Origin of the sequence: Pseudoalteromonas sp. McH1-7 (assembly GCF_013366255.1) — a bacterium.
Lineage (GTDB): Bacteria > Pseudomonadota > Gammaproteobacteria > Enterobacterales > Alteromonadaceae > Pseudoalteromonas > Pseudoalteromonas peptidolytica.
Genome location: NZ_JABWPQ010000020.1, coordinates 57,672 through 115,342, shown reverse-complemented (window position 1 = coordinate 115,342; position 57,671 = coordinate 57,672). Strand labels below are relative to the sequence as shown.

Sequence of the window (57,671 nt, the reverse complement as noted above, 5' to 3'; positions counted from 1 at the left end):
CTGTTCTAGTGACTCTTAATAGTGTAAAGCATTGAGTATGTCGTTTTTATATGCACCTAACAGCCTAAAAGTTGCTATTACTACCGCTCACAGGGAGATTCAGATACACTTAACCTAGCGTTAAACTGCATGGCAGACAACATGTTACACATCATTCAATCAAACCGAATGGAAATCTTGCAGGCGCAACTCTGCACGTTGATAAAATCCGCTCCGCTTACCAATCCTTTTGCCAAAGAAACTGTATTGGTACAGTCTCCGGGTATGTCCGAGTGGTTAAAACTTGGTATGAGTCAGCACTTGGGGATCAGCGCACAAGTAGATTTTCCTTTACCCTCCAGTTTTATTTGGAAGTTATATCAACGTTTTATCGACGATGTGCCAAGTGAGTCCGCGTTTAATAAAGGTAACATGGCTTGGAAGCTTTTTACGATATTACCTACTTGCATTGACAACCCAAATTACGTTGCGTTAAAACGCTATTTGGGGGAAGACCCTTCAGGAATCAAACTATTTGCGTTATGCGAAAAAATTGCTGACGTATTTGACCAATATTTGATGTACAGACCTGAGTGGATAGAGCTTTGGGAACAAGGTCACGATAGTCTCCTAGACGTTGATGTGGCTGCTATTGCACCTTGGCAGCCAGATCTTTGGCGGCGCTTGGTAAATCACGTGACTAAGCTTGAGCAAAGCCCATATCATCGCGCTAACATGCATGAGCAATTGTTACAGGCATTGGATCACACTGAAGCAGAGCAACTCCCAGAGCGGATCTGTATTTTTGGACTGTCGGCCATTGCGACAAGCCAGCTAGAGATCTTCCAAGCGCTTGGTAAGAAAACCAATGTATTTTTGTTTTTTTTCAATCCCAGTGAACATTATTGGGGGGATTTGGTTGATGAAAAAACACAGGCCAAAGTTGCAGCAAAATATGCCAAAATGCCTGAGCTTGAAGCGAAAGATGGTGAGTATTATTACATTGGTAATCCGCTATTGTCGTCGTGGGGGAAACTGGGGCGAGATTACTTTGAACAGCTACTACAGTTAGACGCGAGTTGGATTGATGGCTTTGATTGTGAATTCAACGATCATCTGTTGGGTCTGGTACAGCGAGAAATTTACCAATTGGCATTTAAGGGTGAATCATTAACTGCCGATCCAAACTGGTTTGTCTCTGAAGAAGGCAAATTACCAATTCCAGCGCATGACCGCACTTTAGTATTTCAAGATTGCCATACTCCACTGCGTGAAGTGGAACGGTTACATGATTATTTACTGAATCTTTTTGAGCAACACCCAACACTTACCCCCAAAGATGTAATCGTAATGATGCCTGATGTTGGTGCCTACTCACCCTTCATTAAAGCTGTTTTTGATAGTACGGATGAAGCAATTCGCATTCCATACGCGATCTCGGATTTAGCGATTGAACAAGAGCGACCTATACTTACATCCTTTGTTACTTTAACCGACCTACCTCATAATCGCTTTTGTGTGTCTGACATTTTAGATTTGTTGGGGGTGGCACCGATTGCGGAGCAGTTTGACCTAGAAGCACATGAATTTGACTTGATCCGCTATTGGCTTGAGCAGGTGAACGTAAAGTGGGGCTTGAACGAGCAGCATAAGTATGAGTATGGGCTGCCTAAAATATCGTTAAACACATGGCAACATGGTCTAAACAGATTGCTTTTAGGTGTTGCGACTAACGACGAGCTTACCTCGTTTGCGTCAATTTACCCAGCTGATGAAGTTGAAGGCATGTCGGTGGCTGTGCTAAACAAGCTGATCGGTTTTATTGATGCTTTGATATGGTTGAAGCAAGCCCTAAGTAAGGAGCAAACGTTAGCGCATTTTGCCACCATTTTGCGTCAAGCAATGGCACTATTTTATTTTGCTGAGTCAGAGCAGAGTTGGGATTTGCTCAAGCTTGAACAGATCATCGAAAATATTGAAAAGCATTATGAGAATGGTGATATTCAAGAGCCTGTGTCGGCAAAGATATTGGCTTACTTGGTCAAACAAGGTGTAAAAGAGAAGGGAGTAGGACAACGCTTTTTAGCTGGCGCTATTAATTTTTGTACACTGATGCCGATGCGGGCAATTCCATTTAAAGTGGTTTGCATGCTTGGCTTAAATGATGCGGACTATCCCCGCACGGTGCAGCCCATAGGCTTTGATTTAGTTGCTCATTCAACACGAAGAAAAGGTGACCGCTCGCGAAAGTTAGATGACAGATATCTATTTTTGGAGGCGCTACTAAGTGCTAGAGAAAATCTCTATATCAGTTATATCGGTCGGTCATGCTTCAATAATGAAGTGCAAGTGCCCTCAGTATTGGTCAGTGAATTGGCTGAGTATCTGGCGCGTAGCTTTTATTTTGAGGATACGCCTGAGCAGCCTGTCGTATCTAGATTAACGCAACAGCTGCCATTGCAACCATTCAATCCCGAACATTTTAAAGCTGGTTCGCTGCAAAGTTATAATAAAACCTGGTTATGGCAACATACAGCGATTGAAAATAAGGCTGAGGACGCGCCGCTTGAGGTACCGCTGGATACCGAAATTGAGTTTAGTGATTTGCTACGCGGAGTCTGCGAACCACAAAAGTTATTTTATCAGCAATCTCTTGGTGTAAAACTAAAGCCCATAGAGGCACTTGCTCCAGACGAGGAACCATTTGCATTAAATGCCTTGGAGCGCTATCAATATCTGGATGAAGTTCTTGAAGCACAACTGCGACAAAAACCTCTCAATATTGAGCAAATTTTGCAGCGGGGGTCATTACCACAAGCGAACATAGGTAAACTTCAGTTAGATGGGCTTTTGATGCGTATTGAGCCTATGACGAGAGTACTGACTCCTTTACTCTGTGAAGCTAAAGAGCCCATTGAGCTCAAGTTGCACCTCGATAGTCATATTGTAGTGGGATGGCTCGATAGTTTATATGAAAATCGCCAAGTGTATTACCGCAGCGCCAGTATTAAGGCTAAAGATTTGATTAAGGGCTTTCTAAACCACTGTGCTGCTTGTGCGATAGGGCAGGAAGTGACGACTTATATTGTGGGTCTAGATCAGAGCATTAAATTTGCTGTGCAGGGACAGCAGCAATCACTTGAATATCTACAACAGTGGCTAGCGTTTTATAAACAAGCGCTCAGCGAACCAATTCCTTTTTTTGCAAATACCAGCATGGAGTTTGCCAAAACACAAGACCTCAAAAAAGCAGCGAGTAAATTTAAGCCGCAATATATTGGTCGTGGCGAGGGGGAGGATCCCTATGTACAGCTTTGCTTTAATGATCTCTCTACTCATGAGTTGCGCTTTTGTGAACTAAGCCTCGCTCTACTTGAGCCGATATTAAAGACTGCAACGGAGGTGGCTCATGGAAATACTTAATCCCGTCACTATGCAGCTGAGTGGGTTAAACCTTATTGAAGCCAGTGCCGGCACAGGAAAGACTTATACTATCACGGGCCTTTATCTGCGCTACTTACTTGGTTTGCGCACACCGGGTGAGCAAACCACTCCATTAAGTGTTGAACAAATTCTTGTGGTTACTTTCACTGAAGCCGCGACGCAAGAGATCAAAGACAGAGTGCGCAAACGTATCATCCAGGCCAGAGATGTATTGCTTGGTGAAATAGTTAACGATGATTTGATAGCCGCAATTTTAGCTCAAGTTACAGATAAAAAGCGGGCTTTTGATCTACTCGATGCGGCGGCTAAATCGATGGATGAAGCAGCGATTTTCACCATTCACGGCTTTTGTCAAAGAATGTTAAAGCAACATGCTTTTGAGTCTAAAGTGGCATTTAACCTAGAGTTTATTCTTGATGAAAGTGAACTTATTGAAGCTGCAATGGCAGATCATTGGCGGCGTTTTGTTTACCCTCTAGACGAAGAAAAGACCCAAGCGGTGGTCGAACAATTTGCTACGCCTTATGCACTTGCCAAGCAAGTCAAGCCACTACTTAGCAAAGAAAACGCTGATATTAAACCTGCGATGTCGTTAGATGCGGTGTTTGCCGCGCGCGAAAAGTACCAAACGCTAGCGCTTTGGTTAAAGGCTGAGATAGTCAAAGCGGATTATCTTAACGTACTTAAAAATGCAGGTTTGGCAGGTAATCGTGCGCCTGGCCGAAAGGCAAATTTACAAGCCCTTGAAGACTATGTAAATAGTGAACAGTGGTGGTTTGAGTTTGGTTCTAGCAATCACTCCTTTGGTTTGTGGGGCAGCGAAAGCTTAGCTGATCCTAAACAGTATAAAAAGAATACTACACCTTTGCAGCATGAACTCATTCGCCATTTTGATACCTTAGCTGAATTACATCATTTAGTGAGTAGTGGTCTCAATATTGCCTTGGTGCGCCAAGCAGTAACTGAGGTTAGTGCATTGCTACGTGCACACAAAGAAGAATATGGACTAATTTCTCCTGACGATTTATTGAAACAGTTACATCAAGCATTGCTAGGTGATAGCGGTGAAGCTCTGGGTGAGAAGATAGCGCTGCAATATCCTGTTGCTATGATCGATGAGTTCCAAGACACCGATCCTGTGCAGTACGGTATTTTTAGTGAAATTTACAAGCGTGAGCAGACCGCTCTGACAATGATTGGCGATCCAAAGCAAGCAATTTATGGTTTTCGAGGGGCAGATATTTTCACCTACATTGGCGCTAAAAAAGGGATTGCAAGTCACAACCAATTTACGCTAGCCACCAATTATCGCTCTGACAGTGATGTTGTGGCTGCGGTAAACACTATTTTCACGCGTCACCCAAACAGCTTTATCTATAACCAAGACATCCCCTTTATTGAAGTCAGTGCTAAAGGCAAAGCGCAGGATGCACGCTTTACCATTAACGGTGAAAAACACACCGCCTTGTGTTTTAGTGCACTGCCCAATGGCGATGAAGCTCTCAATAAAAGCGCAGCACAAGCGGGGTTGAGCCAAGCGTTTGCTGCGAAAGTTGCAGCCTTGATAGAAAAAGGACAAGCAGGGCTTGCTAAAATTGGTGAAGAGCCAGTGGTACCTGCCGATATTTGTATTTTGGTACGTGACCGTATTGAAGCCAGTTTAATGAAACGTGCTTTAAACCAGCGTGGTGTTGCCAGTGTTTATCTTGCCAGAGATAGTGTGTTTAGCCAGCCGTTAGCTACTGCCTTGTATCAGTTATTAGAAGTGCTGCATGGTAGCTATGATGAGGCTGCCCTTAGAGGTGTGCTTGCTGGGCCTTTGTTTAACCTTGAGCATCGTGCATTATTTGAATTGCAATTTAACGAACAAGAGTGGCAGCATTATTTGCAGCTATTTAGTGAGTTAACTCAGTTGTGGTATCGCTCTGGTGCGATGGCGATGTTAGAGCACCTGCTTTGCGTATGTGAGCTTCCTGTTGTTTGGCGGCAAAAGGGGATTGAAGTTGAGCGTTGGCTCACAGACTTTCGCCACTTGGCAGAGCTGTTACAGCATAAGCAGCTGGAGTTGGATGGCAGCGGTCGAGTGTTACGCTGGTTCTTATCACAATTGAATAATGCGCAAAGTGATAGCAGTCAAATTCGACTAGAGAGCGATGCTAACTTAGTCAAGATAGTGACGATGCACGCTTCAAAAGGGCTGGAATATCCTCTTGTTTTTATGCCGTTTGCGCTGGGCTATCGAGAATCAGATACCTGTGTGTACCATCAAGAAGGAAAGCTCGTTGTTGACCTTGATGCGGGTGAGGAAGCGAAAGAAAGTGCTGAACAAGAGCGCTTAGCTGAGGATATTCGTTTACTCTACGTCGCGCTCACCCGAGCAGTGCATTACTGTGAATTGGGTCTATACGACATACAGCAAGGCAGAAGTAAAAAATCGGCGCTTCATAAAACTGCGCTGGGCTTTGTGTTATTTGGCGCGCAGACGTTTGATACGGAAAATGAATGGCAAAGAGAATTATCACAGCTTTGTGATACACACACAGCAATGGCCTTCACTTTGGTAGAGCACGCGCAATACCCCAATCAAATTATTACCACCTCGGCAAATGAAGCGCCACCGCGACTGACTGCCAAAGTATTTACCGGTAGCATAGAAAGGCACTGGCGTACTACCAGCTTTAGTCAGCTTAGTTATCATACCCACCATGGTGATAAACCCGCTGGCGCAGTAGATGAAAACCATTTACTCGATTTACCCGAGCAGCGCCAAGAAAGGGAAAAGAATGCCTATACTTTTCCAAAAGGGGCTAAACCTGGAAGCTGCTTGCACGAAATTTTTGAGCTGATTGATTTTACAGCACCGCATGTGCCACAAGGGGACGACAAACTCACGCTCACAGAGGCGGTAGCCAAATCGTTGGACAAATATGGTATTGCCGATGACTGGCAAACTCCTGCAGAGCAGTGGATAGCTAGTAGCTTAGCTACGCCACTACTTCCTCATACTGAACTACAACTTGCTCAGCTTAAACCAGAACATTGTATCGTTGAAATGGAATTCTATTTGCCTTTAAAGCCTCTCAGTGCCATGAAACTTAACAAGATCTTGAGTGATATTACCGGGCAAAAGTCATTTTTAAACTTTGATGATGTAAAAGGCATGCTAAAAGGCTTTATTGATTTGATATTTCAATGGCAAGGGCAATTCTTTATTCTCGATTATAAATCGAACTATTTAGGTGATAGTTCAGACGATTATCAACATGATAACTTAAGTGCGGCGATGTCCTCTCATCAATACCATCTACAATATATGATTTATACCGTTGCGCTGCACCGATTATTAAAGCAACGCCTACCTGACTACCAAGTGCAGCAGCATCTAGGTGGGAACTATTATCTGTTTTTGCGCGCGCTTCCAGATAACCAAGGTATTTTCTTTAATCAATTGAGTGTAGAGCAAGTGTTACAATTGGATGCGTTGTTTGAGGAGTCGGTATGAGTCAATTAAGTATGGACTTTGATGCCTTTGACCATGATAGTTTTATCTCTCTATTAGTAGAGCATAAACGTATAGGAAAAGCCGATTTAGCGCTGGCTAAGTTATTGAATGAACAGCGCCTAGATGATTATTTATATGTCTTTTTGTTGTTGTTAATTGCGCACTCACGCCAGCATAGTTGTTTAGCGCTCGAAGAGATTAATTGGCAAGACCCGTTTGAGCTGAACTACCTTGTTGAAGATGTCAGCCAAGCATTGTCACCTTTTATAAATACGACCATGACAATACAGGCGCTCTTGCAACACCCGGCTATTGGTGAGGATAAACCGCTCAGGCTTTACGGAAGTAAGCTTTATTTGGCTCGTTTAGCTAATTACGAAGCGAAACTCGCCGGTTATTTTGAGACACTAGCAAGAGCTCAGGTTACATTAGATGAAGAAAAACTCAGCAGCTTGTTAGACTTCTACTTTCTACCGCAACAGGGAACAGAAGAGCTTGACTGGCAAAAAGTGGCTTGTACGCTGGCAGTTGTAAAGCGCTTTTGTGTGATCACAGGTGGTCCCGGAACTGGCAAAACGACCACCGTCACTAAGCTATTAGCGATTTTGCAGTCACTGTATGGACGTGCACCCCTCACGATTAAACTCGTCGCACCAACGGGTAAAGCTGCAGCTAGGCTAAGCGAGTCTATTATTGGTGCAAAAGCCAGACTTACCTTACCTTCTGATTTAGCCGAACTACTTCCAGAGCAAGCGCAAACTGTTCACCGTCTGCTCGGTGTGATCCCGAATAGTTTGCACTACCGTCACAATCAAGATAATCCATTACACTTGGATGTACTTATTGTTGATGAAGCCTCTATGGTTGACTTGTCTTTAATGGCAAAGCTGGTGGATGCGTTACCAAAACATGCTCGGTTGATCCTACTTGGCGATAAAGACCAGTTGGCATCGGTGGATACAGGCAATGTACTTAGTGATTTATGTGAGAATTTAACGCTGGGGCAAGTGCCAAACTATAGCCATGAACTAAGCACTAAATTGACCAGCTTAAGTAGGCAAGCGTTACCAAAAGGCAGTCATGAACCTGCCCAATTTATGCTTGAGGACAATCTCGCATTTTTACAAAAAAGCCACCGTTTCGATAGTAATAGTGGTATTGGCCAACTGGCATATGCGGTAAATAGCAACAATAAACGAAAATTAGACGCAGTGATTAAGCAAGGCTTTGCTGATCTGCGACTACATGAACTCAATAGCGATGCTTATAATGCGCTTATTGTTCGTGCAGCAGCACATTATAAACGTTATCTTGAGGCAATTAATAGTGCACAAAGCGAAGCGTATATACACAGTGAATTTGCCAGTTATCAACTGCTCGCCGCTGTACGCGAAGGGCCATATGGCGTTAACGAACTAAATCGCCGAATTGAACTTAAGCTCGCTCAAATGGGACTTATCCAGCCTACAGGTCGTTTTTATGTTGGTATGCCGATTATGATCACGCAAAATGATTATCAGCTGAAACTTTTTAATGGAGATATCGGCATTATTCTGCGAGATGAGCAAGGAGACTTACAGGCCTCTTTTATAGATGAACAAGGTAACGTGAGGCGCTTTTACCCTGCGAGATTACCGAGCTTTGACCGAGTTTATGTAATGACAATACACAAGTCTCAAGGATCGGAGTTCGCCCATACCGCGATGATCTTGCCTCCAATCCAACGCGCTCAGCAGGGCATTAATCGGCAGCTCATTTACACCGGTATTACTCGAGCTAAAAAACACTTTGAATTAGTTGCACAATATAAGGTTTTACTCAGTGGCATGAACCGCAGTGTGAGTCGCAGTAGTGGCCTTCGGGAGCGACTCTCGTTTACGGAATGAGCCATTACATCAGGCTAGTTAGCGATTTTCATACGCATCATACTTTTTGGCAAATCGTTCAAATGCCGCTCTTAGCTCTGGGTTTTCATTGATCTGCGTTAGGATGTCGGCTTTTTGTGCCTTTCTTTTGGTGTTAGTGACTGAACGAACATCTGAAGCATCAGGCATGGAGAGATACTTTAAAGAATAAGCGGGGTTTTTTAAGTCTTGGATATTAAGCTGTATGTGCTGCTTGGTGAGGCTGTGAAAACTTTCCTTTGTGAATCGAGTTTCGCATTTGAATGATTTTATTTTGCTGCCATGTCGCGGCTTTTTATCACATTTAGTCTTGAATGAATCATCCGAAGCAAACTTGTTGTACAAATCATAAAAGTCTTTTTTGGCACTTTCCATTTCGAGCTTCAAGACATATTGAGGCTTTTCGCCAATGACTTCTATACGTTCAATCACTTGCTGATTGTTGTCATCTACAGATGCGACACTAAACAACGGAAAAGTCGCAACCAGAGCACCTATCAACTGACGTAAGTATACTGATGTCATTATTATTATCCTTATTATAGATACAATTTTAGTTAACGGTATCACAAGCAACCACATTGAACAATAAATAGCCGCATCTGAATCTATCTATTTTATTATTAATTTTTTGTTATTGACTTGTTTTATTTTTGAGGTGTTCTAAGGTTAGAGAGAGCTTAAGAGCTAGCTCGCCCAGTGAGTAGACTTGCCATCAGTTAACACATTAACTGATGGCGTTTTTTTAAAACTTAATTTTCTCTATAAGAGTATTGGGGTCAATTTCCAGCTCATCCATTAAAGACCATCGGGTCTGTTTCTGAATACTGCCTTTACCTAAAATCCAATAATCGTAGGTCTTATCGATATGGCCATTGGTGTGCTGAATAGTAAGCCAAGAATTAACATAACTGAGTAAGTCTTGATTGCGTTTTGCCACTGCAAAGCCTACGGGATATTTCAAGTTAGCACCCTTTGGTACTACAACCCCAAACTGGGGGTAAAACATACTCCAAGCAAAGCCAGCTTCGGCGCTAATCACCAAAGCGTCATATTGATCTGGATGTTCGAAATAGCTTTGTAGGTTGTTAATACTGGATACTTGCACTTTTGGGTTTTGCAGGGCTAATTGTTTGAGTATTGGCGCATACTCCATGTGTGCAAGCTTCAGCTTTTCCAAAGTAAGTAATGCGGACTTGTCTGTGAATCTTTTTAAATCATGATCTTTTGCTAACAAAGCCAGTTGTAATTCCAGTACTTTGTCACTAAAACGTACATTCTGTAAGTCAGTTATATTTATTTCAAGACCTGACATTGCAACATCAAAATAGCCCTTATTGAGGTAGGTTGCTAATTGCGGTTTTTTAAATGGAATAAACTCTACTCGTACTCCCAAATCAGATGCCAATCTATGAGCCAAACTGACATCAAAACCGACCAGTTGATCTTTTTGATTGAAGTAACTAAACGGCACATTATCAACGAGGTATCCAACGCGCAGTAGATTACGCTTTTTGATCACATCAATATTGGTAAGTGATAATTCACCGCTTTGGTATGCCTTGGGTACATAGCTAAGTACATGCGCTGGCACAGTATCTGAAATCACCATATTTGCAATCGCTTCATCTGCCGACTTAGTTTGTTTGCCGAGGTAATTATTTGCTGTAAAACTCAACAACATAAATGCCGGGAGTAAAGCAGATAGTAAGGTCAAATAGTAAACTGATCGTACTCGTTTCAAGTGGAGCTGTTTACGGTTGATAAAAATACACAAAAATACAAAAGCAAAGATATATACCACAGTGGTAGGAGAAACCACTTTGGCAGTCAGTACAGACATAGAGAGATACAGCTGATAAGTGTCTGCGGGAACGCGTAAAATATCCAGTAAATAGGGAATAGCAATATGCACATTCGCAAAGTAACTCAGCATCGCCGACAAAGACACATTAGGGATTTGTTCGAAGCCGATTTGGTTGCCGGTAAGCCATGCTGCAAAAGAGACGAAAATTAAGGTAGTTAGCTTACCTAAACTTGGGAAGGTATAAGCGATAGGTACGAGCACCTCAGCAATGTGATCAGAGTTTTCATCGCTTTGCTTGATTTTGCGTAAATGGTCTTTTATCCCTTCGGTGATCACTGGTAATACAATAAAAACGTTGCCGGTACTGAATGCGGTGATCCACGCATTGCGCATAACCATGATGAGGTCGCGATACTTTACAGGGGTGAGTGCGGCAACAAGCATAGGGAGCAGCACTAACATCAAATACACGCCGACACATAAAACCACAACCCAGTACACCTGTAATTCAGACAGTTCTTCAGCGCTCATCGTGCCTGCCGTGCTTGCTGTCATAGCAAAAATACCGATAGGGAAGATGGCTATGATCTTCTTCGAAATGACCGACAGACCTTGACCGACGACTTCTAATACATCGAGTAACCGGTTCTTCTTTTGGTTAGAAATAAGCGCCATGCCCAGAGCGATACAAAATATGACTAAGGCCGGTACATTACCTTCTGCCATAGAGGCAAAAGGGTTTGAGGGAATATAATGTTTTACAAAGTCTATTTCGGGCGCTGCTGCAACCAGCGCAGGGGAGAAAAAGGTGCCAGCATCATGCGCTGGTAATGTCATAATAAAGCACCAGATCACAGCAAGACCTATCACCCAAATAGAGAGCATGACTAGCGCCGCTTTTGCAAGAATGCTTTTAACTTGTTCTGGATTAAATTTCCCCAACCCCACGATGAGGCTGACGACGATATAAGGAAGAATAGTGATTTGCATCAGGTTCACAAAACCTGTACCGATAGGCTTTAAAAATGATAACCGTTCACCGAAAATTAAACCAGCAAAAATACCAAGTATGAGCGCCCAAAGCATCCAGTTAATGTTTTTTAGAAAATTAAGCAATTTCGTCATGTGCTCAGTCGGAAAAAGAGCGGTATTTTAATTAGCTTAGCTTAAAACTTACTGAATGTTTGAGCGATTTGATTACAAATCATTGAGTGTTTACTCAAAGTTCATAATCATCCCCATTTTTGGCACGATAGCAGGCTCTTCCCGCGGGTTGTTGCACACCATGATAAAAGCTCATCCACAGCTTTTGAAGCTGGGTTTTAGTCTTTTTCCCAACCACAGATGCCAATGGTGTTTCAACGATGATATCTTCGATATGTGCATTATCAAATTGGCCAAGTGCTCCGCAGCGATTGAAGGTAACTTCAATATGTAAGCCATCGTCTTGCTTTAATAAAATAGCTTCCGGCGTTTCACGGTGACCGCAAAGCGCGACGAATTGGCTACACTTTTTTAAGCCACAATGGGTGCCGTTGGCAAAAAACGCAAGCAGGTGGTTGTAGTAAATAACATAGTCTGTCACCTCCATGTGTGAACCAAATTCTAAAGGACACTGTTCATCAAGATACTGTTTTGCCAGCATTGACTGTTGCGCTTTCGTATCGTCAATTAGTTGCTCTGTGTGCGGTTGTAATTGCGCTGCCATGATCCACCTCTCTTGTTCATGTTGTCATAAATTGGGAAATATATTCTGGTTGTTTTGTATACATCTTGAGTGTAAGTTAAATATCTAAATAATTTCACAAAAAGAATTTCACAGTGTGAATTTCACAAAAAGGGGTGTGAAATAATGGCAAAAGCTGCAAGTTTAATTCGAAAATCTCACTTTTTGGGTACGAAAATAAGAAATTTAAGAAAGCGTAACCACCTAACTTTGGAAGATTTATCGGCAAGGTGTGTTAAGCAAGACCCGAGTAGTGCACCATCCGTTTCATACTTATCCATGATTGAACGGGGTCAGCGTACGCCAAGCGAAGCGATGCTAGAAAACTTCTCTAACGTATTTCAAAAGCCGATTGAGTGGTTTTTAGATAGTCAACCTGAGGCACCTGAGATTGCACCTGATAAGGGCAGCTCCGGTGGTATCGTGGGTATGGCGCTAGAGCCCAATTTTTTATTTGAGAAAGATATTTTACAAATCGCTATTCCAGAAATGCTCTCTCAAGCTGGTATTAGTGGTAGGCAGTTTGCGCACCTTCTGATCCGTGCTCATCAAGAGCATCACCAAAATCATTTTCCAGATTTGGAGCGTGTAGCCGATGAAGTTGGCGGTAAAAATTTATATTTAAGTTGTGAAGATCTGATGTCTCTTTTACAGGCCAAAGGAAGAAAGGTAGAGTGGTTCGAGCAATCAGGAAGTCTCAATGAGGGAATTGTGACTTCTTACTTTAAAGAGCCAAATGTGGTGTTTATAAATCGCATACTACAATCCCATCCGGCGAGGATGAAATATGACTTAGCCGTTCATATTGGTCATGCAGTGCTACACAATAATGAGGGACTAGACTGTGTACTAAGTACAGGAGAAAGCCGTAAGAATAGTGACAACCCAGACCACGATACGCCAAATGCACAGGATATTCTTGGTGCTTGGCAAGACTTTGAATCAAGTTTTTTCGCTGGGGCACTGCTGTGCCCTCGCACGCCATTTCGACAGCTACTTGAAAGTAGAGGGTATGATGTTCGTGTGCATGAGTCGTTGGGGATTTCTGCGTCAGTAGCAATGCGTCGGATGACTTCCGTATCACCTTACCCGCATTGGCACTACTTTGACGCATATCAGGCTGGAAAGCTAAAAGCAGTATACCGAGGCAATGGGATCCCATTACCGTGGGGTAATATGCGCAGCGTTGCCGATCCTTGTCAGCATTGGGCCGTCTTCAGAAAGTTCCATGATGATAGTAATGCCGCCAGTGCCCAGCTTTCTATTCTGAATGTTAATGGCAAGCCAAGGTTATATTGCTGTGAATCAGTGAAAATCACAGATGTGGCAAATCGTCCTAGGGTGCTCTGCGCAGGTCTTGACTTAAATCCTGCCATTCGGGCTCAAGGTATAGATGCAGATACTTTAGTGGGAGAGCTACAGCAAGCGTGTATCAGTTATGGAGGCTCAAGTGTTGTGCCATACCATATGAAAACGCAGTTATTGAGGGTTGCAAAAATTTTGAATATTCAGTGGGTTGAGAGGGGGCTTGAAGGCGCTGTCCGAGTCATATGTACTCGCGGCAAAAGTTGCCCCAGAAAGCCGGGGTGTTATCTCAACGGTCACGGATAATAAAAATGATAGTTATATCGAATTCTTCTATTTTTGCCTTGAGATAGTATACACATTTAGTTTACACTTTTCAGGTTCATAAAGTGGGTACTAAAATAATTTACTCTATGACAGATTATTTTGATTAAGATATTTTTGCAGTTTCTGCGTGAAATATGCGTTATTTGAGAGGAAGCTATGCTGTATAGACTGGGGGTCATCTTCCCAACATAGACTGCTTAATTAATCAAATGGGTATTTAACAAAACTTATAAAGGGAATATTTAATGTTTAATCGAAAAAGCGCCTACTTATCAATTTCTTGTTTGTTGTTTTCTATATCAGCATCTGCTGAAATTATAACTGTACACTTTGATGCAAAAGTTAGATCTGTACAAACTCCCAGCGGTACTGAAAGTCCACAGGTACAAGATGGAGAGAACTTAAACTTTACGATTGCATACGACACCGAGGCAGAATTAGTGAATAATTACTATGTCGATAGTAATCCTAACAGTTATTTTTCTGCCAGCTTTGAAGGTGGGTTAACAGCTTCAAATAAAAACCTTGGTGGCACAGTACATAAAATCGAGTCAAACAAAATGGAGTTCCCGGAGTATAACGAAGTTCATTACAATACGAACTTTTCTCCAGAAAACACAGTGACAAATAACGGTGAGAGCATCCACTTTTACCTGCAGTTTAAGCAAATCACTGATGAATTGCGTGATGTAAAACTAATATCTGATTGGAATGTAGCACCAAATTATTTTGTTTGGACTGAAGCTTTAGTCCAGTACAATCGTTCATTTATCTACGCAGATATCACGAACTTTACTGTTGGAAACACAACGTCCGTAATTACCAGCGTTGAAGCGGGTAACCAGCAACTAGCAAGAACAGGTGGCACAGTAAACTATGCTTACTCCATCGCTAACCAAGAAGAGACAGGAGCAACTGTTGAAGCATGGGAATATATCACCATGCCAGATGGTACGGCATATAATTTAGGTGGGACATCAGAAATCAAGCTGGCACCAAAAGAAGAGTATGTTCAAACCGGTCGTTACTTCACTATTCCTGCCTATTGGCCAGCTGGCCAGTATACGTACAATTTCCAGTCTCTGCTCATCGATGGGAATGGCGAGAAAGGAGAAATGTCGAAGAGTGCTTTTACATTTATTAAGGAATAACAATATATTCCCTTAACAGTCGCTCAATTGAGTGAATAAGAGTATTTAATAAAAGGTAGACAGTAAAAGTGCGTACTTGTACGCGCTTTTTATCATGCAACCTGAGCTGGGGATGCACATTGCTTATCCACAGCTTTGGTTTATTACGCAAATTAATGTCAAATTTTGTTTCTGATCAGATCTCTGACAAGTAACCTCGCTGGGTGAATGGCTTGATGAACACGCTCGCTAAACGGTCTTGCCTCGCCAAGTAGACCAGCAACTAAATGCTCTGTCGCAAGTGGTGCACTGCACAGTCCTCGAGCGCCAAAACCTGTAACAATGTGAATTCCTTGATAGGGCTGCGCAGCTTCATCAAAGCCGTAGTGTTTTCCCTTTCGTAAATTGGCAAATGCGGAACAAAATTCCTCATTATGTTGCACTTGACCAAGCATAGGTAAGTGGTCGTTGAAGCAGCAACGTACAGCAGCCTTTTCTGAGACAATATCACCAAGGCTGTTTACTAAATCGGTACCTTGATAAAAGTTTTCAAGTTGTGCACGGTTGGTCACATTATCCTCAGCCTTTATTGCCCGACTTTTAGTGTTTTTATCAAAGGTGGCTCCCATGCAATGTAGCTCGTCCATCGCGGGGGTAAAATAACCTTTATGACAAAGTACAGTTGTAAGTGCCTTGGACGCTTGACCAGCTTCAATATGAGAAACTTGACCACGAACACCATGCAGTGGCACATGTTGAGTCTGTTCGAAGCGATCTGAGTGCTCGCCACCGCAGACAAAGACATCTGAAAAAGGTCCAAACGTCTGCTCTTCGGTATGAAGTATCCAGCCTTGGGTCACTTTTTCTAGCCTGATAATATCTGTATTGAAATGTGTTTCGATTGGCGTAAGGGCATGGGCGGCCTCAAACACCGCTTTTGTTGCTTCTGCTGGGTTTAACCAACCTGCTTCGGGAATAAAAAGTCCACCGTATGGTAGCTGTGTGTTAGCAATAGCCGACGCTTGTTCGCTATCTACTGGGTATACTAAAGCATGTGGCCAGGCTGCTTTATCGACTAGATTTTGGTGTTGCGTTTGTTTAGCCTTGGTTACCGATTGCAGTAGTACACCACACCAGTCGTGAGCAAATTCATAACCACTGCTTGCCAGGTGTTGATATAGACGCTTGGCATACAAAAAGCTATGAGCGTAAAATTCACTTGGTGGTGTGTTATCTGCTTGTAAGTTCGGATAAACAGCGCCTTGGCGATTGTGTGATGCGCCTTTTGCCAGGTCATCATCTTGACAAAATAGTGTTGCATTTAGGTTTCTTTTACTGAGATGGTAGAGCAAGCAGCTCGACGTAATACCACCACCAATCACTGCTATATTATTAAGCTGACGCGGCTGAACAGAGTAATATTGTGGCGTATTAGATTGTTGATTTGCGTGTTTGAGCTTGCCCACAACCATTTCGCGTTTGCGGCCAAATCCTTTTACTTTTTTACACTCAAACCCTGCTTCTTGTAGTCCTCGACGGACAAAACCTGCGGCAGTAAAAGTCGCAAAAGTTGCATTGTCTCGGCTCATATTAGCCATGGCGTTAAATAAGCTTTGTTGCCACATGTCAGGGTTCTTGCTCGGCGCAAAACCATCTAAGAACCAAGCATCAATAATCCCGTTTTGTTCAAAACTTATCTGCGGTAGGTTATCGTGAATATCTCCAAACCATAAATCTAATGTCACTGAGCCACTATCAAACTCTAGCCTGTGGCAGCCTTGAAGTGCCATAGGGTATTGTTGGCAAAGTTTTTTGGCAAGTGGCGCTAGAGTTGGCCAAGCTTGAAGTGCTTTAACTAAATCATCGATATGAATTGGATACTTTTCAAAAGATACAAAGTGAAGTTGGTTAACACTGGCGTCTTTGCTACGCTGGTTAAACTGATGCCAAGCATTGAGGAAGTTTAAACCAGTACCAAAACCCGTCTCGGCGATGACAAATCGATCTTTGCCATGATTTTGTAATCGCTCGTCGATATGGTTTTGAGTATAAAAAACATAATGTGATTCGGCTAGGCCATCATCATTAGAGAAATAGACATCGTCAAAACTATTTGCAACTGGTGTACCTGCATCATTGAAGTGTATTTGAGCGTTTTTTATCATGAAAGACTCTATATCTGACTTGTTATAGTGTATTTTACTGACTTTCTGCGCAATAGTCTGGTTGCATTTTTGTTTATTTAGGTTCAGAGTACATGTGTACGCTGGAAAGCTGACCACTTGACGCTAGAATTCAGCGTATAATACGCATAATTTGTAATATCGAAGGGAATATACCCATGAGAAGAGCCGTTATTACGGGGATCGGTGTCGTTTCGAGCATCGGCAACAACAAGCAAGAAGTTTTAGAGTCATTAAAAGCTGGTAAAAGCGGCATCGCTTTTAATCAGGAGTTTGCAGATAACAACTTACGTAGTCACGTGTCTGGTAATATAGATATTGACGTAAAATCTCTAGTGGACCGTAAGGCACACCGTTTTATGGGAGACGCGGCAGCGTTTTCTTATATTGCGATGGCGCAAGCAATTGAAGATTCAGGTTTATCAGAAGAACAGGTATCAAATGAACGCACCGGCTTAATTGTCGGCTCTGGTGGTGGTTCATCTAAGTATCAAGTTGAAGCTGCTGACATCTGTCGAGAGAAAGGAGTTAAGCGCGTTGGGCCTTATATGGTTCCGCGTACTATGGCTAGTACAACATCAGCATGTTTGGCCACTCCATTTAAAATTAAAGGCCTAAATTATTCTATCAGTTCTGCATGTGCGACCTCTGCGCATTGTATCGGTAACGCGGTTGAGCAAATTCAGTTAGGCAAACAAGATGTACTTTTTGCCGGCGGTGGTGAAGAGCTGCATTGGACACTGGCAATGGAGTTCGATGCAATGGGTGCATTGTCAACCAAGTATAATGAGACACCAGAGCTTGCATCTCGTACTTATGACGCAAACCGAGATGGTTTTGTCATTTCTGGTGGTGGCGGTATTGTTGTGGTCGAAGAGTTGGAGCATGCTCTGGCACGAGGGGCACACATTTATGCTGAAATTGTTGGCTACGGCGCAACATCAGATGGGTATGATATGGTTGCACCTTCAGGTGAGGGGGCTGTGCGTTGTATGAAGCAAGCGATGCAAAACATAAATGCACCAATCGATTACTTAAACACGCATGGTACATCAACGCCAGTCGGTGATGTAAAAGAGCTTGGCGCAATTCAAGAGCTATTTGGAGAAAACTCACCAGCTATTAGTGCAACTAAAGCAATGACAGGCCATGCGCTTGGCGCAGCTGGTGTACACGAAGCGATTTACTCTTTGTTAATGTTAGAAAATGACTTTATTGCTCCGTCGATCAATATTGATGAACTGGACGAGCAAGCTCAAGGGTTAGATATTGTAACGCAGCGCCGTGACGGTGCATTAACAACCGTGATGTCGAACAGCTTTGGCTTCGGTGGTACAAATGCGACGCTCGTGATGCAAAAGTATAAAGGTTAAGTTTATACACTGTGTATCAGACATAAAAAAGCAGGCTAGGCCTGCTTTTTTAACGTTTTGTGCTTTAACGCACTTTATGTTTCATTAAGCGTTCTTTATCTCGTGACCAGTCGCGGTCTTTTATATCGGCACGCTTGTCGTGTTGCTTTTTACCTTTTGCAAGATAAAACTCAAGTTTGACCCAGCACTTTTTCCAGTACATTGCTGTGGCGATTAAAGAGTAGCCATCACGTTCTGTTGCACCAATCAGACGAGAGATTTCGCGTTTATTTAGTAGTAGTTTACGATAACGAAGTGGATCGCATATCACGTGGGTTGAAGCACTATTTAATGGCTGTATCTGACTTGCCAACAAATACGCTTCACCATCTTTGATATGGATATAAGTATCTGAGATATTAACCTTACCGGCACGGATACTCTTTACTTCCCAGCCTTGTAATTCGATACCTGCTTCGAACTTTTCATGTAGTGAATACTCGTGACGCGCTTTTTTATTTAGCGCTATAGTATTGCTATTTGATTTACTTGAATTTTTCTTTGCCATAATGGCTTAGTCTACCTATAAATCCTGTTTTAAGACAGCGCTTTTTCATCAATGTGGTGTATTTTTACCTAGTCAGTGGCTGCAAACAAGATAAATCTGCAAAACCTTGATAAAATCCCCTTATTAAGAGTTGGAGTGTCTATGCCACAGATAGAAAAAAGTGCTTTGGTGATGTATAGCACCAAAGAAATGTTTGAACTTGTGAATGATGTTGATGCGTACCCTAATTTCCTACCTCATTGCTCAGATGCCAAGGTGATCAATAGCGATGAACAGGGAATGACTGCTAGCTTGGAAATATCAAAAGCAGGCTTAAAAAAATGGTTTACCACCAAAAATGAATTCGATGGTAATCGTGTGAGAATGCGCTTAGTTGACGGCCCATTTAAATCACTGCATGGTTATTGGGAGTTTACTGAGCTGGATGAGCAAGCTTGTAAGGTGAGCTTAAAATTGGAGTTTGAATTTGCCAGTAAATTGATAGAAATAGCATTTGGTAAATTATTCAATGAAGTAGCCAAAAATATGGTATCTGCTTTTACTCAGCGTGCTAAAATCGTGTACGGAGCAAGATAATGATAAAAGTTGAAGTGGTCTTTGCATTACCTGACAAAGCAACATCTGTGTCAGTTGACGTACCAGAGGGAACCTCGGCTGAGCAAGCGGTTTTACAATCGGGCATATTGGATAAGTGTCCAGAGATTGATGCAAATAATTTAACGCTTGGAGTTTGGAATCGCACGGTGAAGCTACATCAAGTAGTGAATGATGGCGATAGAATAGAAATATATCGTCCACTTATAGCTGATCCAAAAGAAGCGCGCAGACGTCGAGCAGAAAAAGCAAAAGAGGAAGGGCGAGCGAGTAAAATCACTGGAGGTCGTCCAACGACACCTGGAAATAATACCAATTAGACTTAATACTTGCTCAATTTGAAAGAGTAAATCTGACGCTAACTGACTGCTAGAAAGGCATTAATTATCCGAAGCTCAGGTTACTTAGCTTCAAGCACTGAATGGGTGTTGAGCATTAAAAAAGGGGAAATCATTTCCCCTTTGACTACGAAATACAGACCGACTAGTTATGAATCTAGCGGCGTGTTAAATTCTTCAGGTTCTTCAAAGTCACCACTGATCCGCACTAGCTTGTCATTCTCAAAATAGACACTGAATGATTTTCTTACCTCTGATGGTCTATCAATATTAAACACATATTGATAGTGCCAGATATTATTGTTAAACGCGTCTTTTGCCAATGGTGTGCCGAGTACATATAATACTTGCTCTCTGCTCATTTGCACTCGAAGCTTATCTACATCTGACTGCTCTAAGAAATTACCTTGTGGCACGTTGATGCGATAAATCCAGCTTGAACAGCCAGACAAAAACACAGTCATAACTACAGCGCTGAGCCAAACAGAAAGGGTTTTATTAGACAGCATGAAATTGTGTATCCTTATTATCAGTTGTTAGCATGATACCGATTGCACAGAGAAGGTAAAGTCTCTTAGCGGATTTGGACTGCGTTAAGTGTAAAAAGTTCGTCTGTAAGTTGCAATAGGTGCAAAAAACCGTTTTAGGTTCAAATTAAGGAGGTAAGTAAATTGCTTGGGCAAGCTTTACTTAATCAAACTGACAGGGCAGATCATCAGGCAGTGTGGAGTTTGTATATTATAGAAACACGCTTTGGGCATTGGTACACCGGTATCACGACTGATGTAGAGAGGCGTTTTCATCAACACCAAAGCGGTAAAGGAGCAAAAAACCTAAGAGGAAAAGGACCTCTTGTCCTTAAATTCCAATTTGCTGTGGGCTCTAGAAGGCATGCCTCCAAACTCGAGTGGCAAGTTAAGCAGCTCACCAAGGCTCAAAAGGTTCAGCTGGTTGAGTCTAAAGGAGAGCGTGTCAACGATAAGATAAAGTCACTGATGAGCGCAACCCCAGCCTGATATTTATCAATATCCATGTTTTCTACAGTGTCTTTGGTAGTATGGTGATGCTTGTCCTCTCCAATACCAAAATAAATATAGGGTATCCCGTTGCGATAAAAAGCGTAATGGTCACTGGCTTTATGCCAATCGATACGGGGGTTATCGGTATAGCGTGCCATTTTTCGCTGCGATGAAACGACAGTTAACTTCAGCGGTGCTTGCTTTATACTCTTTAATTGCGATTTGAATTGACTAAACCCCGGAGAAAATAACGCAAATAGGCGGTTGCTCTTGTTTACTCCTAACATATCTAAATTAATATTAACGGCGATGTCTTGGTTTAATTGTTTGGCGTAAAACTTAGCCCCATGAAGGCCGCGCTCCTCAGCATCTGTTGCGACGAATAAAATATCTCGAGAGCGATTCGTTTTAGCGAGTTGTCTTGCGATGTAAAGCATTGCGGCTGTACCCGAGGCATTATCATTTGCGCCTGGGTAGTGCTTTCTTCCCGTCGTGCCCAAATGATCATAGTGAGCGCTGATCACAATCGGGGTGTCACATCGAGGCTGTGTGCAGGGGAGAGTAGCGGTGACATTATGGCCGGTATCTTTGCTAAAAATGCCCGCTCTAAAAGTAAATTGTTGATATTTAGGATTGGCGCCTGACGCCCGAAAGGCGTCATAAATATACCGCGCGCTAATGTTTGGACTTTTGCTACCACTTTTCCTTCCACGATGACTGACACTTGTGAGCGTTTCTAAATCGGTTATCAGTGAGCCACTTTGAGCTTGAACGCTTGGTAGTGACCCCCAGACGAATAGGGCACATGCACAAGCTATGCCGAAGTTACGTCCTAACATACGAAGTTTACCTCTCTTTATTATTGTTTTCAGAAGGTTGGTTATTTGCGATACTTTTTAGTAGTGCTAACTTTCCTTCATAACGCAGCTTGTCGTGCTCGAATGATGCTGTGTTATATGCTTTTTTTAGGTACCGGTCCGCAGCTTTTTTGTCATTTTGTGCAAAAGCAACTTTAGCTAAGCCAAAATAGCTTTCATGAAGGTTTTTATCCAGCTCCCTTGCTTGTATGTAAAAATGCTTAGCGCGGCTAAAATCACCACTGTTAAATGCTTCGTTGCCTAGCACCAGCATATAATAAGGGTTGTTTTTTCTTTGTTCGTGAATATTTCTTTCAATCGTCTTTGCGTCATCGTTTCTTCCGGTTAAATAATATAGCTTTGCTAAATTGCCAAGGGCATTACGATTATCCTTATTAATTGCAATGGCCTGCTGGTAAGCCCGCTCCGCAAGCTGGTATTGATCTGTGATCCGGTAGAGAATGCCGAGATTGCCCCAAGCTCCATCGTGATATTGGTCACTCTCTATCGCCGCACGATAGTAACTGTACGCCATATCTAGATCGCCTTTGATCATCTCCATTGCACCTTTGTTATTGTAAAACATAGACAAAATAGTGCCTGTCGAGATTGAACTGGTGCTAAAGTGTTGGTTTCGACTGTTTGGATCAAAATCAACGGTTACCGAGGTGGGTTTTACATATAGGGTTTTAATAGCATCTTGAGTATTGTCTACTTCAAATATTTTTATATTTACATGGCCTGTGAGCAGACTATAGCCTTGGCTTTCATCCCAATATTCTGGGATATGTACGCGCTGAAACTGAGTTTTCAACCCCACTTGTTTTGCGATGGCATGTGTTAGAATTGACAGCGATAAACAATTGGCGTTCATACTACTGAATGCTTGGCTAGCGGTTAGGTTTGCACCTGATAAATAGGATAATGAATCATCTCCGCTATTGACCAAAAACTCCATTAGCATTTTTGCACGTTTTACCCCAATTTCTTCATTATGGAAGTAGTGCTCTAGTTTAGCCTTGATCTCATTATTCAACTGAAAAACATCTTTGTGAGATTCAACTTGTTGGATATTAAAGTGATGTGTTGAGTTTAGAATTGAGGTATCGATAGTCGCTTTGGGTGTGCTGTTACACCCGCTGAGTAAAGCCGTTAGGATAACCACTAAACACTGAGTAACCGCCTTCATACAACCTCCTAGCAGTGTTCTATTCGCTGTAACTAACTCGATAACTCCGCTATCGTGTCCTGATATCGCTAAAGTAGTTATCCGAATGAGCTAAAAAATATTCCAATTAAGTTTTTACTATAAGCTTTTCAGGCAGTCGGTGTCGAATTTTCCACCATATATTATTTTGATAGAACGCTAAAATGGTATCATCGATTTTGGTTTATCAAGTCACAGATTAACTGTTTCTAGTTATGAATGTAGACTAAAAGCGCTATGAATGCGCGACTATATTTGTTACCTGATGTAACAACGGGGAGAGTACCCAATAAAAGTGCGCCCACACAATGTGGTGCAGGCGCTGTTACTTTGGCTGTTTAGAAGCTGGCGACCAAGTCATCCAGCGTTTTGGCAGAATCCGCTAAACGTTGAATCGCTTGTTCAGTGTCGAGCTGTTCATTCATTACAGCATCACTAATTTCACTAATTTGCTCAATGTTACGACCCACATCGGCCACTACGTTGCTTTGCTCTTCCGTTGCTGTTGCGATCAATGCAGTCATGTCGTTTATTTGATTTGCAGTTTCTGAAATCTCAAGCATTAGCTCTACTGAGGCTTGCATAGTTTGGACACTTTGCTCCGCTTGAGTGCTAGACTGCTGTATTTGATTGACTATGTTGTCAGATACTTGAGTGAGTTCAGAGATTGTTGCTTGAATTTCATCTGTAGAGTGTGAAGTTCGACTTGCTAAGGCTCTCACTTCATCTGCTACTACTGCAAACCCTCTACCATGTTCACCGGCTCGAGCTGATTCTATTGCCGCATTTAGGGCAAGCAGGTTAGTTTGTTCAGAGATCCCTCTAATGACGTCAACAATATTAGCAATTGATTGGGTCTTTTGTGCCAATGTCGCCACTTGACCTGCCATATTATCAATATCTCCAGCCAATAGATGAAGTGTTTCTTGGCTTTGTTGAACACCCAGTCTGCTGTCTTTGGTTGAAGCTTTACTTTGCTCAGTGAGCTTGGCTGTACTCGTTGCACTGCTGGCAATTTCTTGTACTGTTGCACCCATCTCATTAATCGCGGCAGCAACAGACATAGTTTGTGACTTTTGATCGTCCAAAGATTGTGAGTTTTGTTGGCTTTGTTTAAACACAGCTTCACTAGTAATACGAATTGAGCGGCTCTCTTCAGCTACTGAGTGGATCGCTTCCTCAATTTTACTAATAAACTGATTAAAGCCGCCAGCTAGCGCTTGTAATTCAGGCTGTGCGGAATCTGGCAAGCGATAGTTTAGTTTTGCATTGCCACTTCCTAGCTGCTCGAAAAGTTCAGCCATTTTCTTCAGTGGTGCACTGAGATTTTTAGCTAATAACATACTAATGATGCTGGCAACTAAAGCTATCACCAGCGAAAAGCCGATGATTTGCCATTGCAGAGCCGTGATCCCACTGTTAACTTCACTGGTTGGGACCTGAGCAATCACAAATAAATCGGTCTCTGGAATTGGGCTTGCGGCAACTAAATTAGCTTCGCCATCAACTTCGAGCTCCTTAACAATAAATTGTCTTGATGAAGTTAGGTCATGGCTTTGTTGGCCATAGAAATCCTCAAGTGAAGATTTTGCGACTTTGCTTGCGTCAGGGTGCAATTGCACAACCCCTTCTTTATTGACAACGAATACAAAGCCTGTTTGCTCGATTTTCATGTTGGCGAGCATTGACTGCATATCGTCAATACTTTTTGCAAGTCCAGCTAAACCTACCCCAGCTAATTGCTGGTGGTTAACGAACATCTTCACATCCCCTGGTGCTTCTTGGTAGATGCTGATTGAGTAAGCTTCAGCGCTGTTGGTAAAGCCAAAAAACCAACCATCTTGCTGCCGGTCTAAGACACGTAAAAAGCCTTTTTGATTCCAATACTGGCGGGTATCGCGGTTTGCCCAAGATGCTGTAACCAAGTCATATTGCGTTGCGATACGCTTGAGTTCGTCAACCAACAGTTGCTCATCTAAGGTATTTTGTTTTGCTGCTTGTGTGATAAGCAGGTTACTAGAAAGCTGTTGAGCTGCGTTTTTTAGTGTATCTATTTGCATGTGTAACGACTTGTTGATGCTTTCGATTTTACTAGGTAACTCCGACTGCATCATTCGTTCGTTGATTAATGTCTTGGCGCTGTAAAGCGAGGTAAACCCGATTAAACAAGCGACAGCAATCGCAATGATACTACCCAACAGGGTAATTCTCTGAGTAATTGTTAAGCCTGTGTTTTGCATTCGATTTGTGTGTGTAATCCCGTGGAACCGATTATTCTAGCATAGTAAATAACCAGCTCGGAACAAGTAACGGCGTTAGTTTCGAAAAAATAATTTAGAATTATAAAATAACGTTAATATCAGAACTTAGTGTTAAATCATGATGAGATAAATGAGAGTTAAGGTTGAGAGTAGGTGATAAAAGGCCACGATCTCAGGGAAGAAGGCGGCCTTGGTTACTAACAAGCGAACTGTATTTGTTGCAAATTTATCTATACTGATTACACGATTTTCTTCATCTCAGACATGTAACCACGCAGTGTTTCACCAATTTTTTCTACCGGATGATTGCGGATAGCTCGATTGACCGCGATGAGCTTCTGGTTATCAACATAATTATCATCGCCAGCTAACCCCTCACCAATTTCTTGTTTTGTAATGGCCTCCATGAACGGCTTTAACAAAGGCAAGCAGGCATGGTTATATAAATAGCAGCCATATTCAGCTGTGTCGGAAATAGTTCGGTTCATCTCAAATAGCTTTTTACGCGCAATAGTATTGGCAATTAATGGGGTTTCATGAAGTGATTCATAGTACGCAGACTCTTCAATGATCCCCGCGGCTGTCATGGTTTCAAAGGCAAGCTCTACACCTGCTTTTACCATTGCCACCATTAAAATACCTTTGTCAAAAAATGCTTGTTCTGAAATCTCAGTATCAGCATTGGCTTGTTTTTCAAATGCTGTCTGTGCGGTCTCAGCGCGCCAAGTGAGTAATTTTGTGTCATTCTCAGCCCAGTCAGCCATCATACCGGAAGAGAATTCACCACTGATGATGTCATCCATATGTTTGTTATACAGAGGGCGCATCAGCGCTTTTAGTTGCTCACTCAAGTCGAATGCTTTTACTTTTGCAGGGTTTGAAAGCCTATCCATCATGTTGGTTATGCCACCATGCTTTAGTGCTTCAGTGATGACTTCCCAGCCGTATTGTACTAGTTTCGATGCGTATCCAGGCGCGAGCCCTTCTTCGACCATTTTATCAAAGCATAGCAGTGAGCCAGTTTGTAACATGCCACATAAAATAGTCTGCTCGCCCATCAAGTCCGATTTTACTTCTGCGATGAATGAAGATTTTAACACACCGGCACGATGGCCACCGGTTCCTGCTGCGTAAGCTTTAGCTTGTGCCAGACCTTTACCCTGAGGATCGTTTTCTGGATGAACTGCAATCAGCGTAGGTACACCAAAGCCACGTTTGTACTCCTCGCGTACCTCAGTGCCAGGACATTTTGGCGCAACCATAATGACAGTGATGTCCTCACGCACCTGCATGCCTTCTTCGACGATATTGAAGCCATGAGAATAAGCGAGTGTTGCACCTTGTTTCATTAACGGCATAACTGCATTAACTACCGCGGTGTGCTGTTTATCTGGCGTTAAATTAAGTACTAAGTCAGCATCCGGGATCAATTCTTCATACGTGCCTACTACAAATCCATTTTCTGAAGCGTTTAAAAAAGATTGACGCTTTTCTTCAATGGCAGAAGGACGCAACGCGTAGCTTACATTGAGCCCCGAGTCACGTAGATTTAACCCCTGGTTCAAGCCTTGTGCGCCACAGCCGACAATGACTAGCTTCTTTCCGATTAGCACGTCGACACCTTGTTCGAATTCTTTGGGATCCATGAATTCACATTGCGAAAGTTGAGCCAATTGCTCACGTAAAGATAAAGTATTAAAGTAATTCGACATGGTATTTCCTGACTCTGGATAGAAATAAATTAAGCTCAGAGTAGGGCTAACTTTTAATTACGTAAAATGATATATTTGAACCATAGTGTTTCAAAAGGTGAAATACCGTGAACCATAAACAATTAAAATATTTCTTGGCGCTAGCAGATACATTACACTTTTCAAGAGCAAGTGAACGCTGCTTTGTGAGTCCGCCGACCTTAAGCCGACAAATTAAACAATTAGAAGAGGAAGTTGGTGCCGCTTTATTTTTACGAGACAACCGAACGGTTGAATTAACCCAGCAAGGCAAAGCATTTGTGCACTATGCTCAGTCAACGCTTGCGAGTTGGCGTCAATTTAAAACCGAGTGCTTGGATGATGATAAGCCTTTAACCGGTGAGCTTAGCTTGTTTTGCTCGGTAACCGCGACATACAGCTTTATTTATGATTTATTTGCACAGTTTCGTGCACAATATCCAAACGTTGAGCTGAATTTGATTACCGGAGATCCGGCTCATTCTATTGCAGAGGTTGCCAGTGGTAAGGAGGACGTTGCTGTCGCGGTTAAGCCCAAACACTTACCAAGTGGCATTGAGTATTTACCAATCGGGCGTTCACGGTTAGTCTTTATTGGCCCAACGATGGATTGCCCGCTGAAACAGTTGATTGAAACACATAGTCAGGGTGAAATGCCTTGGCAGCACCTGTCTTTTATCATGCCAGAGCAAGGCGTACTAAAAGAGCGTATTGATCTCTTTTGCAAAAAGCACAACTTTTCACCGAAAGTATATGCGCATGTTTCGGGCCATGAAGCAATGGTTGCACTTGCAAGTTTGGGCTTTGGGATTGCCTGTGTGCCAGAGATTGTGATCAGCCAAAGCCCATTTAAAAATCAAGTTCAGTTGCTACAGCTTAGATCGGATGAGATCGAAATAGGGCTTGTAACTAAGAATAAAAGATTATATGACCCAGTAGTAAAAGCCCTTTGGGGTACGGCAAAAGGATTATTTAAGCTGTAAAGCATCCATTCAGGTTGCGTGACTACACTGTGCCCATCCATGTTGAATGAATGAGGTGCGTCCGTGTCTACTATCTTGGTTGCACAAAGCAATAATAATATATTGACATCGCAACAAAAAATGCTCGAAGAGCAGGGCTATACAGTTGAGTTGTTAAGAGAGTTAGGTCAATTAAATGGCCTTTCTGGTAAGTCGATAAACGGCATTGTGTTGGATCAGACTATTGCGTCTGTACCGACCTGTGACTCAATTAACCAGTTTAGACAAAAGTTTAAAGCGCCTGTTATTGTGAGTCTTGATAGCGATGATGAAGATGTTCATAGCTTGTTTTTAGAATTAGGTGCAGATGAAGTTATTTCTAAAGATGCCAAGCCTAGATTATGGCGAGCAAGACTTGATGCTCTGCTCAGAAGGCAGTCAGCGAATGCACATTATGATGATACACCGCAACAATTAAGTTTTGGTCAACTGCATATAGACAAAAATACGCGTCGGGTAAGTTATGGGCAAGAGCGCATCGATCTGACCACCCATGAGTTTGAATTATTATGGCTACTCGCCAGTAACGGTGGCAAAGTGGTGAAAAGGGAGTTTGTATATGAACAGATTTTGGGTAAGTATTACCGACCAGACACACGCACAATAGATGTTCGAATTTCCCGCCTTCGCAAAAAGTTATATGACAACCCAAGTCGGCCTGAAAAAATAAAAACAATATGGCGCCAAGGTTACTTGTTTGTAACAGATGTCTGGAACTAGCAAAATATAATTTGATTTAGCGCAAAAGATACTTCGAATTTTTCGAAGATACACTTCGTACAAATTTGTTAAACTAATCGATTGAACAACAGCATAAACTTATTTTAATAAGTTTATGCTGTTGTTTTTTATTAGATAATATCAATCTTATTCCACAGCTACGGTGATTTGCAGAAGTGTATCAAGGTAGCAAAGTTGGAAAAATTGTTATTTATACAATGCAAATAATATTGATTGCTATTTAGGTGTGTGTATACTTTACGCCTAGTTATGAAAAATATAAACATAATTAGTCTCAAAGGAACAAATCAATGGCACTTAAAAAGTCTCTGTTAACGACTGCTATCCTTGCTGCTACTTTAGGCCTCACTGCATGTGGTGGGAGCTCTTCTAGCAACGATTCAAACAATAATGACAATACCAACACAACCCCACCGGCTACTAATGCTGCGCCAACTATCACAGTTGAAAGCGCTTCAGTTTCTGAAGACAGTCTTGGCGCTGCAGTTGCAAATATTTCTTTCGCTGACGACAGTGATGCAATTAACGCGTTAACTTTGACTATCTCAGATAATCGCTTTGAAATTGTGGAAGGTGTGGTAAAACTGAAAGCTGCAAACGCGCTAAACTTTGAGCAGGTTGAGGGCGGAAAAGTGTCGGTAACTATCACTGCAACTGACAGCAAAGGTGCAAAAACAGAAGTTGAAACCGAGATTTCAGTTCAGCAGATCAGCGAAGAAAATAAAGCAGGCGTTAACCGTTACGCTTTCAACAATACTCAAGGCGCTTCTTCGGTATCTTACTCAGGACAGATTGCTCGTCATGCAGCAATGGTTCATGTTAAGAGCTTGATGGGTCAGCTAGACAACGAAACGATTGGAAATGCGGCAGATCAGAAAACAGCGGCTGCGGCAATAACACAAATCAAAAACTTCTTAATGCCAACAGACGCAGTGGTACTTGACGAAACACTTGACTTTGCTGCAGCAATTAACGCACAACAAACCACGCTTGGACAAATCTCTAGCTCACTTAAAAAAGTAGCTGGTGAAGGTGGCAAAATTGCAGGCCGCGATAGCACTTACATGCATAAAGCATGGGAAGAAGACGGCAATATGATCGGCTGGAGTGATTTTGGCACGCAGCCAAAAACTCCTGAAGGCCTAGTGTTACATTATCTAGACCTGCTAGAAGCTCAACTGACTCAATTTGAAAATGGCTCGACCATCGAAGCTGAGCACAATGGCACAAAAGTGACCCTGAATAAATTGTACGTGACACCAGAAGGCCTAGACTTAGCTCAATTGGTACAAAAGCACTTAAACGGTGCAGTATCTCTTTCCCAAGCAGCAGATGACTACCTTGATGACTTACTAATTGGTGATAAATCAGCAAATAATGCAGCACTGGCGGATGGCAAGAGCTATACTGACCTTGAGCACAAGTTTGACGAAGGTTATGGATACTTTGGCGCTGCTATCGACTATCTTGATTACACCGATGATGAAATTGCAGGAAAAGGTGGCCGTGAAGCATATGGCAGTGGTTATCATGATTTAGACAAAGACGGTAAAATTAACCTACTGTCAGAGTATAACTTTGGTAATTCAACTAACGCTGCGAAGCGAGACCGTGGTACAGAGTCAAACACAAAACCGACAGATCTTACAGCTGAGGCTCAGCTAGCCTTTATTGAAGCACGTAAACTTATCGCAGATAACTTTGGTACTAATGTTGCTCAGTGGTCAGACGAAGATAAAGCGCGTTTAGAGACACTGCGTAACCAAGCACTTCTTGCGTGGGAAAAGTCAATTGCAGCAACAGTTGTACACTACATTAACGACACAATCTCTGATGATGACGGCGATTTAGACGATATTGCATCTGGTAATTTTGACGCTGATAAATTCTATACTGTCGCGAAGCACTGGTCTGAGATGAAAGGATTTGCTTTGAACTTCCAGTTTAATCCATTTTCTCCAGTAACAGACGCTGACTTTGCTAAAATTCATGAGCTAATGGGTGATAAGCCAGAGCTTGCTGCTGATAAAGTAGAAGCATATAAGAGCGCATTACTAGAAGCTCGTAGCATTATTGCAAATGCCTATGGCTTTGATGCAGAGAATGTTGCCAACTGGTAATCTACACTTTGCTTTATAACGTAAAAAGGTTAGCCGATGTATCAGCTAACCTTTTGTTGTATATAGATAATAGAGAACGCTAATGAGAGTATCTACACGTTTAAGCGCCGCAGCGTTTGCGGTCGCGTTAATATTGTCGGGCTGTGGAGAAAGCACTTCAAGCAGTCAAGGGTCTGGGGTAAAAGACAATGACAATTCAGGCACTGACAACCCGACCTTACCGACACAGTTTGATGAAGCTGCTTTGGTTGCTAATTTGGTAAACAATGTGCTGACCCCAGCGGTAACACAGTTTAACGAACTGGCTGTAACGCAACAGCTGGAAGTTGCAAATTACTGTTCAGGTGAAAAAAACTCAGCACAAAATGTAGCGACGTTGAAGCAAAGAGCTCAAGATAGCTGGCGCGCAGCCATGATGGGGTGGCAATACGTTGAGTTGATGCAGGTGGGACCGCTTACCACCAACAGTAAAGAATTAAAAAATAATATTTATGTTTGGCCTGCAACGGGCTCTCTTTGTGACATAGATTTAGATGTGGTGTATTTTGAAGCTGGTGTGATTAATGGGAATAGCAACAACCCTTACGACATTACACAGCGTACCGCGAATCGCAAAGGGTTAACTGCACTTGAACACTTATTATTTAGCACCAACCTTGTGCATAATTGTTCAACCGTGAATGATGCACTGGCACCATGGAATAACCGTTCTGATCAAGAAAAGCGTATTGCTCGCTGCGAATTTGCAACTGCTGTTGCTAAAGACATCGAAGGGCATAGCGACACATTACTCACTCAATGGAGTGGTGATAATGGCTACGCAAAGCAACTACTGAATGCGGGTCAACCAGGCTCAGCATTTGACACCCCACATTTGGCACTTAATGAAATCTCCAAAGCACTTTTTTATATGACTGAAGAGCTCAAAGACGGCAAAATTGCAACGCCTCTTGGTTTGGGCTTTCCGAATGCTTGTGGATTAGAAGCGTGTCCAGAAGCAGTTGAGTCGCCAATTGCTGAACATTCAAAAGAAAACCTACTGGCGAATATTCGTGCATTTAGGAATATTTTTACAGGTAACGGTCAAGATCCAGAAAATACGCTGGGCTTTGACGACTTCCTCGAAGCTGAGCAAGGTGATGAGGTCAAGGCGCGTATGCTTGCCGGTCTTGATGCCGCAGAAGCAACTTTGTTGGCAATAACGGGGAGCTTAAAAGCAGAGCTCGCGACATCTGCTGAACAAGTTACGCAGGCACACTCAGATGTTAAAAAGGTAACTGACGATCTGAAAACAGAATTTATTGAGAAACTTGCATTAGAGCTTCCAAAAACTTCGGCAGGTGACAATGACTAAACGCACTATAATAAAGAAATCTTTACTGGCGGCAGCGGTGATAATCGCGCTACCTCAAGCACAAGCTGCAGACGATAAACAAGATATAGAACATATCTCTATTATTAGTCATCATGATAAACTGAGAAAAGAAGCAGGCTCTGCAACTTTGCTTTCAGAGGCGCAGTTGGCGGAATATGAATATGATGATATTCACCGTATTCTGTCGAACGTACCTGGCGTTAATATCCGTGAAGAAGATGGTTATGGCTTGAGGCCGAACATTGGATTTCGCGGTGTGACACCAGAGCGCAGCAAGAAGATCACGATTATGGAAGATGGCGTGTTAATCGGCCCGTCTCCTTACTCGGCTCCCGCTGCCTACTATTTTCCTGTACCGACTAGAATGACAGCTGTGGAAGTCTTTAAAGGACCCGCGGCAATTAAACATGGCCCACAAACGGTAGCTGGCGCACTTAATTTAGTAACCCGTCAAGTTCCTGAGTTTACCGAAGGCGGAATTGACGTGGCTGTTGGTAGTGACGGCTACGCCAAAGCACATGGTTACTACGGTTCTGTGGTGAATAATGTTGGTTTTCTATTTGAAGCGGTAAATCTGCAAGCCGATGGTTTTAAAGAGCTAGATGGCGGTGGAGATACTGGGTTTGAAAAAAATGATATATTGGCAAAGTTTAATTATAAACTTTCTCAAGGTGGATATGACCACACGTTTGGGCTGAAGCTAAGCTATGCAGATGAACTATCTGATGAAACATACCTTGGCTTAACAGAGGAAGACTTTGCTCAAAATCCTTACCGCCGATACGCAGCTTCTCAACCTGCTGAAATGGATACTAAGCACTCTCAAATCATGCTTTCGCATATACTCGACGGTAACGGCGTAAACGTGACCACAAGACTTTATCGCAATGACTATGAGCGTGCATGGCTAAAGCTCAATGGTGTAGGCGCTAAAGGTGGTGCTTCATTATCCAAAATTATTGCAAACCCGGAATCGTTTGCAAATGAATATGGTGTGATCACAGGAGCACGGGATTCAGTTGTGGCTGGCTCAAATATTTTCTTGAATATGGGAACCAATGACCGCGAGTATTTCTCTCAAGGGCTGCAAGTCGACGCTAATAGTAATTTAACAATGTTTGGCTTGACTCACGATATTTCAGTCGGGGTTCGTTTTCATGAAGATGAAATTGAGCGCAAGCATTTTGAACAAGCCTATGCCATGGAAAATGGGATCTCGACACTGATTGAAGGGTCGAAACAGTTCACTTCTCTCAACACAGAAAACACCAAGGCTTGGTCAGTCTACATCGAAGATAAAGTGCAACTTGATGCCTTGACTCTCGGTGTGGGCTTGCGTGGTGAGCTGATGGATATGTCATATCAAGATAACAAAGACGCAGATGTGTGGATTGATAAAACAACTAGAATTTGGTTACCAAGCCTTAGTGGTTTTTATCAACTCTCTGATGATGCGGGTCTGTTATTCGGGGTGCATCAAGGGTTTGTACCTTCATCACCACTGCAAGATCCAGATATAGAGTTAGAGAAAAGTGTCAACTATGAGTTTGGTGGTCGCTTTAATGATGGCGTAACACAGTTTGAAATTGTGAGCTTCTTTAATGATTATGAAAACTTGAACGAAAGCTGCGGTCAATCGAACTGTGGCGTAAACGATCAGCAAGACCAACAGTTTAGTGGTGGTGAAGTTGATGTTTATGGTCTAGAAATGCAGTTTGCACAGCGTTACCCATTAAATCTGCAGATAGATATTCCGTATAGTTTGACATACACCTATACCAAAGGTGAGTTCCAAAATGAGCGTGCTACAACATTCGCTCAGTGGGGTTATATCAAAGCGGGCGATGAGCTTCCATACTTACCATCGCATCAAGCAACCTTTAATATAGGGCTAGCTGCAAGTGACTGGAAAGTAAATGTAGCGGTGAAATACATCAGTGAAATGTCTGAAGCTGCGGGCAGAAGTACAGAAGACTTCGAGCTTGTACTAGAGGGCGCAGAAGTGCCTAATACGACGATTGTTGATATATCAGCCAGCTATGAATTAGGTCGGTATGGCCAAGTATATGCGAAAGTAGACAACCTTTTTGACGAAACAGAAATCGTCAGTCGTCGACCTTATGGTGCACGCCCGGGTAAACCTAGGCAGTTTAGTTTGGGGTATAAGTACCAATTCTAAGCTTTCTTTTGGCGGCTCTTATACTAGAGCCGCCCAGTTGAGCATATTATTATTTTGTGATGGAAGTAACTATGTTAGAGCAACTATGGCAAAGCATTATCGATCTCCCAGGTTATTTATTTGATGCTAATAAGAGAGTGTATTTGCCATATTTGTTTAGTGCTATCTTAATGGCGATTCCCGTGTACTTTGCAGCAGAGCAAGCTAGAAGCGGCAAAGGTTTTTTAAGATTTATGTTCCCCAAGCGGGTATGGTGGTGTCAAAGTGCAAAATTAGATTATTGTTTGCTCGTGACTAATCGTTTAATAAAAGCTGCGACTTTTACGCCAATCGTATTGACTATGGTGCCTGTAGCGCTCGCTCTGTCTAGTGCACTTGAAGCGATGTTTGGTCCTGCATTACACTTGGACGCACCCGAATGGGTAGTTGTATTACTCTTCACTTTATTTTTATTTATAGTAGACGATCTAACCCGTTTTCTATTACATCTTATGCTGCATAAAATTCCATTCTTATGGGAATTTCATAAAGTACATCATTCTGCAAGTGTATTAACACCATTTACTATCTATCGCTCTCACCCTATTGAGAGTTACCTATATGCGTGCCGTATGGCGCTTACCCAAGGAATTGTCGTTGGTAGCGGATACTATGTATTCGGTAGTAGCCTCAGTATGTACGATATTCTTGGTGCGAACGCGTTTGTTTTTATCTTTAATATTTGTGGTGCCAATTTACGGCATTCTCATATTTGGCTGAGTTGGGGAGATAAGATAGAGGGGTGGTTTATTAGTCCTGCACAACATCAGGTGCACCATAGTGATAACCCTGCGCACTTTGATACCAATTTAGGATCTGCTTTGGCCATCTGGGATAGAATGTATGGTTCACTGATTAAAGCTTCCAAGGCAGAAAAAATAACGATTGGTGTTGGACAATATGATGCAGGTCATGACACCTTAACGGCTATCTATTTAAAGCCTTTTAAGCTGGCTTGGAAAACCTTGCTGCCAAAGAACAAGAAAAATCATCCCCCATTAAAGCCTCGCTAATTGTAAGATTTCAGGTTGATAAGGCAAAAGGAACTGAAGATAGAAAGAGGAAAATAGGCTGACGACGGGCATTGTCAGCCTATGTGGGAGAGTAGGCTCCCTAAATCGTTTTAATGTAACTGTGAAGCCGAACTGCGGTAGAATCCCAACTCATTTAGTTTTTTTATCAGCATTTTTGGATCTTCTAGTCCGCTAGGTGCTTCTTGATCTCTTAGAAAGTGATCTGACGGCACCGAGTGTAGATCTAGCATTTTATGGAACAAAACACTGCGAATTGTTAGCGCTGTCATTCCACCGTCCTGTATTGCATCAAGTCTATCTTGGAGGTCTGAAAAAGGCGCAGCCTTGACATCATCCACTACTGCAGAAAATTGACCATTTGATTTATTTTTCATCATGAAACCCCCAAAGGTATAGCTTGCTCACAATCCGGCGAGCAGAAGTAAAAAAGCCACTAATTATCAATTTATGTTCATAAAATAGATACTTACGGCAAATCCGATGTGTCCAGTTTACTCTGAAGTTGGTGTCAATTACCATCTTGGATGTAAAGCTTTGTAAATCGAATAATGAGTAGAATGAAATAATAGAATAGACGTCTAGAAGTAACTTAATGATATGAATATGGAAATAGTTCTCAGTACCAATAATGATACTGAGAACTGATTACCGAATTTAAGTGAACAATTTTTCTTTCACATGCTCTGCAAAACCACTACCAGCTTCTAGGTAGAAGTTATAGGTAGAATTTACTCCCATTTCCTCTAACTCTCTTTGCTGATCTGGATAATTAGCAATAGCGGTAACTTGTCCATCGTATCCTGATGCTTTCAGCTGCTCTAAGGCGTAAATGTTCTGCATATGTTTAGGCATCGCCAGCATGACCATTTCTACTTCAGAGTGATTTACCCGCTGCCAAAAATCAGGATCTGTGGCATCGGCAGTTAATACTCTACGACCTCGAGATACGTGCTTGTCTACTACTTCAGGTTTTATATCTACGCCTGCGACGGTATTGGGAAAGCTTGCTTGAATGGTTTCATAGGCACCAGTACCAATTCTGCCCATGCCAAAGATAACAATCTTAGTATCGGTAAGATTAACAGGAAGCTCTTCTTCTAAGCGATCCTGGCTTTCAAATTTTAATAGCCAAGGCTCCAGCTTAACATATATCTCATTTGAGCGTTTGTTCAAAGGGGATGCAACGACAAAGGTGATAGATACGGCGATAGCAACAACGGCTAACCAATCAGCAGCAACAGCGCCAGATGCTGAAGCTACAGCGCAAACAATAAGGCCAAACTCACTATAATTGGTTAAGGTAAAAGCGCTTAACAAGGAGGTACGAGCACGTAGCTTAAACATATTGGTGAATAGGTAATATAGAGACACTTTTATTGGCAATACCAGCACAAGTAACATAGCGATAAGTAACGCATCTAATGTGATAGTGGCATTCAAGCCAATATTTAAGAAAAACCCGACGAGTAAAATGTCCTTCACATTGAGCAGCGCCTTAGAAAGTTCACCCGCCTTTTTATGAGGTGCGAAAATCATGCCCATTATTAGTGCGCCTAAGTCACCTTTTAGACCTGCAAACTCAAAGGCATGATAACCTGCCACTAAGGCAAAAAAGAAGCCAAATAGAGGGAGTAACTCACCGTGTTTCGAGCGACTCAATATCCAAAACATCACGGGGCGAACCAAAGGTAGTGTGATCAATAATGCTAACGCCCAGATATTTGGTGCCTTCCCGGTGCTAACCGCAAGAAAAATAACTGCAAAAATATCTTGCATAACCAAAATACCAATCGATATTTTACCATGTAGGCTTGCCATTTCTCCTCGTTCCTCGAGGACCTTTACCGCAAACACCGTGCTAGAGAAGCTAAAGGCGAAACCCACAAGCAATGCACTTTGCCAGTCAAGTTCAGTAAACAGTGGTAAGCTCATCGCACCTAACATCAGTAAAAGGCTTGCAAAGAATGCGCTGCTCGTGATGATGTGCATGCTAGCTGGTGCCCAAACTTGTGGTTTGATTAGGTTTCCAACACGTAATTTCAAACCGATACTGAATAATAACAGTGTGACGCCAAGATCAGCGAGTTGGGTGAGTAGATCTGTGGTTTTGTGACCAAGCAAGTTTAAGACAAAGCCAGCCATTAAAAAACCAATGAGAGGGGGAAGTTTCAACTGGTAAACTGAAAACCCACATGCAAACGCGACAGCAAAATAGAGCAGTTCCATAACTTAATATTTTAATCCAAGATAACAGCAGTGTATCAAAACATCCTGATATATAAATTATAAATTTTCGCTGACAAGTGTGAAAAAATATGGTTATGATGCTGGTAAGGACATACCGGACAGGAGACGTAATGTTTAAGAAGATCCTAGCATCTGTCGGTATCGGTGCGGCAAAAGTTGATACTGTGTTGGAAACAGAGCATTTGCACCCGGGACAGAAGTTTCAAGCGCAAATTGTAGTAAAGGGTGGTGATGTTAGCCAAGAGGTAACTGGCCTTGAGCTTGCGCTATTAACGAGAGTAAAAGTTGAAGGTGAAGACGGTGAGTACTTTACCAACCATGTTATTGACCGATGGCGAGTAGGCGGGAGCTTTACAATAGAGCCTGGGGAGCAAAAGGTGATCCCGTTTGAGGCAAGGCTTCATTCAGAAACCCCAATCACAGAGATTAATGCTGGATTTAATCGCTGCCATGTTTGGGTCGAAACTGGATTGGACATTGATTTAGCTCTTGACCCTACAGATAAAGATGCACTGCATATTTATCCTAACGAAGCTGTTAAAGCATGTATGACAGCGATGGAACGTTTGGGCTTTAACTTGGTTAAGGCTGATGTGGAAAAAGGCTACTTGCGAGCATCAGAGTTTCAGTCTGTCTCTGGTTGCTATCAAGAACTGGAATATAAGCCACAATCACGTTCTCTGTTTGGTTTACAAGAAGTTGAACTTTCTTTTGTACCAGAAGCACATAAAACCCATGTTTTGATTGAACTTGACAGAGCGTTTAGGGGAGATGGGTACGTCGATCTAACGATTGAGCACGATCATGTCAATATTTCTCAGCTTTGCGATCAGCTCGAACGTTTGTTTTCATAAGGGGCAACTCAGCAAACCCAGAGGGTATTAAGCCATATTGACACAAGTATATTTTTGCGCCCAACGATGCTTGGGCGTTTTTATTTTAAACCATACCATTTGTCCTAGCTGGTCAGTCAATCTCATGGCTTTGAGCATGCAGCAACTAAAGCCGTGAAGCTAGAATCACTTCCTAGATTGACGTACATCAAGCTCAAATGGCTATAACAACTTATTGAGGCAGTGATGGATTGGCGGGTAGAAAGTTATGATACGCTCACGAAAGATGAACTATTTGAGATTTTAAAATTAAGGGTGGATGTGTTTGTTGTCGAGCAGGCATGCCCTTACCCTGAGATTGATGATGTAGATAGAGCACCAGAAACACAGCATCTATTTTTGCAAAGTAACACGAAAATATTGGCTTACGCACGTTGTTATCGACAGTCAGATTCGGTCGCTTCAATTGGTCGTGTCATTGTTTCTGCAGACATGCGTGGTAAGGGCGTCGCCCATACATTAATGGAAAAAGCCATCGCCAGCTGTGAGCAATCAATACCGCATCAACGCTTAGTTATCTCGGCGCAATGTTATCTTGATAAATTTTATTCGGGAATAGGTTTTGTGAAACAAGGATCAGAATACCTGGAAGATGGGATCCCACATCAGGATATGGTGTACACACAGTGTAAGCATAGCTAATACCAATTTGACTTAATACTTGCTCAATTTGAAGGAGTAAATCTGACGCTAACTGCGTTAAAAATTTCTTACTTAGAACAACTAAATAGCAAAATTTTCGCCTAGTTATCGACACGATTTTCTCGCCTCAAATAGACCACTTAATTAAGAAAATTGGTATAACAACATAGATCATTATAGCGGGGGCAGAAGTTCTGCCCCTTTTTGAAAAGCTTGGTATAAATTGTGTTTACAGTGAGTTTAAGAATACTGCAGCAATCGCAACTGGGCAGACAAAGCGAATATACCAAGGCCAAATTTTCCAAAACAGGCCATTTGCGACTTCGGGGCAGCCTGATTCGATTTCTTTGAGCAATTTTGCACGATGCCAAATCCAGCCGACAAATACACAGCAAAGCATACCTAATAACGGTTGACCAAATTTGGTTGTCAGGCTAACCGTGAAGCCAAATAATGTTTCAATATTGACCAAAATAGTCAAGCTGACAGCGGTTACCAGCGCTCCAATAATCCAAGTAGCTTGAACTCTGCCTAAAGCAAAACGTTCAACAGCATAAGAAACCGGTGCTTCTAACATTGAGATTGAAGAAGTTAGCGCTGCAATGCTCATTAACGCAAAAAATGCAAAGCTTACCAACAGACCAATGCTACCCATACTATCGAACAACGCTGGAAGTACTTGGAAGACTAAGGTGTCTTCGTTGAGCAGAGCACCATCAGCTGCAAAAATCTCAACGCCTTGAGCCTGTGCAACGTACATCGCTGGAATAATCAATAGACCTGCGACAAATGCGATAAACACATCGATAAGTGTAACCATGGCACCGAGTGATACTAAGTTCTCTTTCTTACTAATGTAGGAGCCATAGATAATCATTACACTCGTACCAAGTGATAGTGAGAAAAATGCTTGCCCCAGTGCATCGACTAATAACTGCGGATTGAGCACGGATGAAAAATCAGGCACTAAGTAAACCCTTAACCCTTCAACAGCCCCATTTTGTGTTAATACGTACGCTATCAATGAAAACAGAATGCCGATAAGTGCTGGCATGAGTCGTTTTGACCATTTTTCGATGCCATTCTCAACTCCCTTACTGATGATAAGCACCGTAAGCGCAATAAAGGCCGCCGTAAAGACAATATTGCGTGACATTGAAGCGTCTTCGAGCCATGACTGTGCTTGCACTGCGCCGGTGATTTCTGCAATTGGCTCTAGCGTCGCACTAAACATCCAGCCAGCTACAATGGCATAAAAGCTCAGGATCAGACCCGCACAGATAATCCCACCAAAGCCCACCACAAAGGCAAGCTTACTCTGCCAGGCTGTATTGGTGAGCTTGCGCAGCGAAGAAACTGCGTTCGCTTGACCATGACGGCCAATAACTAACTCTGCCATTAACGCTGGATATGCGAGACAGAACGCCAAAACTAGATAAACGAGAACAAATGCTGCACCACCATTTGATGCGGTTTGTGTCGGGAACCCCCAAATGTTTCCCAAGCCAACCGCAGAACCTGCGGCAGCCATAATAAAACCAAAGCGAGAGCTGAACTCTCCTCGGATATTGCTCATAATTATTATACTTCTCTAAAAATTGCTAACGGCGATGACAATCTACTGTAATTAAAAAGAAATAAAAAGAGTAAATTACCTTGATTTGGCGCAAGGTTGAGGCGGATTTTTAGTCGTAACTCGTATGTTGCACCAAAAGCACGTTTAAGCACTTATAACTTAATGTTTTCACAATTAATTCTACAATGGGTATGTCACAGTGTAGCGACTTATTTACATTAATTATTTTTCTTTACAGGGGAGTGAAAGAACAAATTTTGCCCCTCCTAGCCGCTCTGATTGACTCACTGTAGCTTTTCCATGGTGCCAATCCATGACCTTGGCTACGATAGCAAGGCCTAAACCATAGCTTTTTCCAGCTCTATTACGATGAGTTTGTTCTTGGAAAAATGGACTGAAAACTTTGTCCCAGTTTTGTCTTGCGATCCCAGGGCCATCATCTTCAACAGTAATCGTTAACCAATGCTCAGAACGATAGGCACTGAGTAATACTGTACTGGTAGCAAAGTCACAGGCGTTACTAATCAAGTTACTGATAGCGCGGGCGAGCCAATGGAGATCACCTGTGATTGATAACGTTTCAGGCACCTCAACGCGACCCGATAGTTGGTTTTTTTGCAGTTTGGGCTGCATTTGCTCCATAAGGTCATTACCGTAGCGAGATAGGCTAGTACTTTCATGTTTTAGCAAATGTGACTTCTGCTCAAGCGTAGCAAAGGAAAGATAGCTAGACAGCATGTCTTCCATTTGGTCTAAATCTTTCTCCATCCTTCCCAAATAATCATGTATTGCGCTAATGTCGTCTTCATCTAGGGCCGCATCTAGCCCAAACCTCAAACATGCAACTGGTGTTCTTATGTCATGAGATAAACTTGAAGCCATGAGTTTATTTTCGGCCATTAACTTTTCTATTTGACTGGCCATGCGATTAAATGTGTTTTCTAAATCTCGTATGTAAGTGAAGTGATTTGGAGTGATACGTGCACTCAGGTTGCCGCTGGCAAAATGCTTTGCTGCGGTATTGAGCACAATTAAACGCTTAACTAACGGTGATAAGATGAACCACAAAATTGCACAAATGCCGCCATAGAAAAATAATGTCAGTAAAACGTCATAATCCGCTTGTTCGACTTCAGGACGCCACTCCAGCTCTATATAATCTGGTGCCATGTCGGGCGTTGTTTTGAGTAGATAGACATTTTCGTTTTCAATTACCAGCCCTTCAGGTAATAGCATTTGCTGCTTTAGCTCAGTGGGCATGGCGAGGGTGTCACCATCCTTGTAGGTAATATGAAGACCAAATTGTTCGGCAATAACTGTTGTAGCCGCAAGGCGAGCATCTGGTTTCTTTTCAGCGACTTGTATCGCTAAACCTGACATTAATTTACTTTGCCATTCAAAGCTATTTTCAATTGGGGCAGTTTGTTGATTATAGGTATCTATAACCCAGCCGAGGACAAAAATAGAAACCAGCGCTCCGGCAAGCAGGTAAATATAAAGTTTTTTCACAATAACGGTATGCTTTAGACGTTACCAAGCTGAGGGGACAAGCAAGTAGCCTTTTCCCCACACGGTTTTGATTTTTTCAGGGTTTTGAGGGTCATCATTAAACTTTTTGCGCAATGCAGAAATCAATACATCAACACTTCTGTCAAGGCCATCATATTCACGCCCTTTTGTCGCTTTAAATACAGCGTCACGAGATACGACTTCCCCAGCATGGCTTGCTAAAAATTGTAGCAATAAATACTCTGCGCTCGAAACGATAATTTCTTGAGCGCCGACAGATACCTTGCGAGCTTGCGTATCTATCGTTAGTTGACCGACGACTAACTCATGCTTTGCTGCTTGATGGTCAAGGGGCTTTTCTTGTGCTGCTCTTACGTTAGCTTTTATCCGAGCAAGAAGAGCACGAGGGCGAACAGGCTTAATTACATAGTCGCTAGCACCGACTTCTAAACCGATGACTTCGTCCATTTCTTCATCTTTGGCGGTAAGCATAATTACGGGTTTATTATAAAATTGACGTAAATCTCGACAAACGCTAATGCCGTCTTTACCAGGTAACATCAGATCGAGCAGTACAAGATCGGGGTCTAAAGACTTAACGCGCTCAATGACTTCATCACCACGATAACAGCAATGAGTTTTATAGCCTTGATTATCGAGGTATTCCGCTACCCACTGTGCCAGTGAGATATCATCTTCAACCAGTAAAATAGTACCGTATTGCTCCATCTTTTGCTCCAAACTTTAGTATTTCCCTGTCGAGTATAATCACAGAAGCGCTTGTGTCTGTAAATAAGTGTAGGTTGGTAATCTAAAATTTATTCCATTTTTTAAATTCAACTTACCTACAGGACGTAGGTACCTTAGCGAAAGCTGGACACGGAAAAGTTAACTTGTGCTTTAGCAACAACAATGAGTTGGAACATTCCTTATCCAAACCTCAGCTCATATAGCAAGCTAGATAGACAGCAGAAAGGTGTAGGAAAGTGTCTAGGAAAAGCAAAAACTTTGGTCGCAACGCTACGGCAAATTGCTTTTCCTAAATATTGAGTTTAACACTGTACTTATTTGACGTTGAGCTTTTCAATCAAACTCTCTGCAAGATGTACCTGCATGTCAGCTGTTAGAGCTGAAACTTCAGTTTGCGTACACGCACCAGCTGTTTTTTCCAGCGAAGACAGCGTTTTAGTTACTTTGTAGCTTGGTATCTCAACAGGAGAACTTGAGCGCTGACGGCGAGCTTCTTCTGTGTTTTGAGCAGCAATAAATGACAATATTTCACGCTCATTGGCAATTTTTTCTTCTTCAGTGAAGGTAAATTGTAAGGGGATCCCTTGAAATCCAGCACTATCGACTGATGACTTAGCAAACCAGACAACATCAGAAGATGCTTGGTGTGATAAGCGCATACTTACTGAAGCGACAATATTGCCACATTGAAATGCCGGAGAATTTTGTGCCAGCTCGGCAATGTGTGGGTGCGGATTTCTAGGCCTATCTAGTGCATATGTTTTATTCGCCGCGAACTCTAAATCTAGCTGGTGAATAGTGAGCGTGTAGTCTGCCTGTTTTGTGGCGACAACCTGTAACCCTTTTTGCTCTAATAAACTAACAATTTGTTTTCGTAAGGTATCTGTAAGGCTGACTTTAGCCGCGTTGATAGCTATGGTGTTACCTTGAATGAGTGGGTGTGCAGGCAGTTGTACAGACTTAATTCGTGCCGAATTCAGTTCAGTACTATAGCTGATTTGGTAAACTGACTTTTTCAGTAATGGTTTCTGTGGCACCGTTAGTTTCGGCGCTAATGGCGCTGTGGTGACACATCCAATAAGTAGACTTGTACATAGAGCTGCTAGCACTAAACGCATTAAAATACCTCAAATAAACAGTTATTTTCTTATATTTAGTGAGTTCCGCCAATTCATCATGTTAGTATGGCGAGCGAGTGTTAATGAAATGAGTCATTATGAAGTCGCTAATTCTCACATTAGTTTGTATTTTTTGCTGTAGTTATTCAAAAATAACGGTCGCGAAAACTCCAAACCAGCAATGGTCACAATTTTTAAAGAGCTATTCTAAGCAAGTCGAGCGTAAACTGAAAGAAAAATCGGTACCAGGTGCTGCTTTGTCTGTTGTGCATATTGAGCATGGTAGTTACGTAAAGGGGTTTGGCCAGACAAAAAGCCGAAAAGGCAGTCGTGTTGATGAACATACTCGCTTTCGGCTAGCCTCGGTTTCCAAAACATTTGCAGGAAGCTTAGCAGCGAAGCTGGCGAGCGAAGGTCATTTTAATATCGATGACAAAGTAAGCTTATATCTTCCGCAGTTTATCGATGGTGACTACAGCCAACTTAAACTTTACCACCTTCTGAGCCACTCCAGTGGTTTGGTACCAAACGCGTACGATAATTTAATTGAATCGCGAATGGAGTACCCACAGATTGTAGAGCGCTTATTACAGGTTGAAGCTCTGTGTCAGCCCGGCCAGTGTTACGGGTATCAGAATGTCATGTTTAGTTTGATCGGTGATGTTATCGAGAAAACAACGGGGATCAGCTATCAAACATGGATGCAGGAGTTCATATTTGCTCCGCTTAATATGCGAGATGCAGGCCTTGGAGTCGAGCAAATGACGAAGGATAATAATTTTGCGTGGCCGCATGTCAGGGGAAGAAAACGTTGGCACACTGCTAAATTGAAGCAACACTATTATAAAGTATTACCAGCGGCCGGTGTGAATGCTAGTGCGACAGATATGGCACAGTGGTTAAAAGCGCAATTGGGCTTATATCCGAGCGTATTATCGCCTGAGGCATTAAGTAAACAATCAATGCCTTATACTTTAACTAAGCGTGAGTTACGTCGACGGGTATGGCGTGAACATGTTGAGGCCGCATACTATGGCCTGGGTTGGAGAATCTATCAATATGATGGTAAACGCCTTTACTACCACAGTGGTTGGGTGCAAGGGTATAGAACAGACGTGGTAATTATTCCCGAGCTAGGCATTGGCTTTAGTTTGTTGCTAAATGCTGAAAGCGGTGTAATAAATCAACTCACCAATGACTTTTTGATAGATGTACTCACGGGAGATGCTATTTTAATGCCGGTGTTGAGTGAGCGAGAGATTAAAAGAGTTAAGGCGGAAGAAGCTGAGCTACTTGAAGGTATCACGCCACCTTTGACGCAAGGCAGCGTGACAAAAGAAAATTAATTACGTGGCAATTGAATTTTCTTGTCTTCGCTTTGACGGTATAACACGATGATGTGGCCAATCGTCTGTACCTTGTGCGCGTTTGTTTCACGAACAATTGCTTCAAAAATCAGTTGCTTAGTTTCACGATCATTTGTTGGTACTTTCACCTTGATGAGTTCGTGAATGTTTAGGTTTTGCTCAATTTCGGCCATTACGCCTTCGGTGAGGCCATTAGCGCCTAGAAGCACAACTGGATTTAAGTTATGAGCGAGCCCTTTTAGGAACTGCTTTTGTTTATTTGATAAGGTCATATTGATACAATCTTATTTATTAAAAGGCTTGAATTATCGATATTCTAACGCCATCTAGACAATATTACTAATGAGTTATAGTTAATATGGCAAATAAAAAACACTCCGCCAGTTCTAAACGTTGGTTAAAAGAACACGTAGAAGACCCTTATGTACATGAAGCCCAAAAACGTGGCTATCGATCACGAGCGGTTTTTAAGCTGGAAGAAATCCAGCAAAAGGATAAATTGATCCGTAAAGGTATGACGGTAGTTGATTTAGGGGCCGCGCCGGGTAGCTGGTCCCAATATTTAGCTGAACAAGTAGATATTGATGGGCAAGTAATAGCGTGTGATATTTTACCTATGGACTCGTTAGCGGGCGTTGACTTCCTTCAGGGAGACTTCAGAGAAGAAGCGGTATTAAATGCACTGCTTGATAGAATTAACGGCAAAAATGTAGATGTGGTGTTTTCAGATATGGCGCCAAATATGAGCGGTAATATGTCTACCGATCAATCTGGCAGTATGTATTTGGTCGAGCTAGCATTAGATATGTGCCATCAAGTGCTAAAACCAAACGGGGCATTTGCGGTTAAAGTTTTCCAAGGCGAAGGCTTTGATCAATTTGTGCAAGAAGTACGTAATTGTTTTAAGGTTGTAAAGATCCGTAAACCAAAAGCGTCTCGTCCTCGATCACGAGAAGTATATGTAGTGGCGACAGGTTACAAACTGTAGTACAGTTGGAAAGCATCAAGTTGAATTTGAATTTTTTTGGATACAAGAGGTTAACTCCTTGAGCGATATGGCTAAAAATCTAATACTCTGGTTAGTAATTGCGGTTGTACTAATGACCGTGTTCCAGAGCTTTAACGGTGGCGAACAATATGATCGCCAAACGAGTTACACACAATTCGTGAAGGACGTGCGCAGTGGTTCTGTTCGTGAGGTCAGTATTGACCGTCAAACAGGCGTAATTAGTGGCGTTCGTTCTAGCGGAGATCGTTTCCAAACAGTGATCCCATTGACTGATTTAGACTTGGTCAACGATTTGCTTAAGAACGATGTAAATATTAAAGGTGTAGCGCCAGAAGAGCAGTCTTTCTTGGCAAATATCTTTATATCCTGGTTCCCAATGCTTCTGCTCATTGGTGTATGGATCTTTTTCATGCGCCAAATGCAAGGCGGGGGCGGCAAAGGCGCAATGTCGTTTGGCAAGAGCAAAGCTCGCTTAATGAGTGAAGATCAAGTCAAAACAACATTTGCGGACGTTGCAGGCTGTGACGAAGCGAAAGAAGACGTAACTGAACTGGTGGACTTTTTACGAGATCCATCAAAGTTCCAAAAGCTAGGTGGCAGCATCCCGAAAGGGGTATTGATGGTAGGTCCTCCTGGTACGGGTAAAACTTTACTTGCTAAAGCGGTAGCAGGTGAAGCAAAAGTACCTTTCTTTACCATCTCTGGTTCTGATTTCGTTGAAATGTTTGTGGGCGTTGGTGCTTCTCGGGTTCGTGATATGTTCGAACAAGCGAAAAAAGCAGCACCTTGTATCATCTTCATTGACGAAATCGATGCCGTAGGTCGTAAACGTGGTGCAGGTATGGGTGGTGGTCATGATGAACGTGAGCAAACACTAAACCAGATGCTAGTAGAGATGGATGGTTTTGAAGGCAATGAAGGTATTATCGTCATTGCTGCTACTAACCGTCCAGATGTATTAGACCCTGCATTATTGCGTCCTGGTCGTTTTGACCGCCAAGTTGTTGTGGGTCTTCCTGATATCCGTGGTCGTGAACAAATCTTAAATGTTCACATGCGCAAAGTTCCATTAGATGATAACGTTGAAGCATCGGTAATTGCACGTGGTACACCAGGCTTCTCTGGTGCTGACTTAGCTAACCTTGTAAACGAAGCCGCCTTATTTGCAGCTCGTGGCAATAAGCGCAAGGTAAGCATGGCTGAGTTTGACGCTGCAAAAGACAAAATCATGATGGGCGCTGAGCGTAAGTCCATGGTAATGAGTGAGCAAGAAAAAGAAATGACGGCGTATCATGAAGCTGGTCATGCTATTGTTGGTCGCCTAGTACCTGAACATGATCCGGTTTATAAAGTATCCATTATTCCTCGTGGTCGCGCCTTAGGTGTAACCATGTATTTGCCGGAGCAAGATCGCGTAAGTCACTCAAAGCAACATCTAGAGTCTATGCTTTCAAGCTTATACGGTGGTCGTATTGCTGAAGCGTTGATTTACGGTGACGACAAAGTCACGACAGGTGCAAGTAACGACATTGAACGTGCCACTGATATTGCCAAAAAAATGGTTACGCAGTGGGGGTTAAGTCCTAAGCTTGGACCACAAATGTATTTAGAAGAGCAGGGCGAGATGTACATGGGTGGTGGTTCTCACCGTATGTCTGGTATGTCAGATGAAACTGCTAAGCTTATTGATGCGGAAATTAAAGATTTCATCGATCGTAACTATCAACGTGCTGAGCAAATCCTAAAAGACAATATGGATATTCTTCACACAATGAAAGATGCGTTAATGAAATATGAAACGATTGATGCATTGCAGATTGATGACTTAATGGAGCGCCGTGATGTTCGTCCACCAAGGGATGCGCATGACGTCAAGCCAGAAAAAAAGGTAGAGTCTGAATCTGCCAAAGTGACAGAGTTAAAACCGGAGTCAAAAGCTGAAAAGCCAGCAGATGACCAGCCTAGTGATAGCACATCAAACTCAGAGCTTGATGACAAATCGTAAGGTCAGGTAGAATATGACAGCCCCGAGCAATCGGGGCTTTTTTGTATCAATAGATTCAGGGTGTTATTATTGGATTATGCGTGTATGAATAAGTACACACTTGTACCAGTTAGTCTTAATGTTTGCTCAATTTGAAGGAGTATATCTGACGCTAACGGCGTTAAAAGTATCTCATTTAGTACGACTAAATAACAAAACTTTTGCCTAGTTATCGATCAGATTTTCTTGCCCTAAAATAAAGTGTCATTTAGCGCTTGGTATGAAACGAGACCTGAGTTCTAAAGCTACGCCCCTTTCGAGATCATCCAAAACATAGTAATAATGTAGGTATAGAATGTACGAGTTACGCTTGCCAAGAGCCCGCAGCCTTTCCTTAAATAAGCCTCAAGTAATGGGGGTTTTGAATGCTACTCCTGACTCATTTTCAGATGGCGGAAAATTTATTCACCTAGATAGTGCGGTTGAGCAGGTAAATATGATGCTCGCTGACGGAGCTACCATTATTGATATTGGCGGTGAGTCTACTCGTCCAGGGGCGCCAGATGTAGAGTTGAAGGAAGAGCTTGAGCGCGTGATCCCGATCATCAAAGCTGTTAGGGCACAATCTGACTGTGTTATCTCAGTTGATACCAGTAAAGCTGAAGTAATGAAGCAAGCTATTGAAGCTGGTGCTGATATCATCAATGATGTTCGAGCTTTACAGGAGCCAGGTGCATTAGAGATAGCAGCTCAGTACGCAGAGGTACCTATTTGCCTAATGCACATGCAGGGTGAGCCTCGCTCAATGCAAAATAATCCAAAATATAATGATCTATTTTCAGACATTAGTCAGTTTTTCGAAGCTAGGATCCGTGCGTGCAAGCAAGCCGGAATTGATACCAGTAGGCTGATCTTAGATCCAGGTTTTGGCTTCGGTAAATCTCTGGAGCATAACTTTCAGATTTTAGGTGGACTGAAACAATTTAATTCGTTCAATTTACCTATTCTGACGGGACTCTCTAGAAAGTCCATGTTTGGACAACTACTTACTCGAGAAACTCATGAGCGCGTCGCTGCGAGTCTTGCCGGTGCGCTAATATGTGCACAGCAGGGCGCACATATCATTCGTGTTCATGACGTAAAAGAAACAAGCGACGTACTTAACGTATGGTTAGCGTCGGTCAATGGAGTTACTCAATGACAACAAGAAAGTACTTCGGTACAGATGGTGTAAGAGGTATGGTGGGCGAGTTCCCAATTACACCAGAATTTGCAATGAAGCTAGGCTGGGCAGCCGGAAAGGTTCTGTCTGAAAGAGGAACCAAAAAAGTTATCATTGGTAAAGACACCAGAATATCAGGGTACCTGTTAGAAACAGCACTAGAGGCGGGGTTGATAGCCGCTGGGATCAATGTGATCTTGTTAGGGCCTATGCCTACTCCTGCTGTTGCATATTTAACACAAACCTTCAGAGCTGAGGCAGGTATCGTCATCAGTGCTTCTCACAACCCTTACCATGACAATGGCATAAAATTCTTTGGTGGTGACGGTAAAAAACTGCCAGATGAAGTGGAACTTGCAATAGAAGCGAAGCTCGATGAGCCAATGACGTGCGTAACATCAGAAAAGCTGGGCAAAGCCAAGCGCTTAGACAGTGCAGATGGTCGTTATATTGAATTCTGTAAAGGCCAATTTCCAAAAGAGCTTTCTCTTGAAGGGTTGAAAGTGGTGTTAGATTGTGCGAATGGCGCAACTTACCATATTGCACCGAGTGTAATGCGTGAATTAGGTGCTGAGGTGATCACCACAGCTTGTGAACCTAATGGTTTGAATATCAATGAAAAATGTGGCGCAACGCATGTTGAAGCATTAAAAAAAGCAGTACTGGAGCATCAAGCTGATGTTGGTATTGCATATGATGGTGATGGTGACCGAGTGATGATGGTGGACCATGATGGCCATGTATTTGATGGTGATGATATTGTGTACATTATTGCCTGCCAAGCCGATAGTGATGGTACACTCGGTGGTGGTGTTGTTGGTACCGTTATGTCTAATATGGGTTTAGAGAATGCGCTTAAAGCTAGAGGTATTGCATTTGAGCGTAGTAAAGTGGGTGATCGCTATGTAATGGAGTTGCTCGCTGAAAAGGGCTGGAAAATTGGTGGTGAAAGTTCAGGGCATGTGCTTAATCTTGACCTAATTAGTACTGGTGATGGAATAGTATCGAGCTTACAAGTACTCGCCGCAATGGTTGCACAAAACAAAACCTTGAAGGACTTAGGTGAAGGGTTCAGTAAATACCCGATGAAAATGATTAACGTACGTTACAGTACCAAAGATGACCCAACAGCACACCAATCAGTAAAAGAAGCGGTGTCTGAAGTCGAAGCACTACTTGCTGGAAAGGGAAGAGTGTTACTACGGAAGTCGGGTACCGAACCAGTCGTAAGAGTCATGGTTGAAGCACAACAACAGAAGCAAGTCATCGATTTTGCACAAAAAATCGCTGAAGCTGTTGAATCTGTGAGCAATTAAACTGAAAATTGAATTTATTTCTTGTAACTTCGGGTGAGTAGCGTTAGTATCTCACCCGCTTTCTGCTACGGAGTATCGTAATGGCAACTAGGAAGCAAATTGTTGCTGGTAATTGGAAAATGAATGGCTCAAAAGAGCTACTTAGCCAAATGTCAGAAACATTAAACAGTGAATCATTCCAAGCGGATGTAATTATATTTCCCCCAGCGATGTTAATTGAACAAGCTGTTGAAAAGGGACTCACTGTAGGAACGCAAAGCGTTTCAGAATATAAAGAAGGCGCATACACTGGAGAAATTCAGGCATCACTTGCTAGTTCGTTAGGCGCGACTTACACCTTAGTCGGACATTCCGAGCGACGCGCTTTATATGGCGAAAGTGATGAGGTTGTAGCGAATAAATTTGCCCACGCTCAAGAACAAGGTTTAACTCCGATACTATGTGTTGGAGAAACCGAAGAAGAGAGAGAAAGTGAGCAGACAGAAGAAGTTGTAGCTAGACAAATAAACGCAGTTATCAAGAAATTAGGTATAGCGGCACTAGCTAACTCTGTGATAGCATACGAACCGGTTTGGGCAATAGGTACTGGTAAAACAGCATCTCCTGAACAAGCGCAAGCAGTGCACAAATTTATACGTAATTTGCTGTCTGAGCAAGACGAGCAAATTGCAAAAACACTACGCTTACTTTATGGTGGCAGTGTTAATGAAAAAAATAGTGAATTATTATTCGCACAAGAAGATATAGATGGTGGTTTAATTGGTGGCGCAAGCTTAAAACCTGAAAACTTCCTTTCTATATGTAAAAGTGCAAAAGGATAAGTAAATGTACGAAATTTTAATGGTTGTTTACTTAATCGTTGCTTTAGCGCTTATTGGTATGGTGCTGATTCAACAAGGTAAAGGCGCAGACATGGGTTCTTCGTTTGGTGCTGGTGCATCAGCGACAGTATTTGGCTCGTCAGGCGCAGGCAACTTTATGACAAAGACAACAACAATACTAGCTACAGTGTTTTTTGTACTAAGTATTGTTCTAGGTAACTTAACAACTGGTCAAATAAAGAAAACCAGTGAATGGGAAAACCTAGAGGCACCAGCTGCAACAGTAGTACCTGCTAACAGTGATGTGCCAGCATCAGAAGAAAATCCAGCTTCTGATATTCCTAACTAAGAGTTAGAAAACACCGAATTTGCGAATGTGGTGGAATTGGTAGACACGCCATCTTGAGGGGGTGGTGGCTTCGGCCGTGGGGGTTCAAGTCCCCCCATTCGCACCAAAATAAAAAAACCAGCTTATGCTGGTTTTTTTTCGTCTTTAATTTAGCTACACCGCTCTCGAGTTAATTTATGCCAATTTTCTTAATTAAGTAGTCTATTATGAGTCGAGAAAATCTTGCCGATAACTCCGCTACTGCGTCCTGCTCTCGCTAAGGTACCTATATCCTGTAGGAAGGGCGAAGTTACGCACCAATAGTTGGCTATTGGAGGTGAAGTCAATGCAGCTAGCGCTAAAGCTTTCTGCTAGAAAGGTATTAATTATCCGCAGCTCAATTTTTAGTTATTCTAAATAAGAAACTTTTAACGCTGTGAGCGTCAGATTTACTCCTTCAAATTGAGCAACTATCAAGTCCAATTGGTATTACCCTAATTGGTATGACTGACCTCAACTATCTGATGGATAGTGCAATAGCTAGTATGAGCTACTAGATAGCAGCAGCAATTTCAATTTTTTAATATATAGTACTGGTTTTTGGTATAATATATTGTTGTATATAGACTTTTCTTAAAAATTAAATTTCCAAAATTGGTATTGTTTTGGTTACAAAAACCTAAAAAGTAATTTTTATTAAATAATTATTTCAATTTTACTCAATTCTGACTATAATACCCTTCCAGAGGAAATAGATGCACCTAACGCATCTTTTTTTATGCCTGAAATTTGTATCGTGCTTATCCTTACTCGAACAAAGTATAAGGCAGAAGCAATGGTAGTAAACCCTTGCTTCTCTAGTTTACGACCTCTCGTAACTAGTTCACACACGGTGATTCCTTTGGAGATTATATGATTACAGTTTTACCTCGTCTTGGTTTATCTGCGATTTCAGCTGCTGTATTAGCAGCGGTAGCCCTTCCTAGCACAGCCTTGGCTGAGCAAGCTAATGTAGAGAAAGAAAAACAAGTTTTTGAAAAAATTGAAGTAACCGCTCGTAAGCGTACAGAAAGCTTGTTCGAAACACCTACCGCTATTACTTCGATCGGTGCAGGTGATATTGATAAGGCAAACATCAGTAACCTAGACGATATTGGTAAATTCGTCCCGAACTTGAACATCACTCGCTATGGCGTTGGTAATGCGGCGCATGCTTCTGTATTTATTCGTGGTATTGGTTTACAAGATCACGTGATCACAACTGATCCAGGGGTGGGTGTTTACGTCGATGGTGTTTACCTTGGTCGCCAGATGGGCTCTAACCTTTCACTACCAAATATTGAACGTGTAGAGGTTTTGCGTGGTCCTCAAGGCACGCTATACGGTCGAAACACACTTGGTGGCGCTGTCAATGTGATCACAAAACAACCTGGTGCAGAAGAAGTTGCACGTATTGAGGCAAAAATAGGTTCTCGAGGCCGTTTAGCGACCGATTTATACACAAGCCAAGCGTTAACGGACACACTAAGCTTTTCTGCTAGTGCATCTTATAAAGAGCGTGACGGTGTTGGTAAAGCCGTAAATTTAGCTAATCCTGAAAAAGAAATTGGCGAGGAACAAGAGTATAGCGGTCGTTTAGCTGTAAGATGGCAAGCAACTAACGACTTAGTGATTTCAGCAGCGTTCGATGGTGTTGAAAATGAGTCTGGTCAGTCTCCTTATACCATTGAGTTAACAGCTCCATTAGACCCTAACGATCCATTTAATGGTGACTTCCCACTATTAGATGCGTCAATGTTACCAGACAATCCTGATGATTTGGCAACAGCAGTTGCAGGCATCGAAAGCACTGATTACTCAGGGTGGGGTGGGTCAATTACAGCAGATTGGCAAGCAAGTGACGTTTATTCTGTCAAATTTATTGCCAGCAAGCGTAGCTCTGAATACACCGGTGGTCTTGATGATGATGCCGTGGCGCTTAATCTCTCTGAATTTCCTGAAGAAGGTGGTGCTGATCAGTATTCATTTGAGCTACAGCTAAATGGTACTTATGATTCTTGGGATTTCGTATCAGGTCTTTATTATTTTAACGAAGACGGCTTCACCAGCTCTGGCCCATTTGTATTTAGTCCATGGAATACACCAAACGGCTTATTAAATGATGGTCAGACAGCTTCTTTTGGTGGTTACGGTTATTTCGATATCAATCAAGAGACTGACGCTTATGCGGCGTATATCAATGCAAGCTTTGATGTGACTGAACTTCTTAGCATTGGTGGTGGTTTACGCTACTCTGAAGACAAAAAAGAAGCAGATGCACTGTTCCCAAGTTTTGGTACGCGTAAATACGTAAGTGCAGATTTTGACGAAGTGACGTGGGACGTGAATGCGTCATATCAGCTAACTCGTGACATTAACGTTTACGCACAAGTTCAAAAAGGTTACCAAAGCGGTGGGTTCCCACCACGCCCATTTGGTGGGCCAGATCAATTTGCTGCATTTGAAGAAACCAAAGCGATTAACTACGAAGTCGGCTTCAAAGGTCAAGTTCACGATAATGTGTCTATGATGGTTGCGGCATTCGTAACTGATTATACTGATCTTGCGTTACCATTTAATGACCCAACAGCGGGCGGCGGCTTCGTTACTATCGTAGAAAACGCAGGTGAGTCAAAAGCACAGGGTATTGAACTTGAAACAACGATAGCAATTACGGACGATTTTTCAGTTCGTAGTTCAATCGGCTACTTAGACTCTGAAATTACGCACGTTGATGAAGGGGTGATTGGAATTGGTAAAGGTGACGCTCCAGCACTGACGCCACGTTGGACAGTGATGGTAGCACCATCATACTTCCATGATCTAGACCATGGTGCAACCATTGCTGTAAATGCAAGTTACTCATACCGCTCGGATATGCAGGGGCAGTCTGTTACTCGGGCAAGCGAGTATATTGACTCTCGTGAACTACTAGGTTTTAACATCTCGTATACCAATGCTGAAGGTGATATGGAAGTGACGCTTTACGGCGAAAATGTGCTAAATGAAGTCTACGATGTTGGCCGATTGCAACAAAGTGGCTTCGTTGGTGTGATGCGCAGTAATGATAGAAGTGAGTTTGGTATTAAGTTTAAAAAAGAGTTTTGGCTAGATTAATCGAGTCCTAGTTTCAATACAAAAAAGCCGCTTAGTTTAATTGCTAAGCGGCTTTTTATTTTCCAACTAATCTGAACTTAGGATAATACCAATTTGACTTAATACTTGCTCAATTTGAAGGCGTAAATCTGACGCTAACAGCGTTAAAAATTTCTTATTTAGAACAACTAAAGAGCAAAATTTTACCTTGCCTACACGGATGCAGGCACCTTGGCGATAGCAGGACGCGGTAGCGGTGTTATCGACAAGATTTTTTCACCTCAAAATAGACCACTTAATTAAGAAAATTGGTATAAAATGTGAGTTAATCAACTAAAATACCCATGCTCAAAAGTTACCATTACTATTATCAAAAGGTGTAAGCAACACTGAACTTAACGCTTCTTGGCATGATATAGCGGCCGTTGGGTGAGGTTGGATTACGTGGGTCACCTTCGGTGATCCCTTGTTTGTCAGTGAGGTTATCCACTGCCAGTTGCAGTTTTACCCCTTCCGCAGGCTCAACGATCAGGCCAATATCCAGTTTTTCGTAGCCTTCTAACACGACGGTATTTTCATTATCACCAAAGCGGTCGTCCACAGCTGAAAGCGTACCATACAAGGTGGCGTACATACCTGACATTTCAAAGTCATAGCTTGGGGTAATACGCAGCATCCAATCAGGTTGACGTTGTGCTTTGTTGCCTTCATTGGTCGGACTGTCAGTGATTTCGGTGTCTTGCCATGTCGCATTTAAGTTGACCGATAAACCTGATTCATGGTTATAGCTATAATCGACTTCTACGCCGGTGGCTTCATTGGTTAGGATCTCAGCTGGTACACCTGGGCGTCTAACGAATGTGTCGCCCTTTACCTCATTGGTAAACAAAGTAACAAAGAGGTCGCCAGTTTCACCCATATATTTGTAACCAAGCTCTGCTTGTGTCACTTCTTTTATAAGTGACTCACCTGATTTATAAGTGTTGTAGTTGTCTCGAAAATCATCAAAGTAAGGCATTTTGTAGCCTTTATTCATGCGAGCAAATACCCCTGAATCCAAACTTAAACTGTAATCAGCACCAAGTGTCCATGAAGTTTTTCGCTCATCATAGTCAACTGTCTTGGTGATCACACCGTCCAAATCTTCATCTACTGAATATTCTACCTGATGCTGTTCGCTGCGTAGACCTAAATCCAGTTTTAATGCGTCAGTGGCTTGGTAACTCTGCGTTGTATATACAGCCCATGTAGTAGCGTCTCCCGAGCTGCTAATATCATAGTTAAAAGCACAACCCGTCACATCGCTATTACATGCTATTGCGTTTAGTGCTTCTCCGCCTTGCTCCAAAACATGATAAGCACTATTCCCTAAGCTCCACCAATCCTGTGCCGAGGTGGTGGCGGTATAAATACCAAACGCACTCGACCAGTCGCCATAGGTTTTACTCAAGGCTAAATCATTTGTGAAAGCTTCAATATCTTTTAAAACGACCCATCGGCCATATTGTTGCACTATGGTATCGCCACTATATTCATTACCAGTGACGCTTCCCGTCGCTGTTTCACCATTATCAGCTACTTCACTTAAGCGTACCGCGGCGCCTGCAGGCACTAAGCCAATTGTATTAGCGTCGCCTTTAGTAAGACTAAAGCGGTCGTTTAGCTGCCAACCATTATCGAAATTAACTTTTAAGCTACCACCTGATACATGGCCTTTCCAGCCGCGACCATCTCCTATATCGATGTTCATGGCGGTGTTATGCTGACCAAAATAAATTGTTGCCTTGCGATTATTTGTGCCTAACTGAGTAAAGCCAGCATCGACACCTTCAACGTTAAGTGGAGTTGGTAGGTACCACGCACCAGTATCGTCGGTTTGACGGGTATAAAGGTTAAACTCACCGTTAGCGAATTCTTTGGTAAGATTGATTGTGAATTGATGGCCTTTTTCTGAAGTAAAGCCGGCATCGCGGATCCCCGAAGATCGTTTGATATATCCTCCGACCATGTA

At 42.4% G+C, this 57,671-nt stretch carries 45 protein-coding genes and 1 tRNA gene (2 of these 46 cut by a window edge); 27 read left to right on the top strand and 19 right to left on the bottom strand.

Features of this window, described 5'->3' with window-relative positions; all coding sequences use genetic code 11:
- The 4 genes from HUZ36_RS14970 to recD form a co-directional block, all read left to right on the top strand.
- Nucleotides 1-9 carry the final stretch of a GGDEF domain-containing protein gene (locus HUZ36_RS14970; protein ID WP_125252888.1) on the top strand. It extends 1,017 nt beyond the left edge of the window, so 9 of the gene's 1,026 nt are visible here — the last part of the coding sequence; its start codon lies off the left edge, out of view; it ends in the stop codon at nucleotides 7-9.
- 132 nt (nucleotides 10-141) lie between these two features.
- Complete coding sequence (gene recC, locus HUZ36_RS14965) at nucleotides 142-3,402, top strand: exodeoxyribonuclease V subunit gamma (RefSeq protein WP_176033270.1); 3,261 nt, start codon at nucleotides 142-144, stop codon at nucleotides 3,400-3,402.
- Nucleotides 3,389-6,925: an exodeoxyribonuclease V subunit beta gene (gene recB / locus HUZ36_RS14960; protein ID WP_176033269.1), complete on the top strand. Its 3,537-nt coding sequence runs from the start codon at nucleotides 3,389-3,391 to the stop codon at nucleotides 6,923-6,925. Before recC ends, recB begins: the two co-directional genes overlap by 14 nt.
- A complete protein-coding gene (gene recD / locus HUZ36_RS14955; RefSeq protein ID WP_176033268.1) occupies nucleotides 6,922-8,811 on the top strand; it encodes an exodeoxyribonuclease V subunit alpha in 1,890 nt (629 codons plus the stop codon). The genes recB and recD overlap by 4 nt, the downstream gene beginning before the upstream one ends.
- 18 nt (nucleotides 8,812-8,829) lie before the next feature.
- On the opposite strand, the gene HUZ36_RS14950 is transcribed toward recD, so the two are convergent.
- The 3 genes from HUZ36_RS14950 to HUZ36_RS14940 all read right to left on the bottom strand — a co-directional run bounded on the left by HUZ36_RS14950 (nucleotide 8,830) and on the right by HUZ36_RS14940 (nucleotide 12,344).
- Entirely contained in the window at nucleotides 8,830-9,354 is a 525-nt protein-coding gene (locus tag HUZ36_RS14950) for a hypothetical protein (RefSeq protein WP_125252836.1), read from the bottom strand.
- A 220-nt stretch (nucleotides 9,355-9,574) separates the two neighbouring features.
- Entirely contained in the window at nucleotides 9,575-11,761 is a 2,187-nt protein-coding gene (locus HUZ36_RS14945; protein ID WP_176033267.1) for a cation:dicarboxylate symporter family transporter, read from the bottom strand.
- Between the two features lie 94 nt (nucleotides 11,762-11,855).
- Nucleotides 11,856-12,344 (bottom strand): malate synthase, encoded by a 489-nt coding sequence (locus HUZ36_RS14940; protein WP_176033266.1) that lies wholly within the window; start codon nucleotides 12,342-12,344, stop codon nucleotides 11,856-11,858.
- 144 nt (nucleotides 12,345-12,488) lie between these two features.
- Between HUZ36_RS14940 and HUZ36_RS14935 the strand changes: the two genes are divergently transcribed.
- Both HUZ36_RS14935 and HUZ36_RS14930 read left to right on the top strand, forming a co-directional pair.
- Nucleotides 12,489-13,973, top strand: a complete 1,485-nt coding sequence (locus tag HUZ36_RS14935) for a DUF3612 domain-containing protein (RefSeq protein WP_176033265.1) — start codon at nucleotides 12,489-12,491, stop codon at nucleotides 13,971-13,973.
- A 266-nt stretch (nucleotides 13,974-14,239) separates the two neighbouring features.
- Entirely contained in the window at nucleotides 14,240-15,145 is a 906-nt protein-coding gene (locus tag HUZ36_RS14930) for an RbmA family biofilm matrix protein (RefSeq protein ID WP_176033264.1), read from the top strand.
- A 158-nt stretch (nucleotides 15,146-15,303) separates the two neighbouring features.
- On the opposite strand, the gene mnmC is transcribed toward HUZ36_RS14930, so the two are convergent.
- The gene (gene mnmC / locus HUZ36_RS14925; RefSeq protein ID WP_176033263.1) at nucleotides 15,304-17,289 is read right to left on the bottom strand and encodes a bifunctional tRNA (5-methylaminomethyl-2-thiouridine)(34)-methyltransferase MnmD/FAD-dependent 5-carboxymethylaminomethyl-2-thiouridine(34) oxidoreductase MnmC; all 1,986 of its coding nucleotides are present in this window, start codon (nucleotides 17,287-17,289) and stop codon (nucleotides 15,304-15,306) included.
- Nucleotides 17,290-17,465: 176 nt separating this feature from the next.
- On the opposite strand from mnmC, the gene fabB reads away from it, so the two are divergent.
- Nucleotides 17,466-18,680, top strand: a complete 1,215-nt coding sequence (gene fabB / locus HUZ36_RS14920) for a beta-ketoacyl-ACP synthase I (RefSeq protein WP_176033262.1) — start codon at nucleotides 17,466-17,468, stop codon at nucleotides 18,678-18,680.
- Between the two features lie 64 nt (nucleotides 18,681-18,744).
- Here fabB and smpB read toward each other — a convergent pair whose 3' ends face one another.
- Nucleotides 18,745-19,227 carry an SsrA-binding protein SmpB gene (smpB, locus tag HUZ36_RS14915; protein WP_099640520.1) on the bottom strand — a complete coding sequence of 161 codons (483 nt, stop codon included), beginning with the start codon at nucleotides 19,225-19,227 and terminating at the stop codon, nucleotides 18,745-18,747.
- A gap of 141 nt (nucleotides 19,228-19,368) precedes the next feature.
- On the opposite strand from smpB, the gene HUZ36_RS14910 reads away from it, so the two are divergent.
- Together HUZ36_RS14910 and HUZ36_RS14905 are read left to right on the top strand one after the other, a co-directional pair.
- Nucleotides 19,369-19,803, top strand: coding sequence for a type II toxin-antitoxin system RatA family toxin (locus tag HUZ36_RS14910; protein WP_176033261.1), 435 nt, complete (start codon nucleotides 19,369-19,371; stop codon nucleotides 19,801-19,803).
- The gene (locus tag HUZ36_RS14905; RefSeq protein WP_125252844.1) at nucleotides 19,803-20,141 is read left to right on the top strand and encodes an RnfH family protein; all 339 of its coding nucleotides are present in this window, start codon (nucleotides 19,803-19,805) and stop codon (nucleotides 20,139-20,141) included. Before HUZ36_RS14910 ends, HUZ36_RS14905 begins: the two co-directional genes overlap by 1 nt.
- A 167-nt stretch (nucleotides 20,142-20,308) precedes the next feature.
- Here HUZ36_RS14905 and HUZ36_RS14900 read toward each other — a convergent pair whose 3' ends face one another.
- The gene (locus HUZ36_RS14900) at nucleotides 20,309-20,668 is read right to left on the bottom strand and encodes an outer membrane protein assembly factor BamE (RefSeq protein WP_176033260.1); all 360 of its coding nucleotides are present in this window, start codon (nucleotides 20,666-20,668) and stop codon (nucleotides 20,309-20,311) included.
- Nucleotides 20,669-20,830: 162 nt separating this feature from the next.
- Here HUZ36_RS14900 and HUZ36_RS14895 point away from each other — a divergent pair, with 162 nt between their 5' ends.
- Nucleotides 20,831-21,175, top strand: coding sequence for a GIY-YIG nuclease family protein (locus tag HUZ36_RS14895; protein WP_206644475.1), 345 nt, complete (start codon nucleotides 20,831-20,833; stop codon nucleotides 21,173-21,175).
- On the opposite strand, the gene HUZ36_RS14890 is transcribed toward HUZ36_RS14895, so the two are convergent.
- The 4 genes from HUZ36_RS14890 to ilvC form a co-directional block, all read right to left on the bottom strand.
- Nucleotides 21,103-22,017, bottom strand: a complete 915-nt coding sequence (locus tag HUZ36_RS14890; RefSeq protein WP_176033259.1) for a M20/M25/M40 family metallo-hydrolase — start codon at nucleotides 22,015-22,017, stop codon at nucleotides 21,103-21,105. The genes HUZ36_RS14895 and HUZ36_RS14890 overlap by 73 nt on opposite strands.
- A gap of 7 nt (nucleotides 22,018-22,024) precedes the next feature.
- On the bottom strand, nucleotides 22,025-23,224 hold the full coding sequence (locus HUZ36_RS14885) for a tetratricopeptide repeat protein (protein WP_147390656.1): 1,200 nt from the start codon (nucleotides 23,222-23,224) through the stop codon (nucleotides 22,025-22,027).
- A 356-nt stretch (nucleotides 23,225-23,580) separates the two neighbouring features.
- A complete protein-coding gene (locus HUZ36_RS14880; RefSeq protein ID WP_176033258.1) occupies nucleotides 23,581-25,482 on the bottom strand; it encodes a methyl-accepting chemotaxis protein in 1,902 nt (633 codons plus the stop codon).
- 260 nt (nucleotides 25,483-25,742) lie between these two features.
- A complete protein-coding gene (gene ilvC, locus HUZ36_RS14875; protein ID WP_128729850.1) occupies nucleotides 25,743-27,215 on the bottom strand; it encodes a ketol-acid reductoisomerase in 1,473 nt (490 codons plus the stop codon).
- A gap of 107 nt (nucleotides 27,216-27,322) precedes the next feature.
- Here ilvC and ilvY point away from each other — a divergent pair, with 107 nt between their 5' ends.
- The 6 genes from ilvY (at nucleotide 27,323) to HUZ36_RS14845 (ending at nucleotide 35,722) form a co-directional block, all read left to right on the top strand.
- Nucleotides 27,323-28,216 (top strand): HTH-type transcriptional activator IlvY, encoded by an 894-nt coding sequence (gene ilvY, locus HUZ36_RS14870; protein ID WP_176033257.1) that lies wholly within the window; start codon nucleotides 27,323-27,325, stop codon nucleotides 28,214-28,216.
- Nucleotides 28,217-28,279: 63 nt separating this feature from the next.
- On the top strand, nucleotides 28,280-28,975 hold the full coding sequence (locus tag HUZ36_RS14865) for a response regulator transcription factor (protein WP_147390659.1): 696 nt from the start codon (nucleotides 28,280-28,282) through the stop codon (nucleotides 28,973-28,975).
- A gap of 311 nt (nucleotides 28,976-29,286) precedes the next feature.
- Nucleotides 29,287-31,116 carry a DUF4856 domain-containing protein gene (locus HUZ36_RS14860; protein WP_176033256.1) on the top strand — a complete coding sequence of 610 codons (1,830 nt, stop codon included), beginning with the start codon at nucleotides 29,287-29,289 and terminating at the stop codon, nucleotides 31,114-31,116.
- An 82-nt stretch (nucleotides 31,117-31,198) separates the two neighbouring features.
- Nucleotides 31,199-32,470, top strand: a complete 1,272-nt coding sequence (locus tag HUZ36_RS14855) for an imelysin family protein (RefSeq protein WP_176033255.1) — start codon at nucleotides 31,199-31,201, stop codon at nucleotides 32,468-32,470.
- Complete coding sequence (locus HUZ36_RS14850; RefSeq protein WP_176033254.1) at nucleotides 32,463-34,670, top strand: TonB-dependent receptor family protein; 2,208 nt, start codon at nucleotides 32,463-32,465, stop codon at nucleotides 34,668-34,670. Before HUZ36_RS14855 ends, HUZ36_RS14850 begins: the two co-directional genes overlap by 8 nt.
- 71 nt (nucleotides 34,671-34,741) lie before the next feature.
- Nucleotides 34,742-35,722 (top strand): sterol desaturase family protein, encoded by a 981-nt coding sequence (locus HUZ36_RS14845; protein WP_176033253.1) that lies wholly within the window; start codon nucleotides 34,742-34,744, stop codon nucleotides 35,720-35,722.
- Between the two features lie 110 nt (nucleotides 35,723-35,832).
- On the opposite strand, the gene HUZ36_RS14840 is transcribed toward HUZ36_RS14845, so the two are convergent.
- Both HUZ36_RS14840 and HUZ36_RS14835 read right to left on the bottom strand, forming a co-directional pair.
- Nucleotides 35,833-36,120: a hypothetical protein gene (locus HUZ36_RS14840; RefSeq protein WP_125252856.1), complete on the bottom strand. Its 288-nt coding sequence runs from the start codon at nucleotides 36,118-36,120 to the stop codon at nucleotides 35,833-35,835.
- Nucleotides 36,121-36,397: 277 nt separating this feature from the next.
- A complete protein-coding gene (locus HUZ36_RS14835) occupies nucleotides 36,398-37,969 on the bottom strand; it encodes a cation:proton antiporter family protein (protein WP_128729845.1) in 1,572 nt (523 codons plus the stop codon).
- Nucleotides 37,970-38,100: 131 nt separating this feature from the next.
- On the opposite strand from HUZ36_RS14835, the gene HUZ36_RS14830 reads away from it, so the two are divergent.
- Both HUZ36_RS14830 and HUZ36_RS14825 read left to right on the top strand, forming a co-directional pair.
- Entirely contained in the window at nucleotides 38,101-38,844 is a 744-nt protein-coding gene (locus HUZ36_RS14830) for a sporulation protein (protein WP_176033252.1), read from the top strand.
- 225 nt (nucleotides 38,845-39,069) lie between these two features.
- The gene (locus tag HUZ36_RS14825; protein WP_176033251.1) at nucleotides 39,070-39,525 is read left to right on the top strand and encodes a GNAT family N-acetyltransferase; all 456 of its coding nucleotides are present in this window, start codon (nucleotides 39,070-39,072) and stop codon (nucleotides 39,523-39,525) included.
- 229 nt (nucleotides 39,526-39,754) lie between these two features.
- On the opposite strand, the gene HUZ36_RS14820 is transcribed toward HUZ36_RS14825, so the two are convergent.
- From HUZ36_RS14820 to HUZ36_RS14805, 4 genes are all read right to left on the bottom strand, one after another.
- A complete protein-coding gene (locus HUZ36_RS14820) occupies nucleotides 39,755-41,101 on the bottom strand; it encodes a sodium-dependent transporter (RefSeq protein WP_176033250.1) in 1,347 nt (448 codons plus the stop codon).
- 222 nt (nucleotides 41,102-41,323) lie between these two features.
- The gene (locus tag HUZ36_RS14815; RefSeq protein WP_176033249.1) at nucleotides 41,324-42,610 is read right to left on the bottom strand and encodes a sensor histidine kinase; all 1,287 of its coding nucleotides are present in this window, start codon (nucleotides 42,608-42,610) and stop codon (nucleotides 41,324-41,326) included.
- Nucleotides 42,611-42,631: 21 nt separating this feature from the next.
- On the bottom strand, nucleotides 42,632-43,339 hold the full coding sequence (locus tag HUZ36_RS14810) for a response regulator (RefSeq protein WP_147390816.1): 708 nt from the start codon (nucleotides 43,337-43,339) through the stop codon (nucleotides 42,632-42,634).
- Nucleotides 43,340-43,674: 335 nt separating this feature from the next.
- Nucleotides 43,675-44,478, bottom strand: coding sequence for a hypothetical protein (locus tag HUZ36_RS14805; protein WP_176033248.1), 804 nt, complete (start codon nucleotides 44,476-44,478; stop codon nucleotides 43,675-43,677).
- Between the two features lie 98 nt (nucleotides 44,479-44,576).
- Between HUZ36_RS14805 and HUZ36_RS14800 the strand changes: the two genes are divergently transcribed.
- Nucleotides 44,577-45,824, top strand: coding sequence for a serine hydrolase domain-containing protein (locus tag HUZ36_RS14800; RefSeq protein ID WP_125252864.1), 1,248 nt, complete (start codon nucleotides 44,577-44,579; stop codon nucleotides 45,822-45,824).
- Here the strand turns inward: HUZ36_RS14800 and yhbY are convergent.
- Nucleotides 45,821-46,117: a ribosome assembly RNA-binding protein YhbY gene (gene yhbY, locus HUZ36_RS14795; protein ID WP_099640497.1), complete on the bottom strand. Its 297-nt coding sequence runs from the start codon at nucleotides 46,115-46,117 to the stop codon at nucleotides 45,821-45,823. The genes HUZ36_RS14800 and yhbY overlap by 4 nt on opposite strands.
- A gap of 86 nt (nucleotides 46,118-46,203) precedes the next feature.
- On the opposite strand from yhbY, the gene rlmE reads away from it, so the two are divergent.
- The 7 genes from rlmE (at nucleotide 46,204) to HUZ36_RS14760 (ending at nucleotide 52,652) form a co-directional block, all read left to right on the top strand.
- The gene (rlmE, locus tag HUZ36_RS14790) at nucleotides 46,204-46,833 is read left to right on the top strand and encodes a 23S rRNA (uridine(2552)-2'-O)-methyltransferase RlmE (protein ID WP_099028807.1); all 630 of its coding nucleotides are present in this window, start codon (nucleotides 46,204-46,206) and stop codon (nucleotides 46,831-46,833) included.
- A 67-nt stretch (nucleotides 46,834-46,900) separates the two neighbouring features.
- The gene (ftsH, locus tag HUZ36_RS14785; RefSeq protein WP_125252865.1) at nucleotides 46,901-48,859 is read left to right on the top strand and encodes an ATP-dependent zinc metalloprotease FtsH; all 1,959 of its coding nucleotides are present in this window, start codon (nucleotides 46,901-46,903) and stop codon (nucleotides 48,857-48,859) included.
- A gap of 334 nt (nucleotides 48,860-49,193) precedes the next feature.
- Nucleotides 49,194-50,039, top strand: a complete 846-nt coding sequence (folP, locus tag HUZ36_RS14780) for a dihydropteroate synthase (RefSeq protein ID WP_176033246.1) — start codon at nucleotides 49,194-49,196, stop codon at nucleotides 50,037-50,039.
- Nucleotides 50,036-51,376: a phosphoglucosamine mutase gene (gene glmM, locus HUZ36_RS14775; RefSeq protein ID WP_176033245.1), complete on the top strand. Its 1,341-nt coding sequence runs from the start codon at nucleotides 50,036-50,038 to the stop codon at nucleotides 51,374-51,376. Before folP ends, glmM begins: the two co-directional genes overlap by 4 nt.
- 80 nt (nucleotides 51,377-51,456) lie before the next feature.
- On the top strand, nucleotides 51,457-52,197 hold the full coding sequence (gene tpiA, locus HUZ36_RS14770; RefSeq protein WP_176033244.1) for a triose-phosphate isomerase: 741 nt from the start codon (nucleotides 51,457-51,459) through the stop codon (nucleotides 52,195-52,197).
- 4 nt (nucleotides 52,198-52,201) lie between these two features.
- A complete protein-coding gene (secG, locus tag HUZ36_RS14765) occupies nucleotides 52,202-52,546 on the top strand; it encodes a preprotein translocase subunit SecG (protein ID WP_176033243.1) in 345 nt (114 codons plus the stop codon).
- Between the two features lie 21 nt (nucleotides 52,547-52,567).
- A tRNA-Leu gene (locus tag HUZ36_RS14760) sits at nucleotides 52,568-52,652 on the top strand.
- 602 nt (nucleotides 52,653-53,254) lie between these two features.
- Here HUZ36_RS14760 and HUZ36_RS14755 read toward each other — a convergent pair.
- Nucleotides 53,255-53,416: a hypothetical protein gene (locus HUZ36_RS14755; protein ID WP_176033242.1), complete on the bottom strand. Its 162-nt coding sequence runs from the start codon at nucleotides 53,414-53,416 to the stop codon at nucleotides 53,255-53,257.
- A gap of 21 nt (nucleotides 53,417-53,437) precedes the next feature.
- On the opposite strand from HUZ36_RS14755, the gene HUZ36_RS14750 reads away from it, so the two are divergent.
- Entirely contained in the window at nucleotides 53,438-55,681 is a 2,244-nt protein-coding gene (locus tag HUZ36_RS14750) for a TonB-dependent receptor (protein WP_176033241.1), read from the top strand.
- A gap of 349 nt (nucleotides 55,682-56,030) precedes the next feature.
- Here HUZ36_RS14750 and HUZ36_RS14745 read toward each other — a convergent pair whose 3' ends face one another.
- Nucleotides 56,031-57,671 carry the 3' portion of a TonB-dependent receptor gene (locus HUZ36_RS14745; RefSeq protein ID WP_176033240.1) on the bottom strand. It continues 612 nt past the right edge of the window, so the window shows 1,641 of its 2,253 coding nt (coding positions 613-2,253); its start codon lies off the right edge, out of view; it ends in the stop codon at nucleotides 56,031-56,033.

Coding starts and splice junctions, on each gene's coding strand:
- HUZ36_RS14830 (WP_176033252.1), top strand. CDS start 38,101: ATGTTTAAGAAGATCCTAGCATCTGTCGGTATCGGTGCGGCAAAAGTT.
- secG (WP_176033243.1), top strand. CDS start 52,202: ATGTACGAAATTTTAATGGTTGTTTACTTAATCGTTGCTTTAGCGCTT.
- fabB (WP_176033262.1), top strand. CDS start 17,466: ATGAGAAGAGCCGTTATTACGGGGATCGGTGTCGTTTCGAGCATCGGC.
- HUZ36_RS14750 (WP_176033241.1), top strand. CDS start 53,438: ATGATTACAGTTTTACCTCGTCTTGGTTTATCTGCGATTTCAGCTGCT.
- HUZ36_RS14950 (WP_125252836.1), bottom strand. CDS start 9,354: ATGACATCAGTATACTTACGTCAGTTGATAGGTGCTCTGGTTGCGACT.
- HUZ36_RS14860 (WP_176033256.1), top strand. CDS start 29,287: ATGGCACTTAAAAAGTCTCTGTTAACGACTGCTATCCTTGCTGCTACT.
- HUZ36_RS14855 (WP_176033255.1), top strand. CDS start 31,199: ATGAGAGTATCTACACGTTTAAGCGCCGCAGCGTTTGCGGTCGCGTTA.
- yhbY (WP_099640497.1), bottom strand. CDS start 46,117: ATGACCTTATCAAATAAACAAAAGCAGTTCCTAAAAGGGCTCGCTCAT.
- glmM (WP_176033245.1), top strand. CDS start 50,036: ATGACAACAAGAAAGTACTTCGGTACAGATGGTGTAAGAGGTATGGTG.
- HUZ36_RS14900 (WP_176033260.1), bottom strand. CDS start 20,668: ATGCTGTCTAATAAAACCCTTTCTGTTTGGCTCAGCGCTGTAGTTATG.
- recD (WP_176033268.1), top strand. CDS start 6,922: ATGAGTCAATTAAGTATGGACTTTGATGCCTTTGACCATGATAGTTTT.
- recC (WP_176033270.1), top strand. CDS start 142: ATGTTACACATCATTCAATCAAACCGAATGGAAATCTTGCAGGCGCAA.
- HUZ36_RS14885 (WP_147390656.1), bottom strand. CDS start 23,224: ATGAAGGCGGTTACTCAGTGTTTAGTGGTTATCCTAACGGCTTTACTC.
- tpiA (WP_176033244.1), top strand. CDS start 51,457: ATGGCAACTAGGAAGCAAATTGTTGCTGGTAATTGGAAAATGAATGGC.
- HUZ36_RS14935 (WP_176033265.1), top strand. CDS start 12,489: ATGGCAAAAGCTGCAAGTTTAATTCGAAAATCTCACTTTTTGGGTACG.
- recB (WP_176033269.1), top strand. CDS start 3,389: ATGGAAATACTTAATCCCGTCACTATGCAGCTGAGTGGGTTAAACCTT.
- HUZ36_RS14905 (WP_125252844.1), top strand. CDS start 19,803: ATGATAAAAGTTGAAGTGGTCTTTGCATTACCTGACAAAGCAACATCT.
- HUZ36_RS14805 (WP_176033248.1), bottom strand. CDS start 44,478: ATGCGTTTAGTGCTAGCAGCTCTATGTACAAGTCTACTTATTGGATGT.
- HUZ36_RS14810 (WP_147390816.1), bottom strand. CDS start 43,339: ATGGAGCAATACGGTACTATTTTACTGGTTGAAGATGATATCTCACTG.
- mnmC (WP_176033263.1), bottom strand. CDS start 17,289: ATGATAAAAAACGCTCAAATACACTTCAATGATGCAGGTACACCAGTT.
- HUZ36_RS14825 (WP_176033251.1), top strand. CDS start 39,070: ATGGATTGGCGGGTAGAAAGTTATGATACGCTCACGAAAGATGAACTA.
- HUZ36_RS14910 (WP_176033261.1), top strand. CDS start 19,369: ATGCCACAGATAGAAAAAAGTGCTTTGGTGATGTATAGCACCAAAGAA.
- ftsH (WP_125252865.1), top strand. CDS start 46,901: ATGGCTAAAAATCTAATACTCTGGTTAGTAATTGCGGTTGTACTAATG.
- rlmE (WP_099028807.1), top strand. CDS start 46,204: ATGGCAAATAAAAAACACTCCGCCAGTTCTAAACGTTGGTTAAAAGAA.
- ilvC (WP_128729850.1), bottom strand. CDS start 27,215: ATGTCGAATTACTTTAATACTTTATCTTTACGTGAGCAATTGGCTCAA.
- HUZ36_RS14945 (WP_176033267.1), bottom strand. CDS start 11,761: ATGACGAAATTGCTTAATTTTCTAAAAAACATTAACTGGATGCTTTGG.
- folP (WP_176033246.1), top strand. CDS start 49,194: ATGTACGAGTTACGCTTGCCAAGAGCCCGCAGCCTTTCCTTAAATAAG.
- smpB (WP_099640520.1), bottom strand. CDS start 19,227: ATGGCAAAGAAAAATTCAAGTAAATCAAATAGCAATACTATAGCGCTA.
- HUZ36_RS14845 (WP_176033253.1), top strand. CDS start 34,742: ATGTTAGAGCAACTATGGCAAAGCATTATCGATCTCCCAGGTTATTTA.
- HUZ36_RS14820 (WP_176033250.1), bottom strand. CDS start 41,101: ATGAGCAATATCCGAGGAGAGTTCAGCTCTCGCTTTGGTTTTATTATG.
- HUZ36_RS14835 (WP_128729845.1), bottom strand. CDS start 37,969: ATGGAACTGCTCTATTTTGCTGTCGCGTTTGCATGTGGGTTTTCAGTT.
- HUZ36_RS14930 (WP_176033264.1), top strand. CDS start 14,240: ATGTTTAATCGAAAAAGCGCCTACTTATCAATTTCTTGTTTGTTGTTT.
- HUZ36_RS14850 (WP_176033254.1), top strand. CDS start 32,463: ATGACTAAACGCACTATAATAAAGAAATCTTTACTGGCGGCAGCGGTG.
- HUZ36_RS14840 (WP_125252856.1), bottom strand. CDS start 36,120: ATGATGAAAAATAAATCAAATGGTCAATTTTCTGCAGTAGTGGATGAT.
- HUZ36_RS14940 (WP_176033266.1), bottom strand. CDS start 12,344: ATGGCAGCGCAATTACAACCGCACACAGAGCAACTAATTGACGATACG.
- HUZ36_RS14890 (WP_176033259.1), bottom strand. CDS start 22,017: ATGTTAGGACGTAACTTCGGCATAGCTTGTGCATGTGCCCTATTCGTC.
- HUZ36_RS14800 (WP_125252864.1), top strand. CDS start 44,577: ATGAAGTCGCTAATTCTCACATTAGTTTGTATTTTTTGCTGTAGTTAT.
- HUZ36_RS14880 (WP_176033258.1), bottom strand. CDS start 25,482: ATGCAAAACACAGGCTTAACAATTACTCAGAGAATTACCCTGTTGGGT.